General features: G+C 68.9%; 40 protein-coding genes and 1 pseudogene. 22 read left to right on the top strand and 19 right to left on the bottom strand.

Going from position 1 to position 57,671, the window contains the following annotated elements; all coding sequences use genetic code 11:
- Window positions 1-663 precede the first annotated feature (663 nt).
- The 5 genes from IEZ31_RS43845 to IEZ31_RS43825 all read left to right on the top strand — a co-directional run bounded on the left by IEZ31_RS43845 (window position 664) and on the right by IEZ31_RS43825 (window position 11,312).
- Window positions 664-4,641 (top strand): AAA domain-containing protein, encoded by a 3,978-nt coding sequence (locus tag IEZ31_RS43845; protein WP_229836743.1) that lies wholly within the window; start codon window positions 664-666, stop codon window positions 4,639-4,641.
- Between the two features lie 8 nt (window positions 4,642-4,649).
- Window positions 4,650-5,477, top strand: coding sequence for a hypothetical protein (locus IEZ31_RS43840; RefSeq protein ID WP_190256062.1), 828 nt, complete (start codon window positions 4,650-4,652; stop codon window positions 5,475-5,477).
- A gap of 596 nt (window positions 5,478-6,073) precedes the next feature.
- The gene (locus IEZ31_RS43835) at window positions 6,074-9,205 is read left to right on the top strand and encodes a PDDEXK family nuclease (RefSeq protein ID WP_190256061.1); all 3,132 of its coding nucleotides are present in this window, start codon (window positions 6,074-6,076) and stop codon (window positions 9,203-9,205) included.
- Between the two features lie 136 nt (window positions 9,206-9,341).
- Window positions 9,342-10,052 carry a hypothetical protein gene (locus IEZ31_RS43830; RefSeq protein WP_190256060.1) on the top strand — a complete coding sequence of 237 codons (711 nt, stop codon included), beginning with the start codon at window positions 9,342-9,344 and terminating at the stop codon, window positions 10,050-10,052.
- Between the two features lie 162 nt (window positions 10,053-10,214).
- Window positions 10,215-11,312, top strand: a complete 1,098-nt coding sequence (locus IEZ31_RS43825) for a tyrosine-type recombinase/integrase (protein WP_190256059.1) — start codon at window positions 10,215-10,217, stop codon at window positions 11,310-11,312.
- Window positions 11,313-11,585: 273 nt separating this feature from the next.
- Here IEZ31_RS43825 and IEZ31_RS60390 read toward each other — a convergent pair.
- Window positions 11,586-12,810: pseudogene (locus tag IEZ31_RS60390) on the bottom strand (LacI family DNA-binding transcriptional regulator).
- A gap of 474 nt (window positions 12,811-13,284) precedes the next feature.
- Entirely contained in the window at window positions 13,285-13,794 is a 510-nt protein-coding gene (locus IEZ31_RS43810) for a ricin-type beta-trefoil lectin domain protein (protein WP_190256057.1), read from the bottom strand.
- Between the two features lie 517 nt (window positions 13,795-14,311).
- On the opposite strand from IEZ31_RS43810, the gene IEZ31_RS57335 reads away from it, so the two are divergent.
- The 3 genes from IEZ31_RS57335 to IEZ31_RS43800 all read left to right on the top strand — a co-directional run bounded on the left by IEZ31_RS57335 (window position 14,312) and on the right by IEZ31_RS43800 (window position 19,956).
- Complete coding sequence (locus IEZ31_RS57335) at window positions 14,312-15,223, top strand: ISL3 family transposase (RefSeq protein WP_229836724.1); 912 nt, start codon at window positions 14,312-14,314, stop codon at window positions 15,221-15,223.
- Window positions 15,199-15,879: a transposase gene (locus IEZ31_RS57330; protein ID WP_229836721.1), complete on the top strand. Its 681-nt coding sequence runs from the start codon at window positions 15,199-15,201 to the stop codon at window positions 15,877-15,879. The genes IEZ31_RS57335 and IEZ31_RS57330 overlap by 25 nt, the downstream gene beginning before the upstream one ends.
- 984 nt (window positions 15,880-16,863) lie before the next feature.
- Window positions 16,864-19,956, top strand: coding sequence for an AfsR/SARP family transcriptional regulator (locus IEZ31_RS43800; RefSeq protein ID WP_190256056.1), 3,093 nt, complete (start codon window positions 16,864-16,866; stop codon window positions 19,954-19,956).
- A 41-nt stretch (window positions 19,957-19,997) separates the two neighbouring features.
- On the opposite strand, the gene IEZ31_RS43795 is transcribed toward IEZ31_RS43800, so the two are convergent.
- Together IEZ31_RS43795 and IEZ31_RS43790 are read right to left on the bottom strand one after the other, a co-directional pair.
- Complete coding sequence (locus IEZ31_RS43795) at window positions 19,998-21,209, bottom strand: ricin-type beta-trefoil lectin domain protein (protein WP_190256055.1); 1,212 nt, start codon at window positions 21,207-21,209, stop codon at window positions 19,998-20,000.
- 228 nt (window positions 21,210-21,437) lie between these two features.
- Window positions 21,438-21,647 (bottom strand): hypothetical protein, encoded by a 210-nt coding sequence (locus IEZ31_RS43790; RefSeq protein ID WP_190256054.1) that lies wholly within the window; start codon window positions 21,645-21,647, stop codon window positions 21,438-21,440.
- 173 nt (window positions 21,648-21,820) lie between these two features.
- Between IEZ31_RS43790 and IEZ31_RS43785 the strand changes: the two genes are divergently transcribed.
- Window positions 21,821-22,435: a Het-E N-terminal domain-containing protein gene (locus IEZ31_RS43785; protein ID WP_190256053.1), complete on the top strand. Its 615-nt coding sequence runs from the start codon at window positions 21,821-21,823 to the stop codon at window positions 22,433-22,435.
- Window positions 22,425-23,348, top strand: coding sequence for an NB-ARC domain-containing protein (locus IEZ31_RS43780; protein ID WP_229836718.1), 924 nt, complete (start codon window positions 22,425-22,427; stop codon window positions 23,346-23,348). Before IEZ31_RS43785 ends, IEZ31_RS43780 begins: the two co-directional genes overlap by 11 nt.
- Window positions 23,349-24,298: 950 nt before the next feature.
- Here IEZ31_RS43780 and IEZ31_RS43775 read toward each other — a convergent pair.
- The 3 genes from IEZ31_RS43775 to IEZ31_RS43765 form a co-directional block, all read right to left on the bottom strand.
- Complete coding sequence (locus tag IEZ31_RS43775; protein ID WP_268241746.1) at window positions 24,299-27,940, bottom strand: CHAT domain-containing protein; 3,642 nt, start codon at window positions 27,938-27,940, stop codon at window positions 24,299-24,301.
- 264 nt (window positions 27,941-28,204) lie between these two features.
- The gene (locus tag IEZ31_RS43770) at window positions 28,205-28,621 is read right to left on the bottom strand and encodes a hypothetical protein (RefSeq protein ID WP_190256051.1); all 417 of its coding nucleotides are present in this window, start codon (window positions 28,619-28,621) and stop codon (window positions 28,205-28,207) included.
- A 25-nt stretch (window positions 28,622-28,646) separates the two neighbouring features.
- On the bottom strand, window positions 28,647-29,453 hold the full coding sequence (locus IEZ31_RS43765) for an alpha/beta fold hydrolase (protein WP_229836716.1): 807 nt from the start codon (window positions 29,451-29,453) through the stop codon (window positions 28,647-28,649).
- On the opposite strand from IEZ31_RS43765, the gene IEZ31_RS43760 reads away from it, so the two are divergent.
- The 3 genes from IEZ31_RS43760 (at window position 29,346) to IEZ31_RS43750 (ending at window position 31,416) form a co-directional block, all read left to right on the top strand.
- Entirely contained in the window at window positions 29,346-29,945 is a 600-nt protein-coding gene (locus IEZ31_RS43760) for a fumarylacetoacetate hydrolase family protein (RefSeq protein ID WP_308429498.1), read from the top strand. The genes IEZ31_RS43765 and IEZ31_RS43760 overlap by 108 nt on opposite strands.
- Before the next feature lie 509 nt (window positions 29,946-30,454).
- Window positions 30,455-31,252 carry a hypothetical protein gene (locus tag IEZ31_RS43755; protein WP_190256050.1) on the top strand — a complete coding sequence of 266 codons (798 nt, stop codon included), beginning with the start codon at window positions 30,455-30,457 and terminating at the stop codon, window positions 31,250-31,252.
- Window positions 31,249-31,416, top strand: a complete 168-nt coding sequence (locus IEZ31_RS43750) for a hypothetical protein (protein ID WP_190256049.1) — start codon at window positions 31,249-31,251, stop codon at window positions 31,414-31,416. Before IEZ31_RS43755 ends, IEZ31_RS43750 begins: the two co-directional genes overlap by 4 nt.
- Window positions 31,417-31,694: 278 nt before the next feature.
- Here the strand turns inward: IEZ31_RS43750 and IEZ31_RS43745 are convergent, their stop codons facing one another.
- The gene (locus IEZ31_RS43745; RefSeq protein ID WP_229836713.1) at window positions 31,695-32,402 is read right to left on the bottom strand and encodes a DUF2306 domain-containing protein; all 708 of its coding nucleotides are present in this window, start codon (window positions 32,400-32,402) and stop codon (window positions 31,695-31,697) included.
- A gap of 380 nt (window positions 32,403-32,782) precedes the next feature.
- Here IEZ31_RS43745 and IEZ31_RS43740 point away from each other — a divergent pair, with 380 nt between their 5' ends.
- Window positions 32,783-33,460 carry a TetR/AcrR family transcriptional regulator gene (locus IEZ31_RS43740; RefSeq protein WP_190256047.1) on the top strand — a complete coding sequence of 226 codons (678 nt, stop codon included), beginning with the start codon at window positions 32,783-32,785 and terminating at the stop codon, window positions 33,458-33,460.
- Between the two features lie 464 nt (window positions 33,461-33,924).
- Here the strand turns inward: IEZ31_RS43740 and IEZ31_RS43735 are convergent, their stop codons facing one another.
- A complete protein-coding gene (locus IEZ31_RS43735; RefSeq protein WP_190256046.1) occupies window positions 33,925-35,703 on the bottom strand; it encodes a tannase/feruloyl esterase family alpha/beta hydrolase in 1,779 nt (592 codons plus the stop codon).
- Window positions 35,704-36,463: 760 nt separating this feature from the next.
- Here IEZ31_RS43735 and IEZ31_RS43730 point away from each other — a divergent pair.
- Window positions 36,464-36,709: an MFS transporter gene (locus tag IEZ31_RS43730; RefSeq protein WP_229836710.1), complete on the top strand. Its 246-nt coding sequence runs from the start codon at window positions 36,464-36,466 to the stop codon at window positions 36,707-36,709.
- A gap of 108 nt (window positions 36,710-36,817) precedes the next feature.
- Here the strand turns inward: IEZ31_RS43730 and IEZ31_RS58390 are convergent, their stop codons facing one another.
- Window positions 36,818-36,952 carry a hypothetical protein gene (locus tag IEZ31_RS58390; RefSeq protein ID WP_268241744.1) on the bottom strand — a complete coding sequence of 45 codons (135 nt, stop codon included), beginning with the start codon at window positions 36,950-36,952 and terminating at the stop codon, window positions 36,818-36,820.
- A gap of 20 nt (window positions 36,953-36,972) precedes the next feature.
- On the opposite strand from IEZ31_RS58390, the gene IEZ31_RS43725 reads away from it, so the two are divergent.
- The 3 genes from IEZ31_RS43725 to IEZ31_RS43715 all read left to right on the top strand — a co-directional run bounded on the left by IEZ31_RS43725 (window position 36,973) and on the right by IEZ31_RS43715 (window position 41,102).
- The gene (locus IEZ31_RS43725) at window positions 36,973-38,124 is read left to right on the top strand and encodes a glutathione-independent formaldehyde dehydrogenase (protein WP_190256045.1); all 1,152 of its coding nucleotides are present in this window, start codon (window positions 36,973-36,975) and stop codon (window positions 38,122-38,124) included.
- A gap of 502 nt (window positions 38,125-38,626) precedes the next feature.
- On the top strand, window positions 38,627-40,306 hold the full coding sequence (locus IEZ31_RS43720; RefSeq protein WP_308429497.1) for an FAD-dependent oxidoreductase: 1,680 nt from the start codon (window positions 38,627-38,629) through the stop codon (window positions 40,304-40,306).
- Between the two features lie 118 nt (window positions 40,307-40,424).
- On the top strand, window positions 40,425-41,102 hold the full coding sequence (locus tag IEZ31_RS43715; protein ID WP_190256043.1) for a BON domain-containing protein: 678 nt from the start codon (window positions 40,425-40,427) through the stop codon (window positions 41,100-41,102).
- A 215-nt stretch (window positions 41,103-41,317) separates the two neighbouring features.
- On the opposite strand, the gene clpB is transcribed toward IEZ31_RS43715, so the two are convergent.
- The 7 genes from clpB to IEZ31_RS43680 all read right to left on the bottom strand — a co-directional run bounded on the left by clpB (window position 41,318) and on the right by IEZ31_RS43680 (window position 50,714).
- Window positions 41,318-43,960 (bottom strand): ATP-dependent chaperone ClpB, encoded by a 2,643-nt coding sequence (clpB, locus tag IEZ31_RS43710; protein ID WP_190256042.1) that lies wholly within the window; start codon window positions 43,958-43,960, stop codon window positions 41,318-41,320.
- Complete coding sequence (locus tag IEZ31_RS43705) at window positions 43,942-44,241, bottom strand: chaperone modulator CbpM (RefSeq protein ID WP_190256041.1); 300 nt, start codon at window positions 44,239-44,241, stop codon at window positions 43,942-43,944. The genes clpB and IEZ31_RS43705 overlap by 19 nt, the downstream gene beginning before the upstream one ends.
- On the bottom strand, window positions 44,238-45,200 hold the full coding sequence (locus tag IEZ31_RS43700; RefSeq protein ID WP_229836707.1) for a DnaJ C-terminal domain-containing protein: 963 nt from the start codon (window positions 45,198-45,200) through the stop codon (window positions 44,238-44,240). Before IEZ31_RS43700 ends, IEZ31_RS43705 begins: the two co-directional genes overlap by 4 nt.
- Window positions 45,193-45,735: a nucleotide exchange factor GrpE gene (locus IEZ31_RS43695; RefSeq protein ID WP_190256039.1), complete on the bottom strand. Its 543-nt coding sequence runs from the start codon at window positions 45,733-45,735 to the stop codon at window positions 45,193-45,195. The genes IEZ31_RS43700 and IEZ31_RS43695 overlap by 8 nt, the downstream gene beginning before the upstream one ends.
- A gap of 3 nt (window positions 45,736-45,738) precedes the next feature.
- Window positions 45,739-47,631, bottom strand: a complete 1,893-nt coding sequence (dnaK, locus tag IEZ31_RS43690; RefSeq protein WP_190256038.1) for a molecular chaperone DnaK — start codon at window positions 47,629-47,631, stop codon at window positions 45,739-45,741.
- A 626-nt stretch (window positions 47,632-48,257) separates the two neighbouring features.
- A complete protein-coding gene (locus IEZ31_RS43685; RefSeq protein ID WP_229836706.1) occupies window positions 48,258-49,019 on the bottom strand; it encodes a DUF2267 domain-containing protein in 762 nt (253 codons plus the stop codon).
- 270 nt (window positions 49,020-49,289) lie between these two features.
- Window positions 49,290-50,714: an NAD-dependent succinate-semialdehyde dehydrogenase gene (locus tag IEZ31_RS43680; protein ID WP_190256036.1), complete on the bottom strand. Its 1,425-nt coding sequence runs from the start codon at window positions 50,712-50,714 to the stop codon at window positions 49,290-49,292.
- Window positions 50,715-51,034: 320 nt separating this feature from the next.
- Between IEZ31_RS43680 and trxA the strand changes: the two genes are divergently transcribed.
- The 4 genes from trxA to IEZ31_RS43660 all read left to right on the top strand — a co-directional run bounded on the left by trxA (window position 51,035) and on the right by IEZ31_RS43660 (window position 54,634).
- Entirely contained in the window at window positions 51,035-51,469 is a 435-nt protein-coding gene (gene trxA, locus IEZ31_RS43675; protein WP_190256035.1) for a thioredoxin, read from the top strand.
- Between the two features lie 638 nt (window positions 51,470-52,107).
- Window positions 52,108-53,523 carry a glutamate decarboxylase gene (gad, locus tag IEZ31_RS43670; RefSeq protein ID WP_190256034.1) on the top strand — a complete coding sequence of 472 codons (1,416 nt, stop codon included), beginning with the start codon at window positions 52,108-52,110 and terminating at the stop codon, window positions 53,521-53,523.
- A gap of 218 nt (window positions 53,524-53,741) precedes the next feature.
- The gene (locus IEZ31_RS43665) at window positions 53,742-54,191 is read left to right on the top strand and encodes a DUF1931 family protein (RefSeq protein WP_190256033.1); all 450 of its coding nucleotides are present in this window, start codon (window positions 53,742-53,744) and stop codon (window positions 54,189-54,191) included.
- Between the two features lie 305 nt (window positions 54,192-54,496).
- Window positions 54,497-54,634 (top strand): hypothetical protein, encoded by a 138-nt coding sequence (locus IEZ31_RS43660; RefSeq protein WP_190256032.1) that lies wholly within the window; start codon window positions 54,497-54,499, stop codon window positions 54,632-54,634.
- Between the two features lie 154 nt (window positions 54,635-54,788).
- Here IEZ31_RS43660 and IEZ31_RS43655 read toward each other — a convergent pair whose 3' ends face one another.
- Window positions 54,789-56,057: a CE1 family esterase gene (locus tag IEZ31_RS43655; RefSeq protein ID WP_190256031.1), complete on the bottom strand. Its 1,269-nt coding sequence runs from the start codon at window positions 56,055-56,057 to the stop codon at window positions 54,789-54,791.
- Window positions 56,058-56,186: 129 nt separating this feature from the next.
- Window positions 56,187-57,671: non-reducing end alpha-L-arabinofuranosidase family hydrolase (locus tag IEZ31_RS43650; protein WP_229836704.1), on the bottom strand; the 1,485-nt coding region annotated here is incomplete at its 5' end.

Here is a 57,671-nt window from a genome sequence, read left to right as displayed (position 1 = left end):
CGCACCCTCGAGATGCTCCTGGCGCTGGCGTCTCTCTATAGCGACGGGTGCGACGCCGGTGAGAACGTCGACTTGGTCCGCAGCTGGCCGGATGAGCATTCATTCATCCGCGTCGTTCGCCGCAGCCATTGCCCAACGTAGTGAGACTAATGCATTCTGTGTGGCTGGCTAGTGGGGAGGCGTGCCTTGGAGTCGAGATCGACAACGAATGCTGACGTGCGGACACTCACCCGGGCACTTGTCACGCACCTGCTGGATCAGCTGCGCAGCCGCCGGACGATGGTACGTGACATCAGGCCGGACAAACCGATCTGGCTTCCCGAGGAGCTCCCACCAGGCAATACGATCATGCTCGCTGAACGCGAGTCTCCGGCCAGGCCGCCAACACTGCCAGATATTCTACGCGGCCGCATCGACCGCCGCGATCTTACCCGCGTGGAGCAGCCGTGGCCACAGCTGCGGCCGGTGCGAGGTGAACCGTCGGTGCCGGACGCCGTCCTAGACGCCTTCGAGGCCTGGTACGAACGGTGGCAACGGTGGGCTACCGACGAGCTGGACCACGATCGCCCGGGCCGCCGGGCACACTACGAACAGTTGCGCGACCTACGACGCAGCGCAGCAGAGCAGCAGGAATCCCACGAACTGGTACTGGGTGTGGGGTTGGTGAGCGCCGTCGACGCACGAGGCAATGCCGTGTGCCGGCATGTGCTGGTCTGGGACGTGACGATCGAGCTCGACCAGGGCACCGAGGCGTTGCGTGTGGTCCTGCCGCGCGGCGTGCGACCTCGCGTCGAGGATCAGGAGTTCCTGGCGTCGGTCCACGGGTTCCGGCCACCGGGCGGTGGTTCGTCGTGGAAGGTCGTCGACGGCCCGGACGGCGGTCCGCTCGAGGCGACGACGGAGGCGTGGTTGAGCCGCTGGTGCGGTCGTGCCTGGTCCGCGCCGGTGAGGTTCGATGCGCACGGCCGTGGCGATCGGGTGCCGGAACCCGACGGTGCGGTCACGGTCACTGCATCACCAGCGTTGGTCCTACGGCAGCGGGACAAGACTGGACTGGAGGCGTTTTACGGGCGCATCGCTGAGGCGCTGGACCAGCCAGGTGCGGCGGTGCCGCTAGGGCTGGCGCAACTGGTTATGCAGCTGGACGTTGAGCAGCGGATGCACTGGCCGCGTGCCACGCGTCACGAGCGGCCGTTGTTCCGCGACGATCCGTTGCTGCCGTTGCCGGCCAACGAGCAGCAGTTGCGGATCATCGGGAAGCTCCGGGAGGACACCGGCGTCGTGGTGCAGGGCCCGCCCGGCACGGGCAAAACGCACACCATCGTCAACCTGCTCACGGCGTTGCTGGCCGAGGGTGTCCGCGTGCTCGTCACCAGCGAGAAGGACGAAGCGCTGCGGGTCTTGCGGGACAAACTGCCGGAGCCCGTGCGGCCGTTGTGCGTGCCGATGACCAGGTCCCGAGGTGGCGGCGACGAACTGGATCGCGGTATCGCTGCCCTGACCGAGCTGGCCGCGACTGCCAGCGTCGAGTCGCTGCAGCGTGACATCGCACGCATTCAACGCCAGCGTGACCGGGCGAAGAAGCGGCTCGACGCCGTTGATCATGCGCTGCGTTTGTCGCGGGAGGCCGAGCACACCAGGCACCCGGAGATCGCCCCCGGTTACGGCGGGACGCTGGTGGAGCTGGTGACGGCCATCAACGCCGGCCGGGAGCGGTACGCGTGGATCGACCCGTTGCCGACGGATGCACCCGCCGAGCCGCCGCTGACCGGCCCGGAGATGCAACGACTGCGCGCTCTCTTGGCAACCGCAACGCCTGAGCAAGCGAGACGGGCCGGTCAAGCAATGCCCGACCCAGGGCAGCTGCCGAGACCGGCCGAGCTGCAGGCCGCGTTCGATGCACTGACCCAAGCGCAGCAGATCCTCGGCGCGCACCCGGGCCCCGATCCCGCTGGGCTCTCCCTGGCCCGGTTCACCGACGGTCTGATCACGGCGCTGACCGTTGAGGTCAACGCCGCGGCGACGGTCCTGCGCAGGTCCGGACTCGTGGAGCTCATCGACGACTGGCCGATCGACGATTGGCAGCGCAAGACGGCCGCGGCGATCCTGAGCCGCCGCGATCCGGCGTCCCTGGCCATGCTATTCGACGATGTCATGCGGCTCCGGCCGCTCATGGACGCCGCCTCGGCCGTCCTCGCCGCCCACGACGTCGAGCTCGACGCCGGCACGCCACCGGGGCGTTTGCTCGGCCAGGCCAAGCGGTTGCGGACGTACGTATCACGGGGCGGCCGGATCCGCCGGTTCCGGCCGGCGCCGGCCCAGGCCGATGCCGCCGAGCTGCTCGAGTCGTGCACCGTGGACGGGGCCCAGCCGCACACCACGCGCGACCTCACCGCCCTGGTCACCGTCCTGCAGGCCGACCAGGCCGTCACCGCCGTCCTCGAGGACTGGTCGAACTGGACCGATAGCAGCGCGCAGCCGGCCGGCGGCTCCCTGCGACGGCGCTTCGCCCGGGTGCACGACCTCGCCGGCGGCATCAGCGCCCTGCGCAAACTCGGCGACACACGCGACACCATCGAGCATCTGCTGCACCGGGCCGATATCCCGTTCACCATCCGCAGCATCCACGACTGGGATCTGCTCGTGCGCGTCGTGCGCAGCACTCCCACCGTCATCGCCGGCCACCAAGCCGCGCAGCAGCTGGACCGGCACGTCGCCGGACTCGCCAGCTTCTCGCTGCTGCCCGACGCAGCCCCGGAGACCGCCGACCTGGCAGCAGCGCTGCGCGGACGCGACCTGGTCGGCTACGCCAAGGCCTTCACCGCAATCGAGGTGGCATGGGACGAGCGGCGGGTCCACGAAGAGCGCAGCGCACTCGCCGATCGCCTGGCCGGAGCCCACCCGGCACTCGCCGCACAGCTGCAGGCCACTGCCGGCGACGCCGCCTGGGCAGACCGGCTCGACGACTTCGAGTCCGCCTGGAACTGGGGTCGGGCCCTCATCTACCACCGTGCGGTCCGCGAACACGGCCCGGACGAACACCTGGAGCATGTCGTGGAAGAAGCCGAGCAGTTCCTCGGTCGGCTCACGACGGAACTGGCCTCCAAGCAGGCCACGCTGCGGTGGCGGGAACGCCTCACACCCCACCAACAGCAGGACCTGCAGTCCTACCGCAGCTTCATGCGCCGGGCCGGCAAAGGCAAAGGCCCGCACAGCGCCGCGCACCAGGCCGCGGCCCGCGACGCCATGCAGTCGGCGATGCACGCCGTCCCCGCGTGGGTGATGCCCATCAGCCGGGTCGCGGAGGTCCTCCCGCCCGACCCGGACTCGTTCGACGTCGTCATCATCGACGAGGCCAGTCAGGCCGAAGTCGACGCCCTCTTTCTGCTGTGGCTCGCCCCGCGGGTCGTAGTCATCGGCGACGAGTACCAATGCGCGCCGGGCCAGCGCAAACCCGACGCGATCCGAGCCACGCAACTCAGTCTCAACCGGCACCTCGCCGCGATGGACCTACGGCTGCGGCACGCCTTCAACTCCCAGTCCAACCTCTACGAGCTGCTGAGCACCCGGCTGCCGGACCAGATCCGCCTGACCGAACACTTCCGCTGCATGCCCGAGATCATCGGCTGGTCGTCGCAGCGGTTCTACGAGCCGAACCTGATCCCGCTGCGGCAGTTCGGTGCCGACCGGCTCGACCCGCTGCAGGTGGTACCGGTAGCCGACGCCGTGCTGGAGGGGTCCGGCGCGACGCTGCGCAACCCGACCGAGGCACAGGAGATCGTGGAGGCGGTGTCGAGGATGGTCGCCGACCCGCGCTATCAGGGCAGAACCATCGGTGTCATCGTGCTGCACGACTGCCGGCAGAAGGTGCTGATCGACCAGATGCTGTCGCAGCGCATCGGCGCCGCCGACATGGCCAGGTTCGAGATCCGGGTCGGCTCGCCCACCGACTTCCAGGGCGCCGAACGCGACGTGATCCTTCTGTCGATGGTGGTGACCGACGCCTCGCAGGCCATCAACGGTCCGCAGGTGCAGCGGCGTTACAACGTGGCGGCCAGCCGCGCCCGCGACCAGATGTGGCTGTTCCACTCCATCCACCCGGCGCGTCGGCCGAGCAGTGGCATGCGCTACGAACTGCTGCACTACATGGAACAACCACCGGAAGACCTCAACGCCGACCCCGCGCTGGACCTGGTGCCAGCACAACGGTTGACGCCGCCGTTCCGGTCGCTGCTGCAGCAGCAGGTGTTCCTGCAGCTGCGCCAGCGTGGGTTCGCCGCGCTGCCGAACTACCCGATCGCCGAGCACACCATCGACCTTGTCGTGGTCGGTGACAACGCCCGGCTCGGGGTGGAGTGCGATACCCCGTCCGCCACGACAAGCTTCGAGGAGATCGAGCGGGCGTTGCAGCGTGAACGCGACCTGCGCCGCGCCGCATGGGTCATCGTCCGGGTCCGGCACAGCGAATACCTGCTGGACGCCGACGCCGCTCTCGAGCCGCTCTGGCAGCGGATCGAGGACCGGGGCATCAGACCGCGCCCCCTTCCGCGGCGCAACGCCACCGCGCCAGACCTTGTGGGCATCGACGACAGCGATCCATACCCGGCCGATGAAGCAGACGACGACGTTTCCCTGTGGTAGGAGGCAGCATGCTGGAACAGCTCGACGACAACACGGTAGAGGAGATCGCCCGGATCGCCTGCGGCGGCGAGGGCTATCCCGTCTACCGCCGCGGTGCGGACCTGCCCAAACTGTTGCGGCAGTCCGGCTGGCAGGACGTGCCGGACTACCGCGGCGAGCAACGCCGCGCCTGGCTGGTCGAGCAGCTGCTCAGCCGGCGTAGTGAGCCCGGCGCGCTCGACGCCGTCGTGTGCCGGCTCGCCGACAACCGCGAATACCTGGCCCGCAACGAACCGCTGGCGGCCGCCGAGGTCGCCGCGAAACTCAACCAGATCCTGGTCTTCGAAGGGTTCGAAGTCGCCCACCACCGGGGCCGGCCGACAGTGCGCCCATACCGGCCCGAACCCGAAACCGTGCCGGGCGAGCCCGGGGGCACCCTCCACGTCGCCATGACCGACCTCGTCAGCGACCCAGCGCTCGCCGAAGTGTTGCAGGGACGCCTCGACGAAGCGCGCATCTGCGATCGCAACGGAGCGTTCGCCAGTGCCATCATCATGCTCGGAAGCCTGCTCGAGGGCGTCCTGCTCGACGCCGCCATGAGCCGCCTGCCCGAGCGCGAGCGTCCAGCGGAGCGTGACTTGGTCCTCAGCCGTTTGATCAACCTCGCGCACGAGCACAAATGGATCCAGGCCGACGTCCACGGCTTCGCCGACAAGCTGCGCGAGTACCGCAACCTCGTCCACCCGAACGCCCAGATCCGCAAAGGACACGCACCCGACCGCGACACGTTGAACATGTGCTGGCCGGTCATCAACGCCGCACTCAACGACCTGGCCGCAACGAGCACCGCCCCCTGACGCGCTTCGGAGGATCTCGACACATCCCCAGCCGGACAACGGGGCTGTCGTTCGCCCAGCGCATCCGCATGGCGTCCGCACGTCGGTGGCTGGATCCGGTGGCGTCAAGGTCGATGTCGCCACGAGCCTGCGCCGCGCCGACTTTGACACCGCCCGGGTCTTCCCAGTCCCCGGCAACGCGACGCAGTTCCCGCTGACCGATGACCAAAGGGGCAACCCTCAGATACTTCGCGCCGCAGCGAACTGACGCGCTCGGAGATGATCCGGTACGCGGACATGCCGCAGCGAGCACGTTGGTACGCCGATGCGTCGGTTACCGTCCGTCCATGGCCGTCCTCAGGGGCGCGATCATCCTGTTCGGGCCGATGTGCGTGCTCCGTGCGAGTCGCACGCCACGCCTCGAGCGTTCGCTGCGCCTGCCATGTACGAGCGCCGGGCATACTCGTGCTGTGGCAGCACGAGTGCGCACCCAGCCATGGGCTCCCTGCGCAACCGACGCGAACCTCCGAACGCCCCCAACCTCTGTCGGACCGGGAAACTGTCCACCCGGCGGCGACCTCGATCTTCACGTCGGCTGGGACCGGTTCGAGAAGCTCATGTTGGATCTTGTCCAGCGTGTCCTGGGTTTGCGCGGCGTCCGGTTCCGCCGCTACGGAACGCTCGGCCAGAAGCAGCATGGGATCGATCTTGCCGGCCGGGACCCTGACGGCGCCTATGTGGTTGTGCAGTGCAAGGACTACAGGTCCTTCACGAAGGCCGACCTGCGCAAGGCCGTCGCCGCATTCACGTCCGGTCGGCGCCCGTTCAACGCGACGCACCTGATCGTGGCGACGTCGGCGAACACCGAGCCGACCCAGGTCTTCGACGAACTCGCGACACAGCAGGCCGAGCACCCAGAACTGACACTCGACCTGTGGGGCGCGGAGCAGATCAATGGCTACCTTCGCCGGAACGCCGATATCGTTGCCCGCTTCTGGACCCGTGAGACTGCAGCCACATTTTGCACGGCCGCCCCGCTGCCGGGCGTGCCTGCGCCACCTCCTGATCGGCAGCTGCAGGCCGCTCGTGTCCTCGTCGGCCCCCTCAAGACGCCAGACGTCCTGGTGAAGTTGCGGCAGGCCGATGACAAACGAGCAGGCACGCCGCACGAATCCGCTGTGCTCTACCGAGAGCTGGCCGAGCAACTGGAGGCAGCCGGACACCGAGGACACGCCGCCGTAATGCGTGACCGCCAGACCGGCGCACTTCGAGAGGCCGGTCAACTGGCAGAAGCCGCCGCGGTGATCGCCCGGCTAGCCGTCAACGCGCTCAACCGCGGCGAGCGCGACGAGGCCCGCCGCTTGAGAGGCATCCTGACCGAAGCCGTCAGCGAAACGAACGCCGGCGCGGACTCCGAGCCCACGCAACCACACCGGCACACGGCGCTCGTCTCGGCAGCCGTGAACTATGTCTGCGACCCACTCGACCGACCCGACGATCTCCTCCGCGCGCTGTCCGACCCGGACGCGACGACCGTTCCGTACCACCCAGAGCTGGTCTTGCTGCTAGCCGAGGGTGTCGCGGCCGGCCGTCCACAGCAACTGGGTGAGCTCGACCCGTTGCTGCGTTCCACCATCGGGCAGCTCGGTTCGGCCGGCTCGGAGGAGATCGGGATCCGGCTGCGTCTCGTCTTGGCAGAGTACGACCACGAGGAACGCCGGGTGCTGCGTTCGATCGCCCGCAAGCACGAGCTGCCGGGTCGTCTGGCCGCGCTGGTCAGTGCGCGAGAGGCACGACGCTGCGCGCAGGAAAGCCGACTTGACGAAGCGGTCGAGCACTGGCGGGACGCGGTGCTCTACGGCATCCACGATGGCTTGGCCGACGACGCTGCGGACTGGCTCTACGCGATCCGGTCCGCCAGACACTTCCTCGGCCCATTGATTGCCGGCATCGACGATGAGCACCATCTCGCGCAGGCATTACGGCACACTGCGTCGAACCGCTTGCTCAACCGCGCCCAGCACCCGAGCGAACGAGCACGAGCTGCAGTGCTCGACCAGCGTCCCAGAGTGGCGGTGCTACACGCCCGGCAGTGGCTCACCGATGCCTTCATCACCGGCAGCTGGGCCGACGAACTGGAAGCGGCCCGTTTCCTCGGCGATCTGTACCGGGACAACCAGGAACCTGAAGCCGCCGCCGAGCTCTTCGCGCGGTCGGGCAGTGCCAAGAAGATCGAGGAATTGGCCGAACAGGTCGGCGACTGCCTGATCCCCGTCACGCTCGACCGAGACGAGCCGTGGTGGACTACGAACGCTCGGATCGCGCTCACCATCGCTCAAGCCGATCTCCTGCCCGACAACGCAGCGGCGGCGTTGCTCGAGGAGCTGACCGATTTGGCAGTCCGAGGGCGTGACGGTGAGCTCCTCGACCGTTTCGGCGGCGGCGGAGTGACAGACCGGGCCACGGCCGGCGCCTGCGCCTTCGCCCATCGCTCAACCGCCGAGCAGGCGATGACGGTTCTTGACCTGCTTGCCGCCGACGTTCCGCGAAAACCGGACCAGTTCAGGGATAGCGACGACGCACACGCCGCCGCCTGCATCAACATCGCGATCGCCCATCCGCAACTCGCGATACCGACACTCACCCGTCTCTTCGACCTCGCCAGCCACGATGCCAGAAAAGCAGTTGCCCTGACTGCCGACGACCGAGTACTGGACCTGATCAAGGGGAACGTCGGCTCCAGCGGACGGAGCCTGCCGCTCTTGACCATCGAGCAACGTGACGTGCTCAGAACTGCTGCCCTACGGCTCGCCGACGGCCAGTCGCCGATAACCCAGGCGCTCCGGCACGAACTGGCACCCCACGAACCGGCCGCGTTGGAGGCAGCGCGTCGTGCCGCCGACCGAATTTTGACGCGGCCGGATCCGCAGGCCGGGCATACCGCATTCGGCTCCTTGATCGTGACCGACGCCTACCTTGCCGGCCTCCTCGACCAGCCGGAACGAACGGCGTGCCTCGAGAAACTTCTCAGCATCGCCGAGGACGCCCGCGAGGCAGCGATGAACCGGCAAGACGCGTTGGACGCCGCATCCAACCTCGTCCTGCATGCCGAGCCAGCGGCCCGGGCAGCCGTCTTTCAGCGCAGCAAGCACTTCGTAACCGGAGCCCAGGACGGCAGCGCCCACGACGACGAAATGACAGGGCCGGCCCATCCACTGAGCTTCCTTCGGATCTCCATGGGGGCTGCAACCCTGCGCGGCCATGGTCTGCGGCTTGCCGGATGCGCGTCGAGTGACGACACCGAACGCCGATGGGTACGCGACCAAGCGGTCGACCTACTCCGCAGCGACGACGACTCCCTCATCCAGCAAGCCACGCTGGTGTTGGCTGCCATGGATTCCGTCACCACCGAGCTCGACGCCAATCTGCTGGCCGCTCACCACCACGTGAACGTGCGGCAGCTCAGTGCACACCTCTGCGTCCGCCAACCGGAGCGATACCGGGCAGCCGCCCTCCGCCTGGCTGAGGACCGCAATCCGCGGGTGCGGCGTGTCCTTGCCGAGGCAGCAGCACGCGCCTACGCCCAGAACCCTGAGGGCCTGCGGGAGATAGTTGGTGTTCTCGCCTCCGATGCACGACACAGCATTCGCACCGCGGCTCGACCCTGGGCAGACTCCGACCAGGGTTCGTCGGCGGCAGCCGACGCGAGCGGCCCCGCGAGCGGGAACTGCTCCGCGACGCCATCGTGACGAGATCGACTTGCTATGTCGTCTCAGCGCACAGCCCCTCGGCTTGAGGCAAGGGGGCAGTGCGCGCGAAGGCAGGTCTGCTCGCACGGGTCGAACGTCCGGCCGAGCGGCTGCAATTCTGGCTACTGTGACAGCCGTGCAGAAGCCCCCATCGAAGACTACTGGACGCGAAATCACGGAGAAGGCAGTCGAGGCCGGCCTCAACGTGGTGCCGCTGGTCGGCGGCCCGTTGGGCGTGGCGTTCGCCTACGCGGTGAGCTTCACCTACAACCGCCGCATGACTCAGTGGCTTGAAGATCTGGCCGAGGCGGTCGACGACCTCGCCGACCAGGTCAATGGCATGGATCTTGAAAGCCTGGCGGCGAACGACATCTTCATCGACGCCGTCGCCTCCGCCACGCAAGCTGCCACCCGAACGCATCAGGCGTTGAAGACCGTCGCGCTCCGCAACGCCGTGATCAACAGCGCACTCCCTGGCGCACCGGACTCCGACACACAGCTGATGTTCCTACGCTGGATCGATGGCTACACCGCCGCGCACCTCCAGATCTTGACGCTGCTTAACAACCCGGAGGCGTGGTACGCCCGGCGAGGCATCCCGACGAAGAAGGATGTCATCGCGGGATCGCGGCGCCAACTCGTTGAGGAAGGCATCCCGGAGTTCGCCGGACAACGTGAGTTCACCGACGTAGTCGTGCGCGACCTCTCCAACGCCGGTCTGCTGAGGATCGACGGTCTCGGCGGCATGGTCACCGGTAATGGGATGTACCAGGCCGTCACGTCGGACCTGGCGGCCAAGTTCATCGCCTTCATCACCGATCCTCGTCAGGACAGTTCGCCCCGTTGACATGAACCGCGAGACCACCTGCGTGTGCGTCACGAGCCGGATCACCCGATCAGGGGTTCCCCCGATGGAAGGGAACACGCTTGTAGATCCCGTCCCGCGGCAGTCCTATGAAGGAGGCGGCCCGTCCAGATGGCCCTACGACAGCGGACGACGGAGGTTGTCATGGCCGATGTCGATGTGATCGTACAAAACCCGGCGACCGGGTTGTTCGGATTCCGGCTAGAGCTTGGCCGCGATCGCGCCGGGGCACGGATGCAGGCCAGACGCGGCGGGTTCGTCACCGAACAGGCCGCCCTGGCCGAGTACCGGCGGCTGAGCCGACAACGCGATGCACAACGACCCCGGCTACGGCTGTCGGACAACGTGCGGACGCTGTGCGAGGACTGGCTCACGGCGCGGGCACAGGAACTGCAGCCGAACACCGTCTACAACTACGGCCGCCTGCTGAACCTGATCTACCCGTATATCGGTCGGGTCCGCGCCTCCCGGCTCAGCGCCCGCATGACCGAACACGCCTACCAGCAACTCGAGACCGCCGGCTACTCCCGCACCACCCTACGAACCCTCCACCTCGTCCTCGCCAAAGCATTCGCCGAACAGACCGGCCGCACCCTCGGCGCACACAAGCCACGGGAAACCGATGACCTACGACCGGTCTGGACCCTGGCCGAAGCCCGCACCTTTCTCGACCACACCGCCGGCGACCGGCTCTACCCGCTCTGGCGACTCCTACTCACCACCGGCCTGCGCCGCGGCGAACTGTGCGGCCTGCAGTGGCGCGACCTGGAACCAGACCTCGCCGCGCTGACCGTCCGCCGACAACGCATCGTGGAAGACCCCACCAGCCATGTCCGGGAGAAGCCGCCCAAGTCCCACAACGGCACGCGCACCCTGCTGCTCGATCCGACTACCCTCACCGCACTGACCACCATCAGACCAACCACCAAGACAGCGGTCGTCTCGGGTCACATGTTCCTCAGCCGTCGCGGCCAGCCCCTGCGGCCGGACAACCTCAGCAACCGGTTCAACCAACTCGCCCGAGCCGCCGGCGTCCGCCCGATCGGCCCGCACCAGATCCGCCACCTTCTCGCCTCCAACCTCCTCGACCTCGGCTACGGCATCCCCGAAGTCGCCGAACGCCTCGGCCACGACCCCGCAACCCTCATGCGCTACTACACCCGCATCAACGCCCAACGCCGCCAACAAGCCGCCCACGATCTCGCCCAACTCATCACACCAACAGGCACCCTCATGAACTAGCCAAGTCCAGACCAGCGCATCGCGACGGGCTCACATCACTGACTCCTTTACTCGGCAGGTTTATGCTTGTGGCGACCTGGGAGAACGTTGCTGAGCACGTCGCTGGGGCCTCCGACTACTGGGGGTCAAGGGGTCGTGGGTTCAAATCCCGCCGTCCCGACTTGCAAAACCGCAGGTCAGAGCCGGTTCGCCCGCCGAGGGTGACCGGCTCGAATCGTGTCTGAGCGTCGCTCGGGAGAACATCGGGAGAAGATCTTGCCGGTCGCGAGCTGATCATCCCGGCACCTCCGTCAGCAGCCCGTCGAGCACCCGCACCGGCGAGTGACGGCTCAGCCGCCGCCGAGCCGCCAGCGCGTCCTCCAACACACCGGTCAGGCCGTCGACCAGCCGCGCGGTCATCCCGGCGGTCACGTGCTCGTACAGCGCCTGCACCGAGCCGTTCGCGTGGCCCATCTGCGCGTCCATGAGCGTCGCGGGCGTGCCCAGCTCCACCATCATCGTCTTGCAGGTGTGCCGCAGCCCATGCGGCGTCAGCCCCGGCGCGAGCGGCGCCCAGCAGCACTCGGCCCGGCCCGCCGCGTTATGGCCCCGGACCGGCACCCCCGGCCACGGATCGGCCAGCAGCGGCACCGGCCGTCGCGGCTGTGGCGCCTTCGCCGGATATCCGCCGGTCGCCGCCGGTTGGAACAGCCACGTGCCGAAGCCGCCCCGCGCCAGTGTGCCGCAGTCGGGCCGTCGACCGCGCCGCTGACATAGCCCAGATCAGCGACTGCCTCCTGCACCCGCAGGATGGTCGCCGCCGCGACGCTGTCCCGGCCATTGAGCACCGCCGACGCCGTCCCCGTCGACACACCCGCCCGGCGGGCCACGTCAGCCAAGCGCGGCCCGTCCTGACGCATCGCCTTACGCGGCGGGCGGTGACCCCGGAACACGTAGCGCAGGCCATGACACGGGCAGGGCACCGGCGCTGCCGGGTCACGTGACCGGACAGCAGCTCCGTCACGAACGCCGGCGCCGCGACCGTGCGGTACGAGTCGTCCTTGGGCGGGCACCGCAGGAGCGTGCCGTTGTCGAGCTCGTAGAGCTGCCACTCAACGCGGACCGCGCCGGGCCGGACGTACTGCGTCTCCAGCCCGACCGTCTCACCCCAGCGCAGACCGGTGAAGCCCATCCCGACCACCGCCACGAACTCGTCGTCACGGCCGGACAGCAGTGCCACCCGTTCGGCGATAAGCAGCACACCGAGCGCGGTCGTCACCGCCTTCTCCGGCGCCCGATGCTGCGCCCGGTCGCGACGGCGGCCTCGGCCACGCCTGCGAGACGCCGGGTTCGCCGACATGTTGCCGTCCTCGACCGCGTCGCCGAGGATCAGGTGCAACACCTTGCGCCACGCCGTGACCGTCGTCGCCGGATACCCCGCCTCCCGCTCCGACCGCTCCCAAGCGGCGTTCTCCGCCTTGCCCTCCCGCTCCAGCCGCGACAGTGGCTTCGATCGCACCGACGTAGTCGGCGCGTTGTTTGAGCATGGTCTTGCGGTGTGAGCCGACGATGTACCGCTCGGCGTCGAGTCGTTTGGATTCGGCCGGCGGCTCGAACGTCAGGACGTAGGAGAGCAACGCTCCTTGCGGTGAGTCGCTGCCCCGGCTGGCCGCGAGCGTGTCACGGATGATCGGCACAGCGATGAAGGCGACTGGTACGCCGAGGCAGACCGCCAATACGCCGCAGATGATGACCGCCATAATCGGGGGCCATCGTCGGCGGCGAGGTGTTGGACGCGTCTCGGTGGGCTGATGAAGCCTGGGTCGACTACCTCGCCCTCGATGACCTTGCCGCAACCCTGCTGTTCATTCACAAAATCGAAGATAGCCGATGACGCTCTCCGCACACGCGAGCATGACCCGTTTCTGTCTTGATAATCCGAACCTGTCATGCCCGCGTGGAGTCAATACCGGGTCAATACCCAGCTAGCGCCCTAGTACCAGTACCAGTACTGGCGGTTGTCAGCATTCATTCCATTGTACAGCAACACGGTTCCGTTGAAATCCGTTGACAGCCAGCCCCCAGTATTGGAGCTTTGGAGGTTAAACTTCCAATTACCGAGATAGAGGTCTCCTGGAGTTCCGTACCAGCGGAACGAGGCAGACATACCGTTGCAGGGGGCAGTGACCACGTGCTCGTAGTCCACCTGCTGCAGGCAGCGTCCGGTTACCTTGTTCTGCAGCACATATGTGCCGTACCAGGGATCATTCGGATAGATCTGAATTGGCCGCCAATGCTGGTTGGCGTCGTTGCAGCCGCCCCAACTGTTGACTTGGGTGCTCCAGTCAGTTGCCAGGCAATACCCTGTCACTTCATTTCGCAGATAATGCCAGTCCCCGTAGATGTCGGCGCTTGCCGGTGCGGCGGACGAGACGACCAAGGCCCCTGTGACCGCGATGCTCGCCAGCAGTCCCGCGGCGATACGGCGCAGCGAATTCCGCATTGCCAACCTCACTTCTCACCTTCTCTTGATTAACACTCTCATCCACACGCACAGGTTGACCGTTGCCGCAGGCATGGCCTGTTGTGTCCGTTCGGAGGGGCGTCAACGAACTCAGCCAGCCTGGTCAAACCCTTGGAGCGCTTCCCATGACACGAGCAGCTGTTACGACCTGTGCAGGTGACACCCACAAATAGTGATTAGTGTATACGTCGGGGCTCCATCCGCACTACCCCAGATTTATAGATCTGGATACCTCCCAAACGGCAGTGTCGATGTACGAGCCAGCCGCCCAACCGAGGTGCCGGGTCTGGCATGCCTGGTCTGGCATGCCTGGTCTGGCATGGTCCGGTGTCAACGGTCATCTGGTGCCCCGGGCGGGCGGACAGTAGGCCGCCGGGTCCGCGGACACGGTTTCTGGCTCTGTCGACGATCTTGTGATTGTCAGTGTCTGCGTGTTGCCCGGTCGTCCGATATGGACTGTGGTAGATGATCGCGGTGCGATCTTGCTGGTCTCGATGTGCTGCTGCCGCACCTCGGTGGTGTTGTGGTCGAGGGCGTTCAGCGGACCGATGAGGGCTTGGTGTTCGAGGCCCGGGCAGTGGCCGCAACGGCGTCGTGCCCGGACTGCGGCACCCCTTCAGCGCGGGTGCACGGCCGCTACCAACGACGTCTCGCCGACCTTGCGTTGAGCGGGCGACCCGCCGTGATCCGGCTTGAAGTGCGACGGTTCGCGTGCCGGGCGCCCCAGTGCCGGCGGGTCACATTCGCCGAGCAGTTCGAGGGTCTGACCACGCCGCATGCCCGACACAGCCCGCCGTTGCGCGCGGCGCTGGTTGCGATCGCTGTCGCTCTGGCCGGTCGCCCCGGCGCTCGACTGGCCACGGCGCTGGGCCTGCGGGCCGGCCGGGACACGCTGCTTGCCCTGTTGCGTGGCCTGCCAGACCCCGACGTCGGGGAGATCACGGTCCTCGGTGTGGATGACTTCGCCCTGCGCAAGGGCAGGATCTACGGGACCGTCCTACTGGACATGCTCACCCACCGCCCGGTCGACGTCCTGCCCGATCGAGAAGCCGCCACCCTCGCCGACTGGCTGCGCGCTCACCCCGGCGTCGAGATCGTCTGCCGCGACCGCGCGCCGGCGCCTACGCCGAAGGAGCCCGAACCGGCGCTCCGGACGCAGACCAGGTCGCTGACCGCTGGCACCTGTGGCACAACCTCTGCGAAGCCGTCCAGCGCACCGTCGTGCAACACCGAGCCTGCCTGCCCGAACCCGCCGACGCCCCGACGGCCGACCCGCACATGCCGCCAGCCGCGACCACACCGTCCAGCCAACGGCCGGACACCACGGCAACGATCCGACTGCGGGAACGCTACGCCGTCGTACGCGAGCTGCTGGACGTGGGCATGCAACGCAAGGTCATCGCCGTGAAACTGGGACTACATCCGGACACCGTGGCCCGCTACGCCGACGCGGCCAGCGTCAATGACCTGCTCGTCAGCAAGTCCCGCGCCAGCAAAGTCGACCCGTTCAAGGACTACCTCGACGCCCGCTGGAATGCCGGCTGCACCGACGCCGTCAGGCTGACCGAGGAAATCCGTGCGCAGGGCTACCAGGGCACGTCCCGCACAGTGCGCCGCTACCTGGAACCCATCCGCGAGTCCGGCAGCCCAGCGTGCCACACCACGACCCCGCCCAAGCCAAGACAGGTGACCAGCTGGATGACCCGCCACCCCGACCAGGTCAGCGAGGGCAAGAAGATCCGGCTCAAGGCGATCCTCGCCCGCTGTCCCGAACTGCACGCACTCGCAGAACTGGTCACGGACTTCGCGAAGATCCTCTGCAACCGCGACGGCGGCCGCCTGACCGCGTGGCTCGACGCCGTGGACGCCGCCGACCTGCCCGAACTTCACGTCTTCGCCACCGGCCTACGCCGCGACCTGGCCGCGGTGACCAACGGGCTCACCCTGCCCTGGAACTCCGGCGCAGTCGAAGGCACCGTCTGCAAACTCAAAGCCCTCAAACGCGCCATGTTCGGCCGCGCCAACTTCGACCTGCTACGCAAACGCGTACTGGTAAGCCGATAGCCACAGTCACAAGATCGTCGACAGAGCCAGCATGCCGTGTCCGCTGGCAGTCCGGTCTGGCCCAGGTACACCTGTCGGGTCTCAGGACATGGGTGACAGATCAGTCTCGGGACGTGGGTGACACGTCCGGCTAGACAATGTATCCGCCCCGTCGCGGTGAGGACTTTCCACACGTCTTCAAGGCGGCCCGCAAGCGGGCCGCTGCGCGCCGCCCGGGGCACGCCGCGTCCTTGCCGCTTCACTCACGGCGCGGCGACCCCGGCTGCGCGCTGGCCCGGCTGGACACGCCGAAACCCGGGACATCCTCATCACGAGGAGCCGGGGGCGGTCTGCGAAACCGGTGACTCTACGTCTACGAAATCCAGCTGTCAGCGCTACACCGAGCGTCACCCAGACGCGCGGGTGGACACAGCGGTGAGCGCTCCGGCGGCGCCAGCGACAACGGCACGGCCGCCCGGATGTCTCCAGCGGGTAGGGCCTCCGGCGGTCAGGCTGCTCGCCCTGAAGCGCTGGGCTGTACGGATGGCTGCGCTGGGGCGCGACGGACTTGACCCCCAGGACGTTGCGCATCCACGATGATGAGATGGCCGCACCGGAGAAGCGTCTGCCGGGTCAGAGCAACGCACAGTACGAGTACGAAGGCCGCAGGGATCCGAACGCGGACTTCCTTGGCACGCACTCCATTCAGGGGGGCGGCGACCCCACGTGGATGATCCGGGCGTGGCACGCCGTCTTCGCTTGGTTCGACCGGCGCAAGGGTCGGTCCTAACAGCGCCTCCGGCGGGTAGGGCCTCCGGCCCTACGACCCTTCCACGAGCTCGCCATAACGGCCCGGTCCGACGGACCCTGTCGGGCGGCCAGCCCACCGACAGGCGCTTGTTGTACCGCCGTTGTTCACTGGCCGTTGGTGCCACCGAACGATGCGCGGCCGGGATGATCCTGTCGGCGTCCAGGTGGCTTACGGGGGGAGCTGTGCGGTTTCGCGTGCTCGGACCGTTGGAACTGGACGACCTGCGCGGCGGGGCGGGTGCTGTCGAGCGTCCGAAGCTACGTGCCCTGCTCGCGCTGCTGCTCATCCACGCCAACGCGGCGGTGTCCGCGGACACCCTCGTCGACGAGCTGTGGGACGCGGACGCGCCCAGGTCCGCCCGCGGCAACCTCAAGACGTACGTATGGTCGCTGCGTCGCCTGCTCTCTCCCGCCGACCCCGGCGCGAGCCCGATCCGCACCGATCCCGGCGGATACATGTTCCACGTGGCGCGCGACGACGTCGACATGTACGCCTTCGAGCGGCTGATCGGGGACGGTCGCACGGCGCGGCGAGCCGGTGATCTCGCCGATGCCGACCGGCGGCTGGGCCGGGCGTTGGCGCTGTGGCGTGGCTCGGCGTTCGAAGGGGTAGCGCTCGTGGGCACCCGGCTGCCGCAGGCCGTGCGGCGGCTCGAGGAACAGCGGCTGGCCGCGTTCGAGGACCTCGTCGACCTCCGACTGGCGGCCGGCGGCCACCGTGAGATCATCGCGGACCTGCGGATCTGGGTCGAGCGGCACCCGTTGCAGGAACGGCTCTGGGGCCAACTGCTGCTGGCGCTCTACCGGGACGGGCGTCAGGCCGACGCGCTGGACACCTACCAGCTCCTCCGGCGGCGCCTGGTGGACGAGGTCGGTGTCGAGCCGGGCGAGGCGCTGCAGGTCCTGCACGGCCGGGTACTCTCGGGCGATCCGGCGCTCGCGGCGCCGGAGCGCATCGTGCCGGTCGCCCCGGGCCCGGCTACGGCGGCTGGGCACGTGGCCGGTCCCGACCCGATCCCGCCGGCGCCCGTGCCCGACCTGCTCCCGCCGGACATCCCCGATTTCACCGGCCGCCGCGACGCGGTGCGGGCGCTGGAGCGGCTGCTGCTCGGCGACCCGGACCGGGGGCATCGCTCGGCGCCGGCCGTGGCCGGCGTCGCCGGCATGGGCGGCATCGGCAAGACGGCGCTCGCCGTGCACGTCGCGCACCGCTGCGCGGCCGCCTTCCCGGACGGTCAGCTTTACGTCAACCTGCGCGGCACGACCTCGGCGCTGGACTCCGCCGAGGTGCTCGCCCGGTTCGTCCGGGCGCTCGGGGTCGACGGGAGGTCGGTGCCGGTCGACGCTGATGAGCGGGCCGCGCTGTACCGCAGCCGGCTGGCGGGCCGGAAAATGCTCGTCGTCCTCGACGACGCCGCGTCGGAGGCGCAGATCCGGCCGTTGCTGCCGGGCGCCGCGACCTGCGCCGTCCTGGTCACGAGTCGGCGCCGGCTCACCGGCGTCGAGGGCGCCCGCTGGGTGAACCTCGACGAGATGCCGTCCCCGGAGGCAGTCGAGCTCCTCGCCCGGGTAGTCGGCGACGATCGGGTCCGGCACGGGCCGGACGACGCTGCGGAGATCGTCCGGCTCTGTGCCGGCCTGCCACTGGCGGTACGGGTGATCGGCGCACGGCTGACGGCGCGGCCCCACTGGCGGCTGGGGCACATCGTCGACATGCTCGGCGACCAGCGACACCGGCTGGACCGGCTGGCCACCGGGGACCTGGAGATGCGGGCCTCGCTCGCGCTCAGCCTGCACGGCCTCGACGACGAGGCGCGGCGGCTGTTCCGCCGGCTCAGCCTCTTCGAGGTGCCCGACTTCAGCACGGCGTTGGCGATCGCGGTGGCCGAGGGTCCGGCGGAGGCGGCGACGCACGCCGTGGAGTCCCTCGTCGACGCCCAACTGCTCGCCGTGACGGGCGACGACGGCACCGGTCAGGCGCGCTACCGCTTCCACGACCTGGTCCGCTTGTTCGCCCGGGAGCTGTCCGAACGCGAGGACGGTGCGGCGGACCGTTGCGCCGCCGTACGCCGCGGGCTCGGCTTCTGGCTCGCGGTCGCCGAACGGATGGCCGAGCGGGTGCCGGGACCCTGCTACGCGCTGATCGGCGCCGTCGCCCATCCGCACCGGCCCGCAACGGGTGACGTCCCGTGCACCGACCCGTTGGCCTGGTTCGACGCCGAGCGGCTGACCCTGCTGTCGGCGGTACGGCAGGCGTGCGAGCTGGGCCTCGACGACCTGGCGTTCGGCTTGGCCGGAGCACTGGAGCGGTACCTCGACCTGCGGCGCCTGTACAGCGAATGGGAAGCCACCAACGAAATGGTGATGTCCGCCTGCCGACGTGCCGGGAACCAGCTCGGCGAGGCGGTCATGCTCCGCGGGCTCATCGATGTGCAGACCTGGAGCCGGCAGCACAGTGACGGCGAGGCCATGCTCCGGTCGTACGATCGCGCCTGCCGCCTGCTCGAGATGTTCACCGCGCTCGGGGAGACCCGCGGGATGGCCGACGCGGCGGTGATGTGCTCGTGGGCGCTGACCGCGCAGGGTCGGGCCGTCGACGCGGTGGAGCTCGCCGAGCGGGCGCTGCGGCTGGCCGACGGGTCCGGGCACCTTGGCGGGCGCGCCCGCGCCTGCGTCGCGCTGGCGGTGGCCTTCGCCGAGCAGAAGCGCTGGGACCGCGCCGCGACCAGCCTGTTCGCGGGCCTGGAGGCGGCCCGCCGTCACGGGAACCCCCGGTACGAGGCGACCGTGCTGCAGTTCCTGGGGATCGCCCAGCGTGAGCTCGGCGAGCTGGACGCCAGCGAGGCGAGCCTGGTGGCGTCGCTGGCGATAACCCGCCGTTATCACGACAGCTACGCCGAGGCGCTCACGATGCTGGCCCTCGCCCGGTTGCATGCCCACCGAGGCGACGAGCGGGCCACCGAGGAGGCGGAGGGCGCGCTGCGGATCGGCCGCGAGCACGGCATGGGCCACCACGTCGCGGAGTCGCTCGCCGTGCTCGGTGAGATCGACCTCGCCCGGGGCCGGCCGGAGGCGGCCGTGGCCCGGATGGAGGAGTCGGTGGCGATGTGGCGCACCCGCGGCTGGCTGTCGTTCCAGGCGGCCGCGCTCGCGACGCTGGGCCGCGCCTACGGCGAGCTCGGCCGGGCGGTGCCGGCGAGTGCCGCGCTGGCCGAGGCGCGTGACATCTACGCACGCCTCGGCCAGCCGGAGAAGGTTCGCGAACTGGAGCGGCTCCTACTCGGATGAGCCGTCGAGGATGGACCTCCGCGTCCCTCGTTGCGGTTCCGTCACCAGTCGTTCCACCAGTAGAGCGCGTTCCAGGCCGCCCGGACAGGCGCGGCACCGTTGTCGGTCGTGTACCAGACCCCGGGGTCGTAGTAGTTCCAGTAGCCCTGGCGATAGGAACCCGAGGTGGCCGAGGGGAGTTGGTTGTGCATGAACTGCACGTACGTCACCTTGTGCCCGGCGGACATCTCCGTTCCGGTGGGGACGACCTCATCGGCACCGGACGAGATCAGCGTCCAGTCGGTTCCCTGCGCGGACTGCGGGTTGTCGTACAGCCACTGCATGAAACCGGAGCCGGTCCTCATCTCGGCGGTCTGGAGTGAAGACGATCCGAACAGCCAGGCGAGGAATTCTTGCGTCCCCGCGAGCCCGCCGTGGGGCGTGCCGAGCGTCGCGACATCCTCGACGTACAGGTACGGTGGGAACACCAACGCGCCGCCCGGGTGGCGCTCGCGCCGCGCCACGCCGGTGAGGATGGCGCGGGCGATCAGGCCCCCCATGGAGTGCGCCATGATGTCCACAGGGATCCGTTTCAGGGTGTAGTTGTTGTAGATGTGCCATGCGATCGGTACTGCGATGTCCCGGATCGAATATTCTCGGGTGGCGCTACCGAGTTGCGTGTTGCAGTTGGAGTCGCCTTGGTAGAAGCCGACCAGGTGTGCCGCGCCGGTCCACCCCCACGATCGCATCGCGGTGACGGCCGGTCCCCAGTCGTCGAAGCAGTTGTGCCCCGGTGTGCCACCTCCGAAGGAGTACCCGGAGATGAAGTACACGGGCTCACTCGCGCTGTTCACCCGTGGTGGAGCGCCGATCCATCGCTGTGCGTCCCCACCGTTGCACGGCCACAGCCACAGCGGCGTCTGGGCCGACAGATTGCCCCATTGCACATCGATGCACAGCCCGGAGTCCGCTCGGATGTCATAGATGGAGTAGAACGTGTTGTCCCCGCCGAAGGACCAGCGCTGGTTGCCGCTGCCGGAGCAGGACTGTACGAGCACCGCAGCCTGCTGTTGCGTGCTGTTGCGGCCGAGGCAGAGCCACCGGTTGTACCCGGGATGGAGGTAGAAGCCACCCTGGGCCGCAAACTCGGTGACCCACGTCTGCGCGGCGTCGCCGTTGCGTCTCCACAGCCAGGCCGGGGTTCCCGCACCGCCGGCGTTCTTCGCGTCCATGTACAACCCGGAGTTCGCATGTATGGCGAACGTCCATCTCATCCAGTCTCCCGGGAATGCGGGATCCATGGTGGCCGCCTGAGCGGCCGTTGGAGTCACTACAGCGGCGGTCGCTGCCACCACCCACGCCACGATGTACGCCAGGAGCCGTCGAAATCTGTGTCCCACGAACGTCCTTTCCGACGAACCGCGATCACCTTCAATGCAGCGCCAGTATGTCGAGGACCGGTCCACTCTTGGTCCACGAGCGGTTCACAGGACGGCGCGGGGTCACCGCCGCACGCGGCCGTCGGTGAGGTGGGCGTGTACTGCGAGGAGTTGGTCGTAGCGGCGTTGTACGTCTGCGCGGTCGGCCGGTTCGGGGTTGGCCTCCACGTTGGCGCGTTGGATCATCGCTGCCTGGTCGAGCAGTACCTGTCGCTGCGCCGGGGTCGTGGTGTTGTGCATGATCTGGGTGAAGACTTGGAGTTGGCGGATCATCACGGCGGGCATGCCGCGGCTGGCCTGGCGGATTTTTCGATGAGCGTGTCCAGACTTCGTTGCCGCTGGTGGGCGGCGGTTGACGGAACGATCACCGCCACTCAATCCGAGGCCAGCGAAGTGATCAACTTCTGGTTGACGGGAACGATCTTCACCGGCGGCCCGCGGCGTTCGTGGCCGGCGCGGCGTCCGGCACGTCGCAGGTGGCCAGCTCGGCGATCGGTGACGCGTACGCCGGGCTGCGGGACGCGCTGCGGCGGCGGCTCGACGGCAGCACCGCGGTGCACCAGTTCGACGCCGAGCCCACCGACGACCCGCAGGTGTGGCAGGCCCGGCTCGGCGCGGACCTCGGTGCCTGCGGTGCCGACCGGGACGACCAGATCCTGGCCGCGGCCCGCCGGGTTCTGGCGCTCGCCGACCCGGCCGGTGCGCAGGCCGGCAAGTACACCGTGACGGTCGAGCACAGCAGCGGCGTGCAGGTCGGCGACGGCACCGTCCACATCGGCACCAACACCGGAGTGGCCGCCGGGACGGTGTCCGGGCCGGTCACGATCACGTACGGGCAGGTACCGCTCCCCCTGTCCCGCCGGCGGGGGCGTGGCCGCGCCCTCCGCCGGCACCAGCACGACAAGCCCGGCGCCGCACCCGGGCGTCACCGTCGGGGTCATCGGCGGGGTGTTTCACGGCCCGGTGACGTTCGTCGGCCACCAGCCGGTGACGTGGCCGCACCAGGGCGGGCCGGTCCCGGCGCTGGCTGTGCGGCGCCTGGACCGTCCGGTGGACCGTGACCTGGCCGCGGCGCTGGGGCCGGCCGGCGCGGGCGCGGTGGTGGTATGCCAGGTGCTGGCTGGGCTGGGTGGGGTCGGTAAGACGCAGCTGGCGGCCGGCCTGGCGCACCGGTGGTGGGCGCAGCGGCGGGTCGACCTGCTGGTCTGGGTGTCGGCGACCTCCCGCACCGCGGTGATCACCCCGTATGCGCAGGCCGCCGCGCACGTCGCCGGGGTGGACGACGCCGACCCAGCGGTGGGCGCGACCCGGTTCCTAGCCTGGCTGGCCGGCACCGATCGGCGATGGCTGATCGTCCTCGACGACGTGACCGACCCCGAGGACGTGAAGGGCCTGTGGCCGCCGCCGGCGCCCACTGGGGCGACGGTGGTGACGACCCGCCGCCGCGACGCCGCCCTGCTGGACGGGCGCCACCACATCGACGTCGGGGTGTTCACCAAGACCGAAGCCATGGCGTACCTGCACGCCAAGCTCGGCGGCCGCCTGGCCGAGGCGGACCTGCTGGCGGCCGACCTCGGACGGCTGCCGCTCGCGCTGGCCCAGGCCGCCGCCTACATGAAGGATCAGGGGCTGACCTGCGCCAGGTACCGCCAGCGGCTGGCCGGCCGGAGGCTGGCGGACCTGTCCCCGCAGGCGCTGCCCGACGATCACCCGACGGCGGTGGCGGCGGTGTGGGCGTTGTCGGTCGACCTGGCCGACCGGTACAGCCGGGGCCTGGCCACGCCGGTGCTGGTGGTGGCCGCGCTGCTGGACCCGAACGGCATCCCGATAAGCGTGTTCACCACGGGCGCGGTCGTGGAGGTCTGCGCCCGGCGCATCGGCGGGCCGGTCGACGCCGACGACGTCGCCGACACGGTGTGGCGGCTGTGTCGGCGTACCGGGCGACCGTGTTCGGCTTCAACCGGCGGGCCTTGACCTTCAGCCGACAGGTAGCCCGCCACGGTCTGCGCTGGTCGCGCCGCCCGTAGGTGTCGCACCGTCAAGGGGTATCGCTGGCACGAATCTTACCCAAAGATGTGCCGCAGACCTCGGCGTGGCTTCCGACCCTGGCGTACCTCGCTGTGACCAACGGGCTGGCGCTACTGGGACTGCTCCCGATGGACGACCGGGCCAAGGACGTAGAAATCCTGGCGCTCCGCCACCAGGTGACGATCCTGGAGCGGCAACTGGGCGGGGCGAGAGTCCGGTTCGCTCCGGCTGATCGGGCGTTCCTGGCCGCGCTGCTGCATCGCCTGCCCCGCGCCGTGCTACGCCAGATCCGGCTCGTGGTGCGCCCGGATACGGTGCTTGGCTGGCACCGCGACCTGATCGCCGCCCAGCATGCCCGCGCTTCGCGGCCCAAGCACGTCGGCCGTCCGCGCACGGTGCGGTCGATCCGGCTGTTGGTGCTGCGCCTGGCTCGGGAGAACGGTTCGTGGGACCGTTGCGACCGCTGCCTGAACCGATCACCGACCTGGCCACCATCACCCACATACACATCCGCCGGAGCGACCGCCTCGGCGGCGTCATCCACGAATACCACCACGCCGCCTGACCAGCCCGGACGTAGTTATCGGCACCCACAGTCCGAACACCCGCACCGCACTCAGGTACAGCAGCCGAACCAACATGTCTCCCATCCTGCGCCGCTATCGCGAAACAGCGGTTCAGGCCCTGTGCGACGAATTTCGGCACGGTACAGGCGGCACAGGAGGTACAGCAACCGCAACGCCATAGATCACGATGATGCCCGAGGGTATGGCCAGGCACCACATCATTGCAGGCCAGCCATGGCGACGGGGTTTTGGAACCCCACACGGGGCGCAACCGCCTATTGGTCAGGTCGGAGAGCTGCCGACGCAATGCACTGACGCTGTCGTCGCCTGTCATGCGATGACATCCCTTCGGGTCGGGTATGCCGGTCCATAGTGGACATACGCGCCGGCCACCGCGGGTCCGTAGCGCGAGCGCAGCTCGCGCTGCGCGTGGTGCAGCGCTTCGGCCGGGTCCCCGTGCACGAGGATCTGGTCGTAGAACAGGTTCGCCATGTGCCGGGCCGGCGCGTCCACGATCGGCCAGAGTGTGCCGACCACGTGGCGGAATCCGGCGAGTTGCAGGGCCGAGGCGACGTGCAGTGACTCGTTGGCGTAGGAGATCCCGCCGAAGCCGGTCAGGCAGGCCGAGAGGTACGCGACCTCGGCCTCGTCGGAGCCGAGCCGGGCCAGGTCCCATACGCGCAGCGAGCCGTCCGCCAGCACGACGCGGCTCTGCGACGGGTCGGCGCTGTCGGCGTACCCGTGGCAGGCCAGGTGCAGCCAGCGCGCGTCGGGTAGCCGCCGGGTCACCGCGTCGACGGTGGCATCCCGGTCGAGCAGCGCCTCGGTGCCGACCTTGGCGGCGACGGACAGCGCCTCGCGTCCGGCACTGGGCAGGGGACGGTCGGGGGTGTCGGAGATGCCCACGACGAGCGCCGATCCACCGCCGGTGGCGGTCGGAGGTCGACGGGCATGGCGCAGGGCCCGCACCGTCGTCGCGTACGAGGAGATCACCCGGTCCAGAACGCTCGCCCCGGCCTCCGGCACCAGCTGGCCGTAGTCGGCCGCGGCGTGGACCGGAAAGGCCGTCAGGGGCGCCGTCGGCATCCAGGTCACCCGGGGCCAGGCGGCCGCCGGGCCGGCGAGGTGACCAAGGTGACGCAGGACCGGCTCGGCGACGGCGTGCCACATCCACGTCAGCGCCGCCCGAAATCGGGTACCGGCGGACGCGCTGAGGCCGCCGGTCGCGACGCCGGGGGTCGGGGCCGCGGGCATCGCCGCCACCGCCGGCCAGTGTGCCGGCACCTGCACCTCGGCCGCCCGACGCCAGTCGGAGGTGTGGACCGAGGTCAGCAGGACGTTCAAAGCCGTGGCCGCGTCCGCAGCGGTCAAGCCGGGCAGCACCAGCACGTCGAACCGACCAGCGTTTGCGATGAGCGCGTGGCCGGAGTCGGGCGTGACGATGAGCGCCACAACGCATTCGCCGCCCACGCCCGCGGCGATTTCCACGTCCGACAACGGCATGCCGAAGCGTTCGAATCCAGGTCGCGTCCGTATCTCGGCAACGGTCCGGTCCCATTCCTGTGAGGCCAAGGCGCGGGCGGCGTCATCATGCATCGACACGCCTTCGAGCGAACTGACCGCGGTCCCGGCCAGCACGCGCGTGCACCGGTCGAACCGCTCGGCGAGTTCCTGATCGGCACGCTTGAGGTCGTCCATCTCGACCGTGGCCGTCATCTCCTGTGCCATGAGCACGCCACGCGCCTGTTCGAGGAGCACCCACGCCCTGCTGACGTCGCCCAGCCGGAGCGCGGCGTCCGCGGCATACTGGCCGACGGTGACGAGGTCGACCAGTCCACGCTGGCGATCGCCGCGGGTCAGGCGGGGCCTGATGAGCTTCGGCAACACGCCGATGAGCTGTTCCCAGGCTCGGATTGCCTCGCGCCATCGTCCGGCCGCGGACGCGAGCCCGCCGTAGACCAGTGCCTCGGTGACGAGGTTGATCGGCAACGCGGGTACGACCTCGAATGCCTTCCTGTACCACTCGAGCGCCGTGTCCATCGACTCGTGAGCGCCGCCGACCAGGTGACGGATGTACCAGATGAGACCGAGGTTTGTTGCCGCAGCAGCCCATGCATCGCCCGGATCGCTGAGCTCGAGCGCCTGCGTGGCCGCCGCCGTCGCCTCGACGATGTCGGCCTCGAGGTGCGCCTGCTCGTAGCGCACCATGAGCGCGCGGCTGAGACTTGTCCACCGCAGGACCCGTTCGCCCGGGTCGCCGGTCGCCGCGCCAGCCGCGGCTCGCCCGAGGGTGACCGCTTCGTCCAGATCTCGCAGGACGGACGCCGGGATCCGGTTCGGTGTGCGCTGTGCGGTCGTCGTGTACTGCAGCCACAACAGCCGGCTGAGTGCGCCGTCGGCGGCGACCCGATCCGGATGGTCGCCCGGCAGCAGCCGCCGGGCTCTGCGCTGAGCCGCGATCGCGCGGTCCAGGTCCGCCTGGTTGTCGGTGTGCTGGAACAGCATCAGCTCGGCCTCAGCCAGGAGCACCGAGTCTTTCGCCCGCCGCGGCCCGCGCGTGGCGTCGACACCAACCGCCCGGCGGGCCAGTGCCACAGCCTCGAACAGGTCTTCCGACGTGCGCAGCAGGCCGTACCGCTGCAGCAGGAGAGCGCTGAGCGCGAACTGCAGCCGCACCGCGAGGGCAGCCTCCTCCGGAAGCGTCTCCAGGGCGGTCCGAACCGCCTCGACCCCCTCGTCGAGCCGCGTCTCATCGTGGCGCTCGACGGACAGCACCGCGACCGCCAGGCCGAGATTCGCCGCTGCCATCGCCCTGATCGAGCTGGCCGGCGGCGCCGTCCGCATCGCCTCACGCGCCGCATGCACGGCGCCGTCGAGATCACCGTCACGCCGATCGCGGTGGAAGCGGGCGTATAGCCTGCCACCCAGGGTCAGCAGCAGCGCCGGCCGCTCCTCCGCACCGTCGAGCAGCGCCAGGGCACCCTCCGCAGCAGTGATGGCCGCGTCCAGGTCGGACGGATCGTTGGTCCGGGCGTAGCGCGCACCCATGCCCAACGCGAAACTGTGCAGGACCTCCACCGTCGGCGCGTCACCCTGCGCCTGTACAGCCCTCACCAGCACGCCTACACAACGCAGCAGATCCTCCTCCGTGCCGCTGGACTCGTACCGGGCGAGGAACGCGTCGCTCAGGGCCGCCATGTACTTCGCGCGGTCCGGCTCGGACGGCGCTGCGAACCTGACCGCGATCAAGCCGAAGTCGACGGCGTGCTGCAGATCATCCAGATCGACTTCGACCGACCGAGCCTCGAAACGGAGCCGATGCAGTATGCACAGCACCGACGCGGCGTGGCTGTACCGAGGATCATCGGGACAGACGCCGGCAAACGCTCTCCTGGCGTGGTCGATCGCGGCGTCCAACTCGGGCAACGCGACGCTCACGTCTCGACGAGCCCGGTCCGCGCCTCGAAGCGCCTCGGCAATACATGCGTCTGGGTCTTCCCCGTCCGGTTCAGCCGCGATCGCCGGCGGCATCGCCGCTTCCCCGGCTAGGTCCCCCGCCGTCCGGCGGTACCACCACTTCGCGGCTTTGAGCTCCGCTCTCGCAGCTCGATGATCGGTGTCCCGAAGGAGTTCGAATCGCTCCCGATGAAACTCGGCAAGGACCGCAGCCGCGTCCTGATCATCGGGCAATGCCCGGGCGAGGGTGACGGATGCAATGGTCGCCGCCTCGCTGAGGATAGCCGAATTCAGATTCGAGCCGTGTGTGCTCTGTCCGAGGTAAACGGCCAGGGCCCCAATGCGGTCGTCGGAATGCAGGGTGTCCGCTCCCGTCAGTGATCCGGGTGGTCCGGGCCGGGTGCCGTCGTTGATCCCCAGGTCACGCGCGACCTGCGCGATCGACTTGCCGGTCTCACGCACGATCCGGACCGCACCTTCCCGGAACTCCGGATCGAACCGACGGTCTCGGCTCAGCCATGAACCTCTATCCCTCAGGTTCTGGCCTCCACGTTACGAGGGAACCGCAAATCCGGCGCCGAGACGGGTCCAGATGTCGCCATTGCTCAGGTCGCCAGCGCGAGCAGCGCCGGCCTACCCGGCGTTCAGGCGCCGCCACCTCGATGGACCGCTGGTTTGCGCTGCTGGCGGATCAGGTCGGCGAGATGGTTCATGGAGCGGGTGGACGGACAACGTGATCGCCGCGGGGCAGGACAGCATTCGGGCGCGGTGCGGAAGAGCTCAACATCCCTGATCAAACACCTTAAAGCCGAACGATCGCCAGGATCGGTTGGGTGGTTGAGGAACGTCGCCGCCGCAAACCTGGCCGCCGTAGCGCATGAATCGCTTGCCGCCCAGCGGGATCCAGGTGGCCGCGTCTCGGCAGGCATCCAGTTGCCACATGCCGGTGTCGATGAACTCCCCGATCGAGAAGCCGCGGACATGGTAGCTATTGATGGCCAGCCAGGACAGGCCGGGGCGCACGGCCGCAAACTGCGTTTCGGCGGGCTGGCCGACCTGGAACCGTCCGACCTGCAAGGTCCGGTCGTCAGCGCCGCGCGCGACGGTCACGATCCGCTCCGCGGAGGCCGCGAACGCCAGTACAGTGACGCCAACATCGATCGTCGTCCACGTCTTGCGCTGCGTCTCGTAGCTCAAGATAAGACCTCAGCGTATTCAGCCGTCAGCGCAGGAACTCGAGCAGCAGCGCGGTGAGCTCCCGCGGTCGCTCTTCGGTGAGCCAGTGGCCGGTGTCGGCCATTACCTGAGTCTCGACGTTCGAGGCGTAGCCCTTCCACTGAGTACCGACGGCGCTGCTCAGCGCTTCTTCGCCACCGACGGCCAGGACCGGCATCTTCAGCAGCCCCGCCTCACGGAACTTCTCGTTCTGGGCGATGTCGGTGTGAAGCGCTTGGTACATGTCCATCCACGCCTTGAACCGGCCGGGCTCGCGGAGGTATCGGGCGTAGAACTCGTAGTCGCGGGCGTCAAATGCAGTGTCCACTGCCAGGTACTGCTCGATGAACCCCTTGACCAAGGCACGCTCGTGGCCACGGACCAGATCCTGGGCGAAGTCCTTCTGGAAGAACCCAAGGTGCCAGGTCGACAGCTCGCCCTCCGGGGAGAAGGCCGGGAACGTGTAGAGGGACCGGTCGGGGATGGGGCCCTCCATCACCACCATCCTGCTGACCTCGGTGGGCCACATCGCGGCGTAGGGGTAGGCGATCCATGCGCCGATGTCGTGGGCCACGATCTGGATGCCCTTGTTGAGATTGAGCTGGGCGAGCAGCTTGTGCACGTCGTCGGCCAGCTGCGCCGTGCCGTAGCCGGTCCCTGGGACGGAGGAGTCACCGGTTCCACGCAGGTCGACCGCGATCACGGTGTGATTCTTGGCGAGTGCCTCGAGTTGCGGCTCCCACTCGGCGGACGTCTGCGGGAAGCCGTGCAGAAGCACGACGGGCGAGCCGCTGCCCCCGTGGAGGTAGTGCATCTGGAAACCGTTCACCCTCGCGTAGACACACTCACCTCACTGGACACGCACCCCCACCACGTCGGTATCGGCACCAACTACATCGAGCACCAGGCCGAAGCGACCATCGAGGAACCGTTCGTGTTCCCCAAGATCGCAGCACCCACCGACTCCAATGAGCCCGTGCTCGCCGGAACCCACGGCCTCCTCGACTACGAGGTGGAGCTCGGCATCGTCGCCCTGAACGACATCACCACGGACACAGGCATCCCGAAGCATCTGGGTCTGGTCCTGTCGAACGACTGGACCGACCGCGAGCTGCTGGTGAACCAGATCGAGGTGGACAACCTCACCAGCGGCGCCGGGTTCACCAACGCGAAGAGCCAGCCCGGCTTCCTCAGCACCGGTGACCTGTTCGTCATCCCCGCCGACTGGGAGTCGTACTACAAGAATCTGCAGCTCGACCTGTTCGTCAACGGCGACCTGCGCCAGCGAGCCACCCGTCCAACCTGATGTGGGACGTCCGCACGATGATGCAGAAGGTCCTCGCTGCCGGGGACCGGACCTGGGACAGCGACGGCGTGCCCACGCACCTGACGGCGAAGCCCGGCGTGATCCCGCGGGGAACGATCCTGCAGACCGGAATCCCCCAGGGCGTCGTATACCGCGCACCGGACACCCGTCAGCGATTCCTCGGGTTCATGGAATGGGCCGGGAGCTTCGGCACTCTGGGTGAGCTGGCCGGCCGGGACTGTGGCCCAGGCCACGTGCGCCCGGAGCCGCGGCAGGGGTTCCTCGCCCGATTGGCCCTCCGCGGTGGCCGGTCGGGGAGTCGATCGTCGGGGGACGGCGTCGGAATCTGCCTGACGTTCGGCTCGGCCGCGTCGTCCGTTCGGCGACGTATCGGAGTCGGGCGATGCTGGCGGCATAGCAAAGTTCAGCGATAGCTTCGCCATATGTCCGGACTGGGCGGCAGCCCCGACAGCGGGCCCCTATGGCGCCCTAACATCGACTACGAGCTCATGCGCTCGATCGAGATTCAGTCGCATATCGCGGCGCAGGAGCGGGAGCGGGCGGAGCGGGAGCGCGCGACCAACATCGCTGTCTCTCGGCAGCGATGGCTGACCTCGGGCAAGCGATGCGACATCGAGGTCGCCACAAGCAGCGGCGGGCACAGGCCGTGCGCGGAGCCTGCCGCGGGTCATTGCTCCAGCTGCGAACACGTCTTTTGTGTGGCGCATCAGAGCTACGACCGGCCGCCCGGCTTTCGCGTGATGATCGACGAATGCATCCAATGCCAGGACCAGCGGGTCGAGACTGTCGCTGCGGCGGCGCGGGAAGCTGAGAAGAAGGCCCGGCAGGCGGCCGAGCAGCGCGAGCGGAGGCACCGGGCACACGAGGCGAAGGTCCGAGCGCACGAGAAGGAGAACGACTGGCCGGGCGCCCGGACGCTGCTTGACGAGGTCGAACGGAGGCGTCGCGAACTGCCGAACGGCAGCTACGAAGGGCCGACCGGTAGCGAGATCGCGCGGGCGAACGCAGTCCTGATCGTGGATGTCGTCGCGATATCAGTGCTGGGCTGCGGTTTCGTCGCGGACCCAGCACTCTCAGCCCCACTCGTCTTCACGCTCGGCGCCATACTCGCCATCGCGATGCTGGCCTTGGGACCGATGTCCCGCTGGGCGCTGCGGATACGCATCCAACATTCGCGGCACCTGCGCTATACCGCACTGATTGAGGAACGCGACGAACTGCGGTCCGCACGCGGGTGCGGCAAGCCCGACTGTAAGCTTTGTAGGGCGGAATGGTCGTGGTCTTGATCGAGACGATCGTTCAGCATCTACCGATGCGGGTCCTCGCGGAGCGGGCCTTGTCAGCCGTCGAGCCCGCCGCTTCGCATCACGTGGACCAGGAAGCCGGCAACGTTGGCGGCGGCATGCGCGCGGCGACGGCCGGTCCCGTCCGTGCCCCAGTCGCAGACTGAGCGCACGACCAGCCACCGCGGTAGGGCGCGGGCCGCCGCAGCCACGATCTGCCCGTCGCTCGGCTCCCCGGCGAGGGCGTCGGGGTGCTCGCTGATCGGGCACGCCCGGAAGGTCAGCTGGTCGCTGTCCGCGCTACCGGAGACCGCCGGGCCGACTGCGCAGGCCGCGACCGTCAGCGCCAGTTTGTGCCCGCGCCTCGGGGCGAGTGGGCGGCAGAGGCGTTGGAGTTCGGTGTCGTCGGCGGTGAACTCGGTATGGGCTGTCGGTTGTGGCGGTGTTACGCGTCGACTGTGGCCTCCGCGATCTGGGGGCGGGAGGTGGTCGAAGGTGAGAAACGCAGGCCGGGAAGGTTCCGTCGGCGAATCATGAGTTCGGCCACGACGATGTTGGGCAGCCAGCACAGGAACGGGACAGCAGCGTAGGCGTCGGCGAACATCTGATCCACGTCGGCGGTGGCGCAGCGACCGGCCAGGAGCTGGACGCCGATCAGCACGCCGAGCCACAGCCTGAGGGTGGGTGCGGCGAAGGTCAGCGCGAAGCTTCGGATCATCCATGCCTGATGACTGGCGAGGTCACGGGCGCGAACGGCGCGGTATCCGCGGTAGGAGGTCCACGCCCAGAGCACCGCGAGAGAGCCGAATCCGAAGAAGCCGACGAGTGCCGCTGAACTGTAGGCGGCCATCACCAATCCGGATGCAGACGCGAACGCGATGGAGATCAGGTAGGTACGTCCGATCCAGCGATGCAGGTTGAGGTAGCGGCGGCGGATGGCTTTGGCGAACTGGAACGGTCCCACGGCGAGGGCCAGGCCCGCTGAGACGATGTGGACGTAGAACGCCACTTGGACGAACCCCGGCCGGTTCGCATAGGTGGGCGCGAGGCCGGTCCCTTTGGCTTCCAGGGTCTCGAGGCTTCCGGTGGCGTACTGGCCAACGAAGAACCCCGCGATCGCCAGGGAAATGAGCGTCACGACGGTCCAGCTCACACGGGCACCGCGTCGTTGCCGGGCCGCCGGCGGTCGTGCAGTTGAGGAGACCATGCCGGGAAACCAACTTTCGAGTCTGTGAGGAATCAGGCTGCGGCAGGGCAGCGCGCACTACGGCTCGCGGAGCGGCCGAGCAGCATCTGGACGCTGTGAGTATTGCAATGGGTGTTCGCTCCGTCAATCAACTGGGGCGCCGCGCAATGTCTGATTACAGCCGATATAAGCGATAAGTCGGTATATAGAATCTGGACGGCGTGAGTTTTGCGGGTTGCATCTCACACCGTCAAGCTCTCCAAGACATCCCGCACGCCCACCGCCGTCCGACCTGCGGCATGCAGTTGCGTCCTCATGTGCGTCGGCCCTCGTGACAAAATTTGACGATGGTCGAGAAGCGCATCCTCCGCACGCGAGCCACCTATCACCATGGCGACCTGCGCGCTGCCCTGATCACCGCCGGAATCGACCTGGCCCGCGACGGCGGCCCGCAAGCGGTAGTCCTGCGAGAGGTCGCGAGGGTCGTCGGTGTCGCGCCCAACTCCGCGTACGGCCACTTCCCGACCTTGACTGCCCTGAAGCAGTCGGTTGCACAGAGAGCACGCGGCGACATGGCCGTGGCAATGAACGCCCACCTCGACGCCGCGGCGGCGACTGCACCGGATGACCCGCAGGAGGCGGCGAAGGCGTACCTGGCCGAAGTCGGCCGAGCCTATGTTCACTACGCCTTGGCCGAGCCGGGACTGTTCCGCACAGCGATGGGCGGTGACCCGACCGGAATACAGGTTCCCGGAGCACCCGATGATACGTACTTGGCGGTCGATGACGATCGACCCAAACCGAAAGCCCTCCTGCTGCGTGCGCTCGACCGGCTCATCGATGTGGGGTATCTGCATCCGGCGGACAAGAGCGGGGCGGTGATGGCATGTTGGGCCACTGTGCATGGCCTGTCGACCATGCTTCTCGACCTGCTACCCCAGTCGACTTCCGACGAGAAGAGCGCAGCCATCGACTACGCCCTCAACGTCCTTGTCGCGGGACTGCCCGGTGGCAGTGGTATTTGACCGCCCAAACCCTTACCTGAAGCGGTCGCAAGCGTTCAGCCGTATCGGTTCCGGGGCTCGGGTCTCAGCAGCATGCGGAGGTGGCTGCTGGTGATCGTGCGTGCACGACAACAGGCCTCAAGTTCGGCGACCTGAGAAGGAGCCGTTCTCGGCCCTTGGGGGAAGAAGTAGCACCACTGTCCCTTGCCGGTGCCACTGCGCTGGCACACGTCGTCGCGTCGGACGGCGTGGTCGATGGCGGAATCCACATGCGCTGAGGCGTGTTTCAAAAGGCGTACGATGCCCCAACTCCTGAAGGGCCGCCACGATGGCGGATCCGATGGCACCCGAACCCCCGGTGATAACTGGCCTTCCTGGCGTCGGACGGCGCACAGACGCTGACCGGTCAGGTCGCAGCGACCTATCAATCCGGGCTCGATTTCCTCAACGTGAGCGGTCGGGAGTATGACGCCACGCCTCCGAAGCTAGCTCGGCTTTCGCGCCGGGGTGCACACCCAGTGGCCGTCTTTCCAGACGCAGGTCTGCTGGTAGCCGGAGCGGAACGACCCGAGCCAGGCGATGTCGTCCTTGTAGCGCGTGGGCGGCGGTGCCGGTACGAAGTTCGCCGCGTCGTCGATGCTGCCGCTCCCGTCGTAGCGGGCGACGGTCGGATAGGGGTAGACCGGCCGGGTCCGCACGACGGTGCCGTCGTCCTGGTACTTCGTGGCGACGAGCCGGTCGGGTTCGACGCCGTTCTCGACCCAGTTGAGGGTGGGGGTGAGCGCGTCGATCGCGTCCGGTCCCTGACCGGCACCGCAGTGGGCGACGCCAGGCAGCATGAACAGGCGGGCGAACCGCTGCGTGGCCGCCGTCCCGCCCATGCGCTCGGTGAGGGCGTGGTAGTAGGCGATGGTGCCGTAGGGCGAGATCGCCTGGTCTGCCCAGCCGTGCCAGAGGAGGAGCTTCCCACCCGCGGCGCGGAAGGCCGTCAGGTCGGGGTCGGTCGCGTCAAAGATGGCGGCCTGCTGGGCGATCTCGCGGAACGTCGCCGAGTCGTAGTGCAGGTCGCGCAGTGTCATCGACGGCCGGGCGGACGGGTAGGCGAGGTACTTCAGCGCGCTCGTCGCGTTGGCCTCGGCCACGGCCGGGTCGCCGTTGGCGGTCGGGGTGACCCAGCGCGCCCAGTTCGCTTCCGAACCCACGGGCTCGCCCCCCGGGTACATCAGCCGACCCCGCTCGTCGCGTGGCCCGTCGTACAGCTTGCGTACGGCCTCGATCTGCCCGTCGGTGAGGCAGTTCGCGTTGTCGGTTCCCGTCGTGCAGCGCAGGCTCCGCGGATCGAACGCGCAGGCACGCGGGTCGTCGATCTGGCCGTCGGCCAGGCCGTCTTTCGCGTCGCACTCGCGCAGGACGGCGGCGTGCAGCGAGGGAAGCTTGGCGGCGGTCAGGATAGGTCGGCCCCGCGCGTCGGTGTTCGCCGTGGCGTGCCAGCCCGCGGACCACACGAGGAGCGACGTGAGCAACGACGCCGGGGCTCCGGCGATGATGCCGTCGAAGTCATGCGGGTACCGCTGCGCCTCGGTCAATCCCTGGTGGCCGCCCTGCGAGCAGCCGTCGAAGTAGGAGTAGCGCGGGCCTCGTCCGTAGTAGAGCGCGATGAGCCGCTTGGCGACGAGCGCGACGACGTGGTCGGACCGGTAGCCGAAGTCGACCCGGAGCTGCGGGTCGGCACCGAACGTTGCGTCGAAGCCGGAGACGCCGACGTGCCCCCCGTTGTTGGTGGCCAGGACGAAGTCGCCGCGGGTCAGCGGCACGCACCCATCCGTCGCGTCGGCGTAGAAGTCGACGAAGCCGCAGAGCGCCGCGCACCCGATCTGCAGATACCGCTGCCGCCACGTCGTGGTGGGGAGGAGAACCTCGAACTGGATCTGCGGCGCCACGGTTCCCTTGACTTCGCAGGCCTCCCAGCCGAACTCGGTCGTCAGGGTCGCGGACCCGATGACCGCCGGAGCGTCGGGCGTCCCCGACAGGTCCTGCCCGGCGAGGGCCGCGCAGTCGATCGTCGGCAGCACCACGGGAGGGCTGGAGACTGAGGACGAACCGTTCGCCTCGGCGAGCGTTCCGGCCACGGCCATACGGAACGCGACCTGGGGACCGCCGGCCACCACGAGGACGGCGAGGACGACGAGCACGACCGGTAGCGCCCGGACTGCAACGGTGCGGATGGCGCGTCCCGGTGTCGAGCCCAGTAGACGAGCGCGCATGCGTGTCCTCCATTTCGCGGCGTACGCGCAATCTCGGGATCTCGACGACGCCGGGACCCCATGACACGAGCATGGCCAGCTAAATCTGGCCCCGAGCAGGTGTCAATACCGAACCGGAGGTCCGGAATCGCGCCGGGTCCCGGGCGAAATCCGACTCGGCCTGTGACCAGGTTCCATCGCCGCTGGTAATCATCCGTATTCGCGAGTCTCACTGATCCACGCCAAAAGTCACCAACGTCCCAGACCGGAACACGTCGGCCTATGTCCGTTACTCCTCATCGTGCTGCGGTGACCCGAACGCGGCGCCCGCTGGCCGACGAAGCATGCACTGGGCTGCGCAAGGCGGCGCAGTACTGCCGGATGACCGACGCCGGGGCGGCGGCGCGGTCCGACTCGGACCTGCCCCGGCCGAATGCCCGCCTGGTGGCCTGGCGGCGAAACTGGATGAGGTGGTGTGCTCGCCGGGAGCGTCGATTCGAGACGTCCGTGAACCGCAAGCCCACCTCCAAGAGCGGAAGAAGCGACCGGCCCGGCCGGGATTCCCCTCGACTTCCTGGAGACGTTGAGCCTGACCGGCGCGGTGCTGTACCCCGCTCAAGGCAGTGTCCCCGGTGCCGCGCGTCGTGCGCGCCCTGCGACTGGCCCGCGTCGACCACGTCCTGCACGTGCAGTGACCGGACTTCTGCGGAAATCGCGGTAGGAGCGCGACAAGTCGTACCGAGCGGGTACGTGGCTCAGGTGACCGCGACGCTGGGATCAGGTGAGCGGACCGGCGAGGTCGGCGTGGGCGCCGCTGCGCGTGCCGACGTTCCGCGCGCTGTGGATCGCGATGCTGGTCAGCAACAGCGGCACGTGGATGCAGACGGTCGGCGCCCAGTGGCTGCTGGTGTCCATCCCGGGCGCGGACATCCTCGTCGCGTTGGTCCAGACCGCGACCACGCTGCCGGTGCTGCTGCTCGCCCTGCCCGCGGGGCGCTCGCCGATATCTTCGACCGCCGCCACCTGATCATCGCCGTCCAGCTGTGCATCGAGCGCCGGGCGTACGCGCTCGCCGCGACCGCTCCCAAGGTCGGGCACCTGCTGCCGGCCGGTGCCCCGAGCGAGCGTTGAGCGGTCAGCCGGGCAGGATCGCGGAGTGCTCCTTCGGCAGCTGCGCCACCGTGTCGCGGTACTCCTTGTCCGGCACTATGGCGCGCAGCACGGAGCACGACATCCCCCGGTTCGCCCGGCCGGCCAGTTCAACGCCCACTTGCCGGGTACTACACGGTCATGAAGGCTGTCGTGTACGAGGGACCGCGGAACGTCGCGGTCAAGGACGTGCCGGATCCGCGCATCGAGCACCCGCAGGATGTCTTGGTCCGGATCACCACCACCAACATCTGCGGCTCCGACTTGCACATGTACGACGGCCGCACAGACATGGAGACCGGCCGGATCCTCGGCCACGAGAACCTCGGCGAGGTGGTCGAGGTAGGCAAGGGCGTCGACAAGGTCCGCGCCGGCGACATGGTATGCCTGCCGTTCAACATCTCCTGCGGCTACTGCGCGAACTGCGAGCGCGGCCTCACCGCCTTCTGCCTGCAGACGAATCCGGACCCGAACATGGCCGGCGCCGCGTACGGCTTCGCCGGCATGGGCCCGTACCACGGCGGTCAGGCCGAGATGCTGCGGGTGCCCTTCGGAGACTTCAACTGCCTCGTGCTGCCGGAGAACGCTCGCGACCGGGACCGGCAGCGCGACTATGTGATGCTGTCGGACATCTTCCCGACCGGCTGGCACGCGACGCAGCTCGCCTGCGTACAGCCCGGCGACTCGGTGGTGATCTACGGCGCCGGGCCGGTGGGTCAGATGGCCGCGCTCTCGGCGACGATCAAGAACGCCGCCAAGATCATGGTGGTCGATTACCACCAGGACCGCCTGGAACTCGCCGCGAAGATCGGTGCGATTCCGATCGACGCCTCCAAGGAGTCCGTGGCGGACCGGGTGATGGAGGAGACGAACGGCCTCGGCGCGGACCGGGGCTGCGAGTGCGTCGGCTACCAGGCCCACGACGCGTCCGGGCGGGAGCACCCGGAGATGACGGTGAACTCACTCGTGCAGACCGTCAAGGTCGCCGGCACGATCGGCGTCGTCGGCGTCTTCACACCCGAGGACCCCGGCAGCCCCGATCAGCTGTACAAGCACGGGAAGGCGGCCTTCGACTACGGCAGGTTCTGGACCAAGGGCCAGACGATGGCCACCGGGCAATGCAACGTCAAGAACTACAACCGGGCGCTGCTCAACCTTATCGTGGAGGATAAGGCGCGACCATCGTACATCGTGTCGCACGAGCTGCCACTGCACCGGGCGCCGGAGGGCTACGAGCACTTCGACAAGCGTGAGCGCGGCTGGACCAAGGTGATCATGCACCCGGACCTCTGACGCGGAGGTTGGGCCTCGCTCAGCAGCAGCGCCATGTCGCCCAGGTCGCCGATGGAGGAAGCGTCGACCTGGGCGACGTCGTGTCGCTCAGCCCACTCGTCACGGTCGTCAAGCACGTACTGCCTGTCTTCGACGATCTTCCGCGCGTGCTGATACCCGCGTTCGTTCAGCTTGACCGCCACCCGAATCACCACCCTGCTCTGCGCTCCACGCCGGTGCCGCTACCCGCGTTGGCCACGTTCACGCCAACCAGCACAGAAGGCATGGGGGCAGCCCAGGCAGCAGAGGAAGCGTGGGATGCGGTTGTGACGACGCGGTTGCGCGTGGCTACGACGGTCTTTACGCCCCGACCTTCGCCTCGGAGACGCTGCGCATGTCAGCCGTCCTGACCGACTGACTGTCGGCGTCCGCTGAGTGCTTCAGGTCTGGCTGAGCCCGACATAGCCGGGGGAACGAGGGATAGCCGGCGACGCTTCGGGTAGAGCGAATTCCAGCTGAGGAGGTGGATGTGAACGTGCTCCTCGAGACGCCGGACCGCTACGGGGCCTACCCACGCTTGGAGGACGCCCAAATCCAGGCCCTCGCCGCCGAGGGCCAGCGCCACCGCACACAGACCGCCGAGGTACTCATCCGGGAGGGTGAGGAGAACTACGACTTCTTCGTGGTGCTCGCCGGCAAGGTAGCCAATGTCGACGGGTTCGGCGGCGACGAACGTGTCATCAGCGTGCACGGCCCCAAGCGGTTTCTGGGGGAGCTGAGTCTGATCACTGGCCAGGCCGCCTTCTTCACATCGCAGGTGCGCGAGCCGGGCGAGGTCCTCAGGGTGCCGGTCGACCGTCTCAAGGCCGTTGTCGCGCGGGATTCCACCCTGGGTGACCTGATCCTGAAGGCGTACCTGAGCCGCCGCTCCCTGCTCATCGGCCGCGGTGCCGGGCTTCGGATCATCGGATCCTGCTTCTCGCCCGACAGCCGGCGGCTGCGCGAGTTCGCCGCTCGCAACCGCATTCCCTACCAATGGGTCGACCTGGAGAAGGATCAGGACGCCGAGACGCTGCTGCGCGAACTGCACGTGCGACCGGAACAGACTCCGGTGGTGATCTGCCCGGCCGGGCAGGTGTTGCGGAACCCGAGCAACGCGGAGCTGGCAGAGGCGGTGGGCCTGCCCGCACCCCGACCTGGCGTCACGGTGTGCGACCTCGCCATCGTCGGGGCGGGCCCGGCAGGCCTCGCCGCCGCCGTCTACGGCGCCTCGGAGGGGCTGGTGACGGTCGCCCTCGACGAGTTCGCCACCGGCGGTCAGGCCGGCCGATCCTCACGGATCGAGAACTATCCCGGCTTCCCTGCCGGGATCTCCGGCGGGGAACTGGCCGAGCGGGCGGTCGTGCAGGCGGAGAAGTTCGGAGCCACGTTCACTGTGCCGGCTCGAGCGTGCGGGCTGCAGGAACGGGGTGGCAACTACGTCATCAAGCTCGACAACGGCGGTGAGGTCACAGCCCGGACCGTCCTGATCGCGACCGGCGCCCGGTACCGCAAGCTCGACGTTCCGCGGTTCGAAGAGTTCGAAGCGACCAGCGTGTACTACGCGGCGACCCTGTCGGAGGCACTGTTCTGCCGCGACGACCCGGTCGCGGTCGTGGGCGCTGGCAACTCGGCGGGCCAGGCAGCGCTATTCCTGTCGAAATACACGCGGGTCGTGCACCTGCTGGCCCGCTGCAAGGACCTCGGCGAGACCATGTCGCGCTACCTGGTTGATCGGATCGAGACGACACCGGGCGTTGAGACCCACCTCCGCACCGAGGTACGCGAACTGCTGGGCGGCGACACGCTCGAACGGCTCGTGGTCGAGGACGAGCACACCGGGCAGCGCCGCGAGATTCCCGCCCGTGCGCTGTTCGTTTTCATCGGCGCGCAGCCGTGCACCGATTGGCTGACCGGTCAGGTCACCACCGACGACGACGGCTTCATCCTCACCGGCCCGGACAGCGACGAGCCGGGCCCACAGCGACGGCCTCTGCTGCAGACCAACCTGCCCGGCGTGTTCGCCGCCGGCGACGTGCGCCGGGGGTCGATCAAGCGGGTCACCTCGGCCGTGGGCGAAGGCGCCACGGCAGTGCAGCTGGTGTGGAAGTACCTCCAAAGCACCGGCCGCGTCGCCGACGACGCCGCAGCCACCCTCGGATAGCTCTCCGGACTTCCTCGTCAACCCCGTTACAGGTCGAGGAGCACGTCACTCCCGCCAGGTGGTTTCGCGTCAGCCGCGGAGACGAACGGTTGAGTGTGGCCCGACGGAAGGAGCAGCCATGAGCACCGCAACCTTCACTCGCGCCGACGCCGACATTGAGCGGGACGTGATCGAGGAACTGCGGTGGGATTCCCGCCTGCAGCCCAATGCCATAGCGGTCGGGGTACACGACGGCGTGGTGACGTTGGCCGGATGGGCCGACAACTACACGAAGAAGTGGGCCGCCGAGCGGGCGGCGCACCGGATACGTGGGGTGAAGGCGGTCGTCAACGACATCGAGGTTCGGTTGCCGATCGCGGCGCAGCTGCCGGACTCCGAGATCGCCTCGGCCGCCGTCCGCGCGTTGGAATGGGACGCGTTCGTCCCGATCGAGCATGTCGAGGTGACGGTATCGAAAGGTTGGGTCACGCTGCGTGGCGAGGTCGAGTGGGAGCATGAGCGCAGGGCCGCGCAACGCGCCGTGGACAAGCTGCCTGGTGTGCGCGGGGTGACCAATCTCCTTTCGGTACGTCCGCGGGTGCAGCCGTCGCCGAAAGAACTGCGCAGGCGGATTGAGGAGGCGCTGATCCGCAGTGCCGAGACCGACGCCGAACACATCAACGTCGACGTACAGGCGGACAAGGTCGTGCTCACCGGCCGGGTCCGGTCGTGGGCGGAGCGGCGGGAGGCGGAACGGGTCGCCTGGTCCGCGCCCGGCGTGACCACCGTCGAGAACCGCATCGTCGTCGCCCCTTGATGCGCGCCGCTCAGCACCAGAAGCCTGCTCGCCCCGACCCATCACGGTCGGGGCGGGCGGTCTCGTTCGCGGCTAGGTGACTGGTGTTAAACGCGGTTTCGGGCCTCGCTAAGGGGTCGACTTGACCTTCGGCGACGGCCGTTCGGCGCCGAGCGGCCATCACAGCCGTGTTTTGTCGATCACAAGACGTGATCGACGCGTTTAACACCAGCCACCTAGGACGGCGCGGCGCCGGCATCGGCCGGTGCGCCGATCCAGTCGGTCTGGAGGCCGGCGGGGCCGACGTCGACCTGGATGGTCGCTTCGCCGTGGATCTGGCCCTGCAGAAGGATGCGGGCGATCGGCGTCTCGATCTGCCGCTGCAGATAGCGGCGCAGCGGCCGGGCGCCAAAGACCGGGTCGAACCCCTCCGCGGCGATGTACCGGCGGGCGGCTTCGGTCACCCGCAGGGAGATGCGACGTTCCGTCATCAGCCTCGCACGCAGCTCGTCGAGCATGAGCTCGACAACCCGTTCGATCTTCTCGAGGGTCAACGGCTTGAACAGCACGGTGTCGTCGACGCGGTTGAGGAACTCGGGCCGGAAGTGGCCGCGCAGTGTGGCCATGACCGCCGCCCGCGCCTCCTCGGTGAGCATTCCGTCGCTGGTGACGCCTTCGAGGAGGTACTGGGAGCCGAGGTTGCTGGTCATGATGATGACGGTGTTGCGGAAGTCGACGGTGCGGCCCTGCGAGTCGGTGAGCCGGCCGTCGTCCAGCACCTGGAGCAGGATGTTGAACACGTCGGTGTGGGCTTTCTCGATCTCGTCGAGCAGGAGCACCGCGTACGGCTTGCGGCGGACCGCCTCGGTGAGCTGGCCGCCCTCCTCGTAGCCGACGTATCCGGGTGGCGCTCCGACGAGCCGCGAAACGGTGTGCCGCTCCTGGTACTCGCTCATGTCGAGGCGGACCATGTTCTGGTCGGTGTCAAACAACGCGGCGGCGAGCGCCTTGGCCAGTTCGGTCTTGCCGACGCCGGTCGGGCCGAGGAAGAGGAACGAGCCGATCGGGCGGCGCGGGTCGCGGATGCCGGAGCGGGCCCGGATGATGGCGTCGGCGACCGCCTGCACCGCCTCGTCCTGGCCGATGACACGCTCGTGCAGGATCTCGTCGAGCCGGAGTAGTTTCTCGCGCTCGCCTTCGAGCAGCCGGCTTGTCGGTATGTGGGTCCACCGGGACACGACCTGCGCGATTTCGTCCGGGGTGACCACCTCGCGCAGGAGCCGGTGACCGCCCTGTTTTGAGGTGAGCCGCTCCTCCTCGGCCGCCAGCTTCCGCTCCAGTTCGGGGAGCTTGCCCAGCCGCAGCTCGGCCGCGCGGTCGAGGTCGTAGGCGCGTTCGGCGCGCTCGGCCTCGCGGCGGATGCGTTCGATGTCCTCCCGCAGCGCCTGGACCTTGCGGATCGCCTGCCGTTCGGCGTTCCACTGGGCCCGCATCGCGTCGACCTGGGCGCGCAGGTCGGCGACCTCCCGCTGGATCTGGTCGCGGCGGGCGACGCTCGCCGGGTCCTCCTCTTTGGACAGTGCGGCCTGCTCCATCTCCAGGCGCATCAGCCGGCGGCTGGCCTCGTCGAGCTCGGCCGGCTGGGAGTCGATCTCGGTGCGCAGCATGGCGCAGGCCTCGTCGACGAGGTCGATCGCCTTGTCTGGCAGGAAGCGGTCCGGGATGTACCGGTGGGACAGCTGGACCGCGGCGATGAGCGCGCCGTCCTGGATGCGCACGCCGTGGAACACCTCGAACCGCTCCCGCAGCCCGCGCAGGATCGTGACGGCGTCCTCCGGTGACGGTTCCTCGACCAGGATCGGCTGGACCCGCCGTTCGAATGCCGCGTCCTTCTCGATGTGTTTGCGGTACTCGACGAGCGTGGTCGCCCCGATCATCCGCAGTTCACCGCGGGCGAGCATGGGCTTGAGCATGTTCCCGGCGTCGAGGGCTCCCTCGGTGGCGCCGGCGCCGACGACGGTGTGCAGCTCGTCGATGAACAGCAGGATGCGTCCCTCCGCGGCGGTTACCTCGGACAGCACCGCCTTGAGCCGCTCCTCGAACTCGCCGCGGTACTTCGCCCCGGCGACCAGCGAGCCCATGTCGAGCGCAAAGATCGTCTTGTCACGGAGGCCCTCCGGCACGTCCTGATTGACGATCCGCTGCGCCAGGCCCTCGACGATGGCGGTCTTGCCGACGCCGGGGTCGCCGATGAGCACCGGGTTGTTCTTGGTCTTGCGGGACACGATCTGTACAACGCGGCGGATCTCCTCGTCGCGGCCGATGACCGGATCGAGCCGGCCGGCGCGCGCGTCGGTGACCAGGTCCCGGCCGTACTTCTCCAGGGCCTCGTACGCCGCCTCCGGGTTGGCGGAGGTGACCCGCTGCGCGCCGCGCATGCCGGTGAGGGCCGTGAGCAGCCGCTCCCGGCTGATGCCCAGGTCACGCAGGATCCTGCCGGCGGCCGTGCCGGTGTCCTCGTCGACGAACGCGAGTAGCAGGTGCTCGACGGAGACGTACTCGTCCTTGAGCCGGCCGGCCTCGCGCTCGGCGGTCTCGAGCGACCGGGCGAGCCGCTGGGTGACCATGACCTGACCGGGCTGGGCGCCGGGGCCGGAGACCGACGGCCGGCGCTTCAGCTCCGCCTCGACGCGTTCGCGGACCTGGTCGACGTCGGCGTCCATGGTGGCCAGCAGCCGTGGGACGATGCCGTCCGGCTGGTCGAGCAGGGCGAGCAGCAGGTGTTCGCCGTCGACCTCGGTGTGGCCGAAGCGCAGGGCCTTGGTCTGGGCGTCGTGGAGGGCTTGCTGGGATCGTTCGGTCAGCCGGTTGAGGTCCATGACCGCCTCCTGAGCAGTGCTTCGAGTTGGTCGATCCGGTCGAGCAGGTCGAGCACGACACCGATCGCGGCGTAGTTGAGCGGGAGCCCGGCGTGCAGCCGGTGGATCCGCGCCACGACGGCCAGGTCCGCCTCCCGGAACCAGCTGACGCCGCGGGCGTCGACGGACGGCTCCAACAGTCCGAGGGCGGCCAGCCGGGCGACCAGGTCCGGGTGCAGTCCGGCGGCGCCGGCGAACGCGTCCAACGACAGGTGACGCGGCCGTACCAGCGGATAGCTCATGTCGCACCTCGTGGATCGAAGGACGACACCTTCGCCAGCCGTTCGAAGAGGCGGCGCTCCTCCTCGGGCAGCCGCGTCGGCACCACGATCCTGACCGTCGCGAACAGGTCACCGGGCTTGCCCCGCGGGTTCGGCAGGCCGCGCTCGCGCAGCCGCAGGCGCCGCCCGCACGACGAGCCCGCGGGCACCCGCACCTGCACAGCCCCGCCGGGGGTCTCCATCGGCACGGTCGCGCCGAGGGCCGCTTCCCAGGGCGCCACCGGCAGGTCCGCGATGATGTCGCGGCCCTCGACGTGGTAGCGCGGGTGCGGCGCCAGGTGGACGACGAGGTACAGGTCGCCGGGGGGTCCGCCGCCCGCGCCCGAGGAACCCTGCCCGGCGAGCCGGATCCGTTGGCCCTCGGTGACCCCGGCCGGAATGTTCACCTCGTACTGCCGCGGCTGCCCGTTCGGGTCCGGCAGCGTGATCCGGCGCCGGCCACCGTGGTAGGCGTCCTCGACGGTGATCGTGATCTCGGCCTCGGTGTCGGCGCCAGGCGAGGGCCCGTAGCCGCGCGCCCGGCCAGACCGCTGACCGAACAGGCCCTCCAGCAGGTCCTCGACGTCGATCCCGCCGCCGGCGCGGGACGAGTACTCTCGCGGGCCGCCGAACCCGCCGAAGCTTCCGAACCCGGCGCCGCCCCCGCCGGCCCGGGCGCCGGCCCGCGCACCCGCCTGTTCGTAGTCGTCGGGCACCTGCCGCCACGCATCGCCGAACCGGTCGTACTTGCGCCGGCTCTTCGGGTCCGACAGCACGGCGTACGCCTCGTTGATCTTCTTGAACCGGTCCTCCGCACCCGGCGACTTGTTGACGTCCGGGTGGTGGCGGCGCGCCAGGGTGCGATACGCACGCTGGATCTGTTCCGCGTCAGCGTCCCGGGGCACGCCGAGCACCTCGTAGAAGTCGGTTCCGTCAGCCACCGTCCGCTTCACCGTCCCGTCGGGCGTCATCCCCGGTGCCGGCGGTGGTGTCCCTGGGCAGCTCCGGCAGCGCGTTCACGACAACCACGGCGGGCCGCAGCAGCCGGTCCCCGCCCGCGAACCCGGGCCGCAGCACCCGTACCACCGTGCCGGGCTCGGCGCTGGTGTCCCGGACCGCCTCGGCGGCCTCGTGCCGTTGCGGGTCGAACGGTACGCCCGGCGTGTCGATCGGCTCGAAGCCGAGCTGCGACAGGATGCGCACGGCCTGCTCGCGTACCTGCTGCACGCCCGCGACGATCGACTGCGGGTCGGCGTCGGCGTGCCGCAGCGCCAGGTCGAGGTGGTCGAGGACGGGCAGCCACGCCGCGGACACGGCGAGCCGCTCGGACTGCAGCAGCGCCGCCGTGTCGCGGTCGGCCGCCTTGCGGGTGTTCTCCACCTCGGCGAGCGCCCGGTGCCAACGATCGGTGAGCTCGGCGACCTCGTCGCTGCCGGGCGGCGGTGTCGGCAGAGCGGAGGCGATCGGCTCGGTCATGGCTCACCCCGTGGAGAAGTCGGCGTCGATGACGTCGTCGCTGCCCTGGGCGCGGGCACCGGCGGATTGCTGCCCGCCCGGTCCCTGCCCTGCCGGCGCCCCGGCGGGCTGGGCACTCAGCGAGTACACCGCCTGCTGGAGATCCCCGGTCAGCTGCCGGACCCGGTCCAGCGGCGCCCGGTCACGCACCGCCTGCCGCGCCTCCTCGACGAGCATCGAGGCGCGGGCCCGCTCGTGCTCCGGCACCTGGTCACCGAGCTCGCCCAGACGGCGCTCGACCTGGTAGGCGATGCTGTCCAGCGCGTTGCGGGCGTCGATCTCCTCGCGCATGCGCTGGTCCTCGGCCCGGTGCTGTTCGGCCTCGCGGACCAGCCGTTCGACCTCGGAGGTGTCGAGCGTGCCGCTCTCGGTGATGGTGATCTTCTGTTCCGCGTTCGTGTCCTTATCGCGGGCGGAGACGTTGAGGATGCCGTTGGCGTCGATGTCGTAGGTGACCTCGATCTGCGGCACGCCGCGCGGGGCCGGGCGGATGTTCTCCAGCCGCATCCGGCCGAGGACCCGGTTGTCGGCGGCGCGTTCCCGCTCGCCCTGCAGCACCACGACGTCGACGGCGGGCTGGTTGTCCTCCGCGGTGGAGAACACCTCGCTGCGCCGGGTCGGGATGGTGGTGTTGCGCTCGATGACCTTCGTCATGAGCCCGCCCAGGGTCTCGACCCCGAGCGAGAGCGGGGTGACGTCGAGCAGCACGACGTCCTGCACCTCGCCCTTGAGCACCCCGGCCTGGATCGCCGCGCCGAGCGCGACCACCTCGTCGGGGTTGACCGTCATGTTGGGTTCCTTGCCGCCGGTCAGCCGGCGAACGAGGGCCTGCACCGCGGGCATCCGCGTCGCGCCGCCGACGAGGATGACCTCGTCGAGGTCGTCCACGCTCACCTTGGCGTCGCTCATCGCCTGCTTGACCGGACCCATTGTCCGCTCCAGCAGGTCGTGGGTCAGCTCCTCGAACTGGGCCCGCGTCACCGTCGCCGTGAGGTGCTTCGGCCCGCTTGCGTCGGCGGTGATGAACGGCAGGTTCACCTGCGTCTGCGTCACCGTCGACAGCTCGATCTTGGCCCGCTCCGCGGCCTCGGTGAGCCGCTGCAGCGCCTGCGGGTCCTTGCGCAGGTCGATGCCCTGCTCCCGCTTGAACTCCTCGGCGAGGGAGTCGACGAGCCGGTGGTCGAAGTTGTCGCCGCCGAGGTGGGTGTCGCCGGCCGTGGCGCGCACCTCGACCACGCCGTCGCCGACGTCGAGGATGCTCACGTCGAACGTGCCGCCGCCAAGGTCGAACACGAGGACCGTCTCGTGGCCCTTCTTGTCCAGCCCGTACGCGAGCGCGGCGGCGGTGGGCTCGTTGATGATCCGCAGGACCTCGAGACCGGCGATCTTGCCGGCGTCCTTGGTCGCCTGCCGCTGGGCGTCGTTGAAGTACGCCGGGACCGTGATCACCGCCTCGGTGACCCTCTCCCCCAGATACTTGCCGGCGTCGTCGGCGAGCTTGCGCAGGATCTGCGCGGAAACCTCCTCCGGCGAGACCAGCTTGCCGCGCACCTCGAAGCGCACCATGCCGTCCGGACCCGGCGCGACGTCGTAGGTCACCGTCTTGATCTCCTCGGCGACCTCGCCGAACTTGCGGCCGACGAACCGCTTCGCCGAGTAGATCGTGCCCTTCGGGTTCAGCACCGCCTGCCGCCTCGCCAACTGCCCGACGAGGCGCTCGCCCGTGTCGGTGTAGGCCACCACCGACGGTGTCGTGCGGCTGCCCTCCGCGTTGGGCACGACCGTCGCCTGACCGCCCTCGAACGCCGCGATCACCGAGTTGGTCGTGCCCAGGTCGATCCCTACAGCCCTGGCCATGAGTCGGTCTCCTCTCGCTTGTGCGGACGCTCGCCTGTCTCGGACGTTCGGTCAGCGTGCCTGCGTGCTGAGCAGCTGCCGCGCCCGTTCGGCGTACTCGGCGTCGACCATCACCGAGTAGGTGTTCGCCTGGATGGCGCTCGCGGAGCTGAAGTCCCGCCGGCCACCGCGATCAGCAGGCCGAATCAGGCGCCGGTGCCGGCTCCCGCCAGCGCCGAGCGGGCCGTGGTGTCACCCCCCGGACGCCGGTCAGCGCGAGCACGCGTGCTCGGCGGCCCGCCGCTCGTACTCCCACTTGGTCCGCCGGCACAAATGTCCACTGCAGAGCACGGACCGCGGCGGCGATGTCGGGGTCCGGGCGCTGCGCGTCGATCGGCAACCGGACCTCGATGTCGTTGGCGACCGCCTGCACTCCCTTCACCCGCCGTACGCGTCGTGCACCGAGACGGCGACGTCATTGAGCTGTAGCCCAGCGCAGCTCGTTGAGCACGTCACGCTGGATCTCGAGGTCGCTGCGTCCCAGTGACCGGGTAGTAGCCATGACCCCTCCCTTCGCGGCCCCATCTTTCGAGCCTTCGCCGCGTCGGGGCGACGGTGCCCATCCTTCGCGGGTGAGACCGGTGCGTTCACGGCTCCCGCAACAGCTCGCGGTACCGGCCGGGCAGTTGCACCTGCACGTCGAAGAACTCCTCGTCGTCCACGACGTCCCGCACCGTCGACAGCACGGCACGGATGTACCGGATCACGCGGTCCTGGGGGAACCCGGTGCGCCGGATGACCTCGACGACGAACTCCTCCGGAGCCAGGTCCGGATCGGGTGTCTCCTGGCCCCGCCGCAGCGCCGGATGCAGCTGTACCGGCAGGAACGTCATCAGGTCCTCGGCCTCGCCGCCGATCCGCCGGGCCAGGATCTCCAGGACGACCTCCGCCACGCGCTGCGCCTCCGCCGGATCGAGCCCGGCCCGGTCCGCGACCCTACGCACGAAGCTGTCCGCTGGGACACCGCCAGCGAATTCCCCCTTCGGCAGCAGGGGCGCGAACGTGCGGGGGAGCCGTGCCGTGAGGTGCCGGTAGGTCTCGTCGTCCAGCGCCTGACCCAGTGCTGTCATCACCACCGCCGCATGCCGCTGCGCCGCCTCGACCGGCGCGTCCTCCCGGTGGGCCACCCGGCTCACGAAGCCGGCGGAATCGAACCGTTGCGCCGGGCCGGCGGTGAACAGCCACGGCGCCACCTCGGGCGGCAGGGCGGGGACCAGATGCAGCGCCTCGTCCTTGCCGATCCGCTCAGCCAGAGTCTCGAGGGTGGCGCGGACCGCCCGCAGCGCGGTCTCGTCGTCCCCGAGGCTCTGCCGGACCGGGCGAATTAGCTCTTCGTACTGCACTGCCATCCGTGTCACCGTCCTGCCAGCGTCTGTCTGGTCGGTCAGGTCAATGCCGCTCGCCCTGCCCGCTCTGGCCACCCTGGCCGGTCGTTCCCGCCTGGCCCGCACGGGCCTGCTGGCGGAAGATCGATTCCCTTCGTGGCCGACGGCTCCCTCGAAGGTTTCGGTGGCTGCATCACCTTCGATCCTGGGCTGGTGTGCGAGAATGTGTTTCCCCTGGTCCGGATGAACCTCGCCGGCCGACATGACCACCGACCGCGCGGGTAGCCCGTGCGGTCAGCCGAGAGCGTCGGTGATGGGCGTGTCCGCGGGCATGGTCACGACCAGCTTCCGGTTGGCGAACTCCTTGAAGCCGATCGAGGACAGCTCCCGTCCGTACCCGGACAGCTTGATGCCGCCGAAGGGAAGGTTCGGCTCGGACGACGTCGGGTGGTTGATCCACACCATCCCGCTGTCGATCCGGCGTGCGACCGACCGGGCCCGCGCAGGATCGCTGCCGAACACGGCACCGCCGAGGCCGTAGGGCGAGTCGTTGGCGACTTCGACCGCCTCGTCGTCGCTGTGCACCTGATAGACAACGGCGACAGGACCGAACAGTTCCTCATGGAAGGCGCGCATCATCGGGGTCACGCCGACGAGGACCGTGGGTTGCACGAATGCGCCGGGGCGATCGACCCGCCCGCCACCGACGACTGCAATGGCGCCCTTGTCGAGTGCATCAAGGACCTGGTCCGACAGCTTTTCGGCGGCCCGCTCCGAGGACAGCGGCGCCAGCGTGGTCGCCTCGTCGGCGGGATCACCGGGCTGCAGCGCGCGCATGCGCTGGGCAAACTCGGTCACGAACCGGTCGAAGGCGCTGGACATCACGATCATCCGCTTCGCGCTCACGCAGCTCTGCCCCATGTTGTGCATGCGTCCCGCCATAGCCGCATCGACGGTGTGGTCGAGGTTGTCGCCGTCGAGAACGATGAACGGGTCGCTGCCGCCCAGTTCCAGGACGCTCTTCTTCATGTTACGGCCGGCGGAGGCCCCAACGCTGGCGCCGCCCCGCTCGCTGCCGGTCAGCGACGCGCCGCGCACGACGTCGAGTTCCACGACGCGGTCGACCTCGGAGCCGGTGATCAGCAGGTTGGTGTACACCCCCTGTGGTATCCCCGCGTCGGTGAACAGCCGTTCCATGGCGAGCGCCGTTTGCGGGGTGTTGCTCGCGTGCTTGAGCAGGATCGTGTTGCCCAGCACCAGATTCGGTCCGGCGAACCGCACCACCTGGTACACCGGAAAGTTCCACGGCTGGGCGCCCACGATCACACCCAGAGGATCGTTGACGACGGCGGCCGACCCACCGTCGAGCTCTAACGGCTCGTCGGCGAGCAGCCCGGGCCCTTCGTCGGCGCAGTACTGCAGGATCCTCGCGGACAGGTCCATCTCGGCGCGGCTGTGCCCGATGAGCTTGCCCATCTCCAGCGTCACCAGCTGGGCCAGTTCCTCGCCGCGCTCCCGCAGCAGCCGCGCGGCCCGGCCGACCAGCGTGGCCCGTTCGTCGACGCCGACCCGGCGCCAGGACTGGAATGCGTGCTGCGCGTTCTGCGCTGCGTTGTCGACGGCCTCCCGGCTCATCGGCGGGAACTCACGAACGAGCTGGTTGTTGTAGGGGTTGACGGTGGCGATCGGGCTGTGCCGGACGGCGGAGGACGTAGACATGGGTTACTCCCTCACGCAACGATTGGAACCCAGACTCATACCCCGCGAGCACCGCCTGAACCAACCGGGGTTTGCCCACCCGGGGCCGAGGTAATGCAAGGCGATGAAGACGTCGAGCATGCGGATGGTGGAACTGCCTGCTGGCCAACGGGGCAGGACCCGGGATTCTCGTGACCGAGCACCCGGCCGGTCTCCGTGTGCCCAAGAGCTGTGACCGTAGGGCCGGGCGTACGCGTGACCGGGCGGAACGGGTCGCCGCGCCGGGGATCTGACGTCGGCGCACACCGCATAACCGCCACGGCTGCGGGCAGATCCCGCGCATGAGCGGTCAGATAGTCGTCTGCTCACACTGCGGGCGCAGGAACCGCGTCCCCGGGGCGTCCCCCGGCGTCCCGCGGTGCGGCAACTGCCATCAGGCCCTGCCGTGGATCGCCGACGCGACCGACACCACGTTCGCCGCAGTAGCTGAGCAGTCGGCCCTTCCCGTGGTGGTCGACCTGTGGGCGACCTGGTGCGGACCTTGCCGCATGGTAACTCCCGCCCTGGAGCAGGTCGCACGGGAGCTCGCCGGCAACGTGAAGCTCGTCAAGGTCGACGTGGACGCTGCTCCGACGCTGTCCCGGCGCTTCGACGTGAAGGCGGTGCCGACACTCCTGATCATGCACGACGGCAAGGTCCTCGCGCGCAAGTCGGGCGCCGCGCCCGCGTCTGCGTTGCGGCGATGGGCCGACACAACCCTTGCGGGCATCCGCTGATCACCTCGGCGGCGCGACGACGCGAGGCTGATCGCCCGGACCGGCCGCCGAGCTGGCCCGGCAGGTTGTCGGCCAGCTTCCGGATATGCTCGCCAGCGGTTCGCCGGGCGTTGTGTGGACCGTTCGCGTCATCGTCGATCGGCTTGTCGACGGCCCCGCCGAGCTGTCACAGCTGATCGACGCCGCCCGCCGCCGGAGGTTGCACGAGGGTTGGCAGCTCACGGTGTGCAGCCGGCCCAGGCCGATCCGTACCCTCTCGCCAGGGTGAGGCGGGCCCTGGGCATGATCACCGCGCGCATGGGTAGGCCGCCGCCGTGACCAATGGACTGTTCGGCGACCTCGACGGCACGCTGCCGATACGACCTACCTACACCGGTGTCGTGGGGGCAGGCGTTGCGGCAGTACGAGCGGGACGCGGCGACCGTCGCGATCCACCGGGCCATCGGGATGGGCGCCAGCCGGATCTTGGACCACCGGCTCGGACCGGACCGCGACTGCCGCGACGACGACGGGATTCGCGCCGCACGGGGATGTGGGGGCCGTCGATGTATGGCACAACCCGAGGGCGCTGCGCGACGCGATCGACGTGGCATTGAAGCGCTGAGGCGCGAGCGCAGAAGCGAACAGGAGGTCAGGACATGTCGTCACTCCCCGAGTACGACCGGGAAGCCCCGCGGCCGGACCTCTCGGTGAACCCGCTGTTCACCAGGGAGCCGGTTCGGATCCCGCGGGACCGGTTCCCGCACACCGAGCTCGACCCGCAGGTCGCCTACCAGGTGGTCCACGACGAGCTGCTGCTCGACGGCAACCCGCGGCTCAACCTCGCCACATTCGTCACCACCTGGATGGAGCCTGAGGCCACTCGGCTGGCGACCGAAAGCCTCACCAAGAACATGATCGACCGGGACGAGTACCCGCGCACCGCCGACCTTGAGATCCGTTGCGTGCGGATGCTGGCTGGGCTCTGGCACGCCCCCGACGCAGGGCGGGCGCCAGGCTGCTCGACGTCCGGTTCGAGCGAGGCGTGCATGCTCGGTGGGCTGGCCCTCAAGCGCCGCTGGCAGCACGCGCGCCACGCTGCGGGACTGCCGACACAGCGGCCGAACATCGTCATGGGGATCAACACCCAAGTCTGCTGGCAGAAGTTCGCCAACTACTGGGATGTGGAAGCTCGGCTGGTACCGATGGAGGGGGATCGGTTCCATCTGTCGGGGCCCGCGACCGTGGAGCGCTGCGACGAGAACACGATCGGCGTGGTGGCCATCCTGGGTTCCACCTTCGACGGCAGCTACGAGCCGGTCGCGGACATCTGCGCCGCCCTGGACGAGTTGCACGGGCGCACCGGATGGGACATCCCGGTGCATGTCGACGCGGCGTCCGGCGGGATGATCGCGCCGTTCTGCGACCCGGACCTGGACTGGGATTTCCGGCTGCCCAGGGTCGCCTCGATCAACGTGTCCGGGCACAAGTACGGCCTCGTCTCCCCGGGCCTCGGCTGGGTGGTCTGGCGGGCCGCTGCCGCGCTGCCGGAGGATCTGGTGTTCCGGGTCAACTATCTGGGTGGCGAGATGCCGACGTTCGCGCTCACGTTCTCCCGTCCTGGCTCGCAGGTCGTCGCGCAGTATTACAACTTCCTGCGCCTCGGCTTCGACGGGTACCGCAGAGTGCAGTTCTACAGCCGGGAGGTCGCGGCAGCCCTGGCAGACCGGATCACCGAGCTGGGGCCGTTCCGGGTGCTCACCAGGGGCGACGAGCTGCCGGTGCTGGCGGTCGCGCTGCGCGAGGACATCACCGCGTACAGCGTGTTCGACGTCTCATTGGAGCTGCGTGAGAGCGGCTGGATCGTACCGGCGTACACGTTCCCCGAGCACCGCACCGACCTGGCGGTGCTGCGTATCGTGGTGCGCAACGGGTTCAGCCACGATCTGGCCGGCCTGCTGCTGAGCGATCTGCGCCGGGCGCTGAGCCGGCTCGAGCGGCAGGCCGCCCCCGTCCACGGCCCGGAGTCGGTGTCGTTCGCGCACGGCGCCGGCCGTCTCACTGATCGCGGATGACCACCAGCGGCCGCCCGGCCTTGCGGATCACGCGAGCAAGCCGGCACCGGACACCGTCCAGGTCGCCCTCGCCCGGACCAAACTCGGTCCGCGTGTACGGCCATCCGCGGGCCCTGATCGAATCAAGCGACGCTGCCCTCAGCCGCTGGGGTACGACGGCGCATGCGCGGCTCGATTGCGGGTAGCTACCGACGACTCACAGAACAGGAGGTACCGGGATGCCGGTGCTGGCCATCGACCGATTCGAACGCTTCTTCCGGGCGGCGGCGAGCCTGGACTTGGACAAGAACGACCTCAAACGCTACAGCGACTTTGTCGAGCAGAAGGTCTACGACCTGCTCCTGATCGCACAGGCCACGGCGAAGGCGAACGGTCGCGACGTCATCGCGCCGCACGACCTGCCGGTGACGAAGGGCCTACAGGAGCGCATCCACGAGTTCCGGAACCTCGACGAAGAGATTGAGCTGCGCCCCATCCTGGACGCGCTCACCCCAAGGCCGCCGCTGGACCTCGCGCTGGGCGACGAGACCGAGCGCCGGCTGCCGGGCATCGTCGGTGGCCTGAGCGTCGCACTCGCGCGTACCTTCAAGATCATGGACCCGGAGCTGAAGAACCCGCAGACCGCACACTGGGAGGGAGCACTCCGGATCTTCAACCTTCTGCTGTGATCGAGCCGATGCATGGGCGCCAACGCCACCATGTCCGCGATGGCCCTGCACCCGAAGGCGTTCGGCGACATCAGCTGCATGGTCGCTGCCCAGCCCTTGACCATACGGGTGACGCTGGAACGCTCCCTGGAACTGGCCGGCGTGACCGCCGCCGACCACATCGAGGAACTGGGCGAGCTGATTCGCCGCCACACGAGCCTGCGCCTGGATGACGACTCGCCGGTGGAGGCAGCCAGGTCCGTCACCGTTGCGACCTTCCTCTATCAGGTCAAGGACGACATCCTGACCCCAGCGACGTGCAGTCCATGTACGAGAACATCCCGATGCCCGACAAGGAGTTGTTCTGGATCGAGGGCAGCACCAGCCGCTGGGACGGCTACCTGTATTTCGCCAAGGACCCCAGCCGGATGCTGGCCTGGTTCGACCGTCACGTGGCGGACTGAGCCGGCTGCCGCTCCGCGACGACGCGGCCGAGCCGCTCCTCGCGGCGTGCAGCGCTTCACCAATTCGTGGCTCGTCCGCCGCGGTGGGCCCGGCGGCCCGGCCCGTCTCCGGCGCTGGATCCCACGCAGACGGGCCGGGTGATGCGCCTCGCGTTTAGGGACTGGCGCAGGTGATGTTGCCGGGCGGCGTAGCGCTGCCGGTTGCGACGAACCCGAAGGTCGTCGTGGCGTTCGCGCCGAGGGTGCCATTGTAGGAGGCGTTGCGGACTGTGACGTTGCCGGTGGTCCCGGTGTTGACGCCGTTCCAGAGGCTGCTGATCGCCTGGCCCCCGGCGAGGGTCATGCGGACGGTCCAGCCGTTGAGGGTGGTGGAGCCGTTGTTGGCGACGATGACCTCGCCCTGGAAGCCGCCGGGCCAGCTGTTGACAGCCCGATACGTGGCGGTGCAGGTGCCGGGCTGGCCGCTGACGGGCGGCGAACTCGGCGGTGCGCTGCTCGGCGGTGCGCTGCTCGGCGGGATGGTGCTCTCGAACTGCGAGAAGAACCTCCAAATCTCCCCGGACGTCCACGTCATGGCGTCGTTGGGGCTGCTCGACCCGTCGACCGGGCTGGGGGTGTGGTCGCCGTCGAACGCGGCCCACTGGACCGGGTAGCCCGACCGGCACCCGGCGTAGGTGGTGGTGATGTGGGTCAGGCTGCCCTGAGCCGGTTCGCGCGGACTCTGCGGCGTGCAGCCGTTGTTGCGCACGAAGGTGTCGCGCAGCGACCGTCCGTTGCTGATGTTGAGGACGCTGTCGTGGGTGCCGTGGATGCCGAAGTACGCGACCGGCTGGGTGCCGCCGTTGCACCCGCTGAGGTTCGCGCCGGACAGGACGGTAACGGCGCGGAACACCGTTGGACGGGCGCAGGCGATCGCGTAGCTCATGGCGCCGCCGTAGCTCCAACCCAGGGCGAAGAGCTGCGTCGTGTCGACGCAGAGGTCGCCTTCGATCAGCCGGGTCAGGTCGTCCACGAGGGTCAGGTCCCGGCCGTTGGTGTTGGCCCAGCCGTTGTCGATGCCCTGCGGGGCCACGAAGATCGTGCTGTTGTTCGACAGCGACTGAAGCCCGTAGTACCCGGCCGAGGCGACGTTGCCGGCGGAGCCGTTCAGCCAGTGCAGCGCGAAGACCAGCCGGTACGGGTGACTGTTGTTGTAGTTGTCCGGGATCCTCAGGATGTACGTGCGGTTCTGGCCACCGCTCTGGATCGTGCGCGTGCCGCTGCTCAGCGTCGGGGCCTTGCCGCATCCGGCCGTCGCCGCCAGGGCGCCATTGGCGGCGGCCGCGGTTCCACCACCGCCGCCGGTCAACGCCTGGCCGGTCGTGACGGCGACGAGGACCGCCGCGGCCACGATGGCCGGCAAGAGGTATCTGCGCTTGGGCATCGAGCGACTTCCCTTCCTCGGATCGACGTGTGGACGTGCACCGCCCGGCCGAACAAACGGCAGCGTGTCCGGCGCCCCAGCGGCGCCGGACACGCCCGAGCGGTCAGCAGGTGCAGTTGTTCCGGATCCCTAGCGCTGCAGAGTCAGCACAGCCGGCCGCCACGGCAGCAGGTTGTAGTCGCCCCCCGCGCTCGGGTTCTTCCCCTGGTAAAGGAACTGGAGGTTGCACGGATCGATGGTCTTGGTCTGGTCGGCGTTGCTGCGGACCAGGTCACCGTGGCTGATGTCGTTGGTCCACGTGGCGCCGCTGTTGGCCTTGCCTGCGAAGGGGTTGCTCTCACTGGCGGCCTGCGGGGTCCACGAACCGCTCAGGCTGCTGGAGGTGAACGAGCGGAAGTAGCGCCCCTGGCTCCCGATCGCCTCCACGATCATCAGGTACTGGTTCTGGCCCTGGACCTTGTAGACCTCGACCCCCTCGAACAGGTTGTACTGCGAGTCACTCATGATCGTCGTGTAGCTCGAGCCGAAGCTGCCGGGGAAGTTCCCGATCGGCATGCTGGCCCGGTAGATGTTGCCGTTGTCACCGGCGAAGAACAGGTACATGTTCTGGTCGTCACCGATGAGCGTCTGATCGATCACGCCGGTGCTGGAGTTGGAGATGCTCCCGGTGAACAGCGCCTGCGGCGCGGACCAGCCGTTGGCGTTGGTCGGGTCGCTGGAGGTCTTGTAGTTGAACGCGTTCGGACCCCACTGGTAGGCAAGCACCCAGATGTTCTTCGGGGCGAAGTAGAACAGCGTGGGCGCCACCGTGCCCTGGCCCATGCCGGTCTGGCCAGCGGAGGCCATGTCGGACCAGCTCGTGAAGAGGCTGAAGTTCATCGAGCCATACGAACCTCCGCTCGAGACGTTCGACGCGTAGACCAGGTGCTTGCCGTTGTAGACGACGTTGGTGAAGTCCTTGAGCGACACCCACCCGTTCTGTGGGTTCGCCAGCGGACCCGTCGACGACCAGCGGTACGACGAAGGAAGCGAGCACGACCCGCTCGGGGACTGCGACGGCGAGGACGGGGGCGGTGAGGTGGGGCCACTGACGAAATTGGTCCGCCACTGCTGGTTGGGCTGCCCGTGGCAGTCGTACAGCTGGATCTGCTGCCCGTTGGCGGTGCCCCACACGTCCAGGCACCGGCCGGACTGTACGCCGCTGATGGTGCCGTTGGAGTTGACGTTCCACTGCTGGTTCGTCTGCCCGTTGCAGTCCCAGATGATCACCGCGGTACCGTTGCTCGTGCCTTGGCCGTTGGCGTCGAGGCACTTGCTGCCGTACACCCGCAGCTGCCTGCCAGCGGTGTATGTCCACTGCTGGTTGGACTGGCCGTGGCAGTCGTAGAGCTGCACCCGGGTGCCGTTGGTCTGCGTCGCGTTGGGCACGTCGATGCACCGGCCCGACTGCACTCCGACGATCGCGCCCGAGCCACCGGGCGTGTTGGGTGAGGTGCTCGCCGTCGGGCTCGTGGTCGGCGAGGTGGTCGGGCCGGCCGCGTTGAGGGCGTTGAGCACGGAGTTGTAGGCGGCCTTCTTGTTGCCGCCGCCGTCGAAGAGCAGCGGGCTCTCGGT

This window comes from Dactylosporangium sucinum, from assembly GCF_014647515.1.
Taxonomy (GTDB): Bacteria; Actinomycetota; Actinomycetes; order Mycobacteriales; family Micromonosporaceae; genus Dactylosporangium; species Dactylosporangium sucinum.
The sequence above is the reverse complement of the archived record's forward strand: the minus strand, read 5'-3'. Positions and strand labels throughout refer to the sequence as shown.

Coding starts and splice junctions, on each gene's coding strand:
- IEZ31_RS43795 (WP_190256055.1), bottom strand. CDS start 21,209: ATGAGATGGACGTTCGCCATACATGCGAACTCCGGGTTGTACATGGAC.
- IEZ31_RS43725 (WP_190256045.1), top strand. CDS start 36,973: ATGAAGGCTGTCGTGTACGAGGGACCGCGGAACGTCGCGGTCAAGGAC.
- IEZ31_RS43705 (WP_190256041.1), bottom strand. CDS start 44,241: ATGAGCTATCCGCTGGTACGGCCGCGTCACCTGTCGTTGGACGCGTTC.
- IEZ31_RS43825 (WP_190256059.1), top strand. CDS start 10,215: ATGGCCGATGTCGATGTGATCGTACAAAACCCGGCGACCGGGTTGTTC.
- trxA (WP_190256035.1), top strand. CDS start 51,035: ATGAGCGGTCAGATAGTCGTCTGCTCACACTGCGGGCGCAGGAACCGC.
- IEZ31_RS43715 (WP_190256043.1), top strand. CDS start 40,425: ATGAGCACCGCAACCTTCACTCGCGCCGACGCCGACATTGAGCGGGAC.
- IEZ31_RS43790 (WP_190256054.1), bottom strand. CDS start 21,647: ATGATCCGCCAACTCCAAGTCTTCACCCAGATCATGCACAACACCACG.
- IEZ31_RS43660 (WP_190256032.1), top strand. CDS start 54,497: ATGTACGAGAACATCCCGATGCCCGACAAGGAGTTGTTCTGGATCGAG.
- IEZ31_RS43810 (WP_190256057.1), bottom strand. CDS start 13,794: ATGCGGAATTCGCTGCGCCGTATCGCCGCGGGACTGCTGGCGAGCATC.
- IEZ31_RS43740 (WP_190256047.1), top strand. CDS start 32,783: ATGGTCGAGAAGCGCATCCTCCGCACGCGAGCCACCTATCACCATGGC.
- IEZ31_RS43685 (WP_229836706.1), bottom strand. CDS start 49,019: ATGGCAGTGCAGTACGAAGAGCTAATTCGCCCGGTCCGGCAGAGCCTC.
- IEZ31_RS57330 (WP_229836721.1), top strand. CDS start 15,199: ATGCAACGCAAGGTCATCGCCGTGAAACTGGGACTACATCCGGACACC.
- IEZ31_RS43655 (WP_190256031.1), bottom strand. CDS start 56,057: ATGCCCAAGCGCAGATACCTCTTGCCGGCCATCGTGGCCGCGGCGGTC.
- IEZ31_RS43765 (WP_229836716.1), bottom strand. CDS start 29,453: ATGCACTACCTCCACGGGGGCAGCGGCTCGCCCGTCGTGCTTCTGCAC.
- IEZ31_RS43680 (WP_190256036.1), bottom strand. CDS start 50,714: ATGTCTACGTCCTCCGCCGTCCGGCACAGCCCGATCGCCACCGTCAAC.
- IEZ31_RS43665 (WP_190256033.1), top strand. CDS start 53,742: ATGCCGGTGCTGGCCATCGACCGATTCGAACGCTTCTTCCGGGCGGCG.
- IEZ31_RS43835 (WP_190256061.1), top strand. CDS start 6,074: ATGTTGGATCTTGTCCAGCGTGTCCTGGGTTTGCGCGGCGTCCGGTTC.
- IEZ31_RS43840 (WP_190256062.1), top strand. CDS start 4,650: ATGCTGGAACAGCTCGACGACAACACGGTAGAGGAGATCGCCCGGATC.
- IEZ31_RS43735 (WP_190256046.1), bottom strand. CDS start 35,703: ATGCGCGCTCGTCTACTGGGCTCGACACCGGGACGCGCCATCCGCACC.
- IEZ31_RS43695 (WP_190256039.1), bottom strand. CDS start 45,735: ATGACCGAGCCGATCGCCTCCGCTCTGCCGACACCGCCGCCCGGCAGC.
- clpB (WP_190256042.1), bottom strand. CDS start 43,960: ATGGACCTCAACCGGCTGACCGAACGATCCCAGCAAGCCCTCCACGAC.
- gad (WP_190256034.1), top strand. CDS start 52,108: ATGTCGTCACTCCCCGAGTACGACCGGGAAGCCCCGCGGCCGGACCTC.
- dnaK (WP_190256038.1), bottom strand. CDS start 47,631: ATGGCCAGGGCTGTAGGGATCGACCTGGGCACGACCAACTCGGTGATC.
- IEZ31_RS43755 (WP_190256050.1), top strand. CDS start 30,455: ATGCGCTCGATCGAGATTCAGTCGCATATCGCGGCGCAGGAGCGGGAG.